The 57,671-nt window shown below is 35.4% G+C and carries 55 protein-coding genes (2 of these 55 running past the window's edge); 34 read left to right on the top strand and 21 right to left on the bottom strand.

From position 1 onward, the window contains the following. The 8 genes from H4O20_RS04705 to H4O20_RS04670 all read left to right on the top strand — a co-directional run. Positions 1-414, top strand: the 3' portion of a protein-coding gene (locus H4O20_RS04705) for a hypothetical protein (RefSeq protein ID WP_185098440.1). 276 nt of this gene lie to the left of the window's left edge; 414 of the gene's 690 nt are visible here — the last part of the coding sequence; its start codon lies off the left edge, out of view; its stop codon occupies positions 412-414. A gap of 129 nt (positions 415-543) precedes the next feature. Then, entirely contained in the window at positions 544-1,809 is a 1,266-nt protein-coding gene (gene kynU, locus H4O20_RS04700; protein WP_139855838.1) for a kynureninase, read from the top strand. Positions 1,810-1,903: 94 nt separating this feature from the next. Beyond that, on the top strand, positions 1,904-3,328 hold the full coding sequence (locus H4O20_RS04695; RefSeq protein WP_185098439.1) for an NAD(P)/FAD-dependent oxidoreductase: 1,425 nt from the start codon (positions 1,904-1,906) through the stop codon (positions 3,326-3,328). 49 nt (positions 3,329-3,377) lie between these two features. After that, positions 3,378-3,806 carry a RidA family protein gene (locus tag H4O20_RS04690; RefSeq protein WP_139855836.1) on the top strand — a complete coding sequence of 143 codons (429 nt, stop codon included), beginning with the start codon at positions 3,378-3,380 and terminating at the stop codon, positions 3,804-3,806. Between the two features lie 111 nt (positions 3,807-3,917). Beyond that, positions 3,918-5,360 (top strand): aldehyde dehydrogenase, encoded by a 1,443-nt coding sequence (locus tag H4O20_RS04685; protein WP_139855835.1) that lies wholly within the window; start codon positions 3,918-3,920, stop codon positions 5,358-5,360. Positions 5,361-5,489: 129 nt separating this feature from the next. Next, positions 5,490-6,275, top strand: coding sequence for an SDR family oxidoreductase (locus H4O20_RS04680; RefSeq protein ID WP_185098438.1), 786 nt, complete (start codon positions 5,490-5,492; stop codon positions 6,273-6,275). Positions 6,276-6,320: 45 nt separating this feature from the next. Next, positions 6,321-7,406, top strand: coding sequence for an amidohydrolase family protein (locus tag H4O20_RS04675; RefSeq protein ID WP_139855833.1), 1,086 nt, complete (start codon positions 6,321-6,323; stop codon positions 7,404-7,406). 35 nt (positions 7,407-7,441) lie between these two features. Beyond that, positions 7,442-8,086: an O-methyltransferase gene (locus H4O20_RS04670; RefSeq protein WP_139855832.1), complete on the top strand. Its 645-nt coding sequence runs from the start codon at positions 7,442-7,444 to the stop codon at positions 8,084-8,086. Here the strand turns inward: H4O20_RS04670 and H4O20_RS04665 are convergent. From H4O20_RS04665 to H4O20_RS04645, 5 genes are all read right to left on the bottom strand, one after another. Next, positions 8,069-8,641 (bottom strand): phosphatase PAP2 family protein, encoded by a 573-nt coding sequence (locus H4O20_RS04665; RefSeq protein WP_185098437.1) that lies wholly within the window; start codon positions 8,639-8,641, stop codon positions 8,069-8,071. The genes H4O20_RS04670 and H4O20_RS04665 overlap by 18 nt on opposite strands. Continuing rightward, complete coding sequence (locus tag H4O20_RS04660; RefSeq protein WP_185098436.1) at positions 8,642-8,929, bottom strand: twin-arginine translocase TatA/TatE family subunit; 288 nt, start codon at positions 8,927-8,929, stop codon at positions 8,642-8,644. A gap of 127 nt (positions 8,930-9,056) precedes the next feature. Next, entirely contained in the window at positions 9,057-11,360 is a 2,304-nt protein-coding gene (locus H4O20_RS04655) for a M1 family metallopeptidase (protein WP_185098435.1), read from the bottom strand. Between the two features lie 9 nt (positions 11,361-11,369). Beyond that, entirely contained in the window at positions 11,370-11,870 is a 501-nt protein-coding gene (locus H4O20_RS04650) for a DUF6702 family protein (RefSeq protein WP_185098434.1), read from the bottom strand. Positions 11,871-12,041: 171 nt separating this feature from the next. Next, positions 12,042-12,860 (bottom strand): carboxypeptidase-like regulatory domain-containing protein, encoded by an 819-nt coding sequence (locus H4O20_RS04645; RefSeq protein ID WP_185098433.1) that lies wholly within the window; start codon positions 12,858-12,860, stop codon positions 12,042-12,044. A gap of 125 nt (positions 12,861-12,985) precedes the next feature. Between H4O20_RS04645 and pepE the strand changes: the two genes are divergently transcribed. Further along, entirely contained in the window at positions 12,986-13,696 is a 711-nt protein-coding gene (gene pepE, locus H4O20_RS04640) for a dipeptidase PepE (RefSeq protein ID WP_185098432.1), read from the top strand. Here pepE and H4O20_RS04635 read toward each other — a convergent pair. Next, positions 13,688-14,125 carry a GNAT family N-acetyltransferase gene (locus tag H4O20_RS04635; protein ID WP_221442713.1) on the bottom strand — a complete coding sequence of 146 codons (438 nt, stop codon included), beginning with the start codon at positions 14,123-14,125 and terminating at the stop codon, positions 13,688-13,690. The two genes, pepE and H4O20_RS04635, sit on opposite strands and share 9 nt — an antisense overlap. Positions 14,126-14,161: 36 nt before the next feature. On the opposite strand from H4O20_RS04635, the gene H4O20_RS04630 reads away from it, so the two are divergent. From H4O20_RS04630 to H4O20_RS04605, 6 genes are all read left to right on the top strand, one after another. Then, positions 14,162-14,920 (top strand): M15 family metallopeptidase, encoded by a 759-nt coding sequence (locus tag H4O20_RS04630; RefSeq protein WP_185098431.1) that lies wholly within the window; start codon positions 14,162-14,164, stop codon positions 14,918-14,920. A gap of 54 nt (positions 14,921-14,974) precedes the next feature. Next, entirely contained in the window at positions 14,975-16,492 is a 1,518-nt protein-coding gene (gpmI, locus tag H4O20_RS04625) for a 2,3-bisphosphoglycerate-independent phosphoglycerate mutase (RefSeq protein ID WP_139855823.1), read from the top strand. A gap of 35 nt (positions 16,493-16,527) precedes the next feature. Next, positions 16,528-17,118 (top strand): thioredoxin family protein, encoded by a 591-nt coding sequence (locus H4O20_RS04620; RefSeq protein WP_185098430.1) that lies wholly within the window; start codon positions 16,528-16,530, stop codon positions 17,116-17,118. A 53-nt stretch (positions 17,119-17,171) separates the two neighbouring features. Then, positions 17,172-17,582 (top strand): BT0820 family HAD-type phosphatase, encoded by a 411-nt coding sequence (locus H4O20_RS04615; RefSeq protein WP_139855821.1) that lies wholly within the window; start codon positions 17,172-17,174, stop codon positions 17,580-17,582. 4 nt (positions 17,583-17,586) lie between these two features. Next, a complete protein-coding gene (map, locus tag H4O20_RS04610) occupies positions 17,587-18,393 on the top strand; it encodes a type I methionyl aminopeptidase (RefSeq protein WP_139855820.1) in 807 nt (268 codons plus the stop codon). 76 nt (positions 18,394-18,469) lie between these two features. Then, positions 18,470-19,234, top strand: coding sequence for a class I SAM-dependent methyltransferase (locus H4O20_RS04605; RefSeq protein WP_185098429.1), 765 nt, complete (start codon positions 18,470-18,472; stop codon positions 19,232-19,234). Here the strand turns inward: H4O20_RS04605 and H4O20_RS04600 are convergent. The 8 genes from H4O20_RS04600 to H4O20_RS04565 all read right to left on the bottom strand — a co-directional run bounded on the left by H4O20_RS04600 (position 19,223) and on the right by H4O20_RS04565 (position 26,803). Further along, on the bottom strand, positions 19,223-20,212 hold the full coding sequence (locus tag H4O20_RS04600; RefSeq protein WP_260402633.1) for an FAD:protein FMN transferase: 990 nt from the start codon (positions 20,210-20,212) through the stop codon (positions 19,223-19,225). The genes H4O20_RS04605 and H4O20_RS04600 overlap by 12 nt on opposite strands. A 54-nt stretch (positions 20,213-20,266) precedes the next feature. Continuing rightward, the gene (locus H4O20_RS04595; RefSeq protein ID WP_185098427.1) at positions 20,267-20,629 is read right to left on the bottom strand and encodes a Na(+)-translocating NADH-quinone reductase subunit F; all 363 of its coding nucleotides are present in this window, start codon (positions 20,627-20,629) and stop codon (positions 20,267-20,269) included. A gap of 89 nt (positions 20,630-20,718) precedes the next feature. Then, complete coding sequence (nqrF, locus tag H4O20_RS04590; RefSeq protein ID WP_185098426.1) at positions 20,719-22,029, bottom strand: NADH:ubiquinone reductase (Na(+)-transporting) subunit F; 1,311 nt, start codon at positions 22,027-22,029, stop codon at positions 20,719-20,721. 1 nt (position 22,030) lies between these two features. Next, a complete protein-coding gene (nqrE, locus tag H4O20_RS04585; protein ID WP_165146986.1) occupies positions 22,031-22,771 on the bottom strand; it encodes an NADH:ubiquinone reductase (Na(+)-transporting) subunit E in 741 nt (246 codons plus the stop codon). A 74-nt stretch (positions 22,772-22,845) separates the two neighbouring features. After that, on the bottom strand, positions 22,846-23,490 hold the full coding sequence (locus tag H4O20_RS04580; RefSeq protein ID WP_139855814.1) for an NADH:ubiquinone reductase (Na(+)-transporting) subunit D: 645 nt from the start codon (positions 23,488-23,490) through the stop codon (positions 22,846-22,848). A gap of 3 nt (positions 23,491-23,493) precedes the next feature. Beyond that, the gene (locus H4O20_RS04575; protein ID WP_139855813.1) at positions 23,494-24,243 is read right to left on the bottom strand and encodes a Na(+)-translocating NADH-quinone reductase subunit C; all 750 of its coding nucleotides are present in this window, start codon (positions 24,241-24,243) and stop codon (positions 23,494-23,496) included. Between the two features lie 2 nt (positions 24,244-24,245). Beyond that, entirely contained in the window at positions 24,246-25,445 is a 1,200-nt protein-coding gene (locus tag H4O20_RS04570; protein WP_185098425.1) for an NADH:ubiquinone reductase (Na(+)-transporting) subunit B, read from the bottom strand. 5 nt (positions 25,446-25,450) lie between these two features. Continuing rightward, positions 25,451-26,803, bottom strand: a complete 1,353-nt coding sequence (locus H4O20_RS04565) for a Na(+)-translocating NADH-quinone reductase subunit A (RefSeq protein ID WP_139855811.1) — start codon at positions 26,801-26,803, stop codon at positions 25,451-25,453. A gap of 356 nt (positions 26,804-27,159) precedes the next feature. Between H4O20_RS04565 and H4O20_RS04560 the strand changes: the two genes are divergently transcribed. The 7 genes from H4O20_RS04560 (at position 27,160) to apaG (ending at position 33,801) form a co-directional block, all read left to right on the top strand. Further along, positions 27,160-28,662 carry an NAD(P)/FAD-dependent oxidoreductase gene (locus tag H4O20_RS04560; RefSeq protein WP_185098424.1) on the top strand — a complete coding sequence of 501 codons (1,503 nt, stop codon included), beginning with the start codon at positions 27,160-27,162 and terminating at the stop codon, positions 28,660-28,662. Positions 28,663-28,778: 116 nt separating this feature from the next. After that, complete coding sequence (locus H4O20_RS04555) at positions 28,779-29,285, top strand: M23 family metallopeptidase (RefSeq protein WP_221442711.1); 507 nt, start codon at positions 28,779-28,781, stop codon at positions 29,283-29,285. Positions 29,286-29,479: 194 nt separating this feature from the next. Further along, a complete protein-coding gene (locus tag H4O20_RS04550) occupies positions 29,480-29,959 on the top strand; it encodes a DIP1984 family protein (protein WP_221442709.1) in 480 nt (159 codons plus the stop codon). Between the two features lie 217 nt (positions 29,960-30,176). Beyond that, positions 30,177-30,887, top strand: a complete 711-nt coding sequence (locus H4O20_RS04545; RefSeq protein WP_185098423.1) for a membrane or secreted protein — start codon at positions 30,177-30,179, stop codon at positions 30,885-30,887. Positions 30,888-31,033: 146 nt separating this feature from the next. Continuing rightward, positions 31,034-32,287 (top strand): DUF5103 domain-containing protein, encoded by a 1,254-nt coding sequence (locus H4O20_RS04540; RefSeq protein ID WP_185098422.1) that lies wholly within the window; start codon positions 31,034-31,036, stop codon positions 32,285-32,287. A 28-nt stretch (positions 32,288-32,315) separates the two neighbouring features. Next, positions 32,316-33,410 carry a DUF3667 domain-containing protein gene (locus H4O20_RS04535; RefSeq protein ID WP_139855805.1) on the top strand — a complete coding sequence of 365 codons (1,095 nt, stop codon included), beginning with the start codon at positions 32,316-32,318 and terminating at the stop codon, positions 33,408-33,410. A 4-nt stretch (positions 33,411-33,414) separates the two neighbouring features. Continuing rightward, entirely contained in the window at positions 33,415-33,801 is a 387-nt protein-coding gene (apaG, locus tag H4O20_RS04530; protein WP_139855804.1) for a Co2+/Mg2+ efflux protein ApaG, read from the top strand. On the opposite strand, the gene H4O20_RS04525 is transcribed toward apaG, so the two are convergent. Next, entirely contained in the window at positions 33,798-34,502 is a 705-nt protein-coding gene (locus tag H4O20_RS04525; RefSeq protein ID WP_185098421.1) for an NRDE family protein, read from the bottom strand. The genes apaG and H4O20_RS04525 overlap by 4 nt on opposite strands. A 179-nt stretch (positions 34,503-34,681) precedes the next feature. Here H4O20_RS04525 and pruA point away from each other — a divergent pair, with 179 nt between their 5' ends. Then, entirely contained in the window at positions 34,682-36,307 is a 1,626-nt protein-coding gene (gene pruA, locus H4O20_RS04520) for an L-glutamate gamma-semialdehyde dehydrogenase (RefSeq protein WP_185098420.1), read from the top strand. A 78-nt stretch (positions 36,308-36,385) separates the two neighbouring features. Here pruA and H4O20_RS04515 read toward each other — a convergent pair whose 3' ends face one another. Beyond that, positions 36,386-37,687: an Omp28-related outer membrane protein gene (locus H4O20_RS04515; protein ID WP_185098419.1), complete on the bottom strand. Its 1,302-nt coding sequence runs from the start codon at positions 37,685-37,687 to the stop codon at positions 36,386-36,388. Between the two features lie 160 nt (positions 37,688-37,847). Here H4O20_RS04515 and H4O20_RS04510 point away from each other — a divergent pair, with 160 nt between their 5' ends. Next, positions 37,848-38,330, top strand: a complete 483-nt coding sequence (locus H4O20_RS04510; protein WP_165146953.1) for a TlpA disulfide reductase family protein — start codon at positions 37,848-37,850, stop codon at positions 38,328-38,330. Between the two features lie 29 nt (positions 38,331-38,359). Then, a complete protein-coding gene (locus H4O20_RS04505) occupies positions 38,360-40,006 on the top strand; it encodes a DUF6029 family protein (RefSeq protein ID WP_185098418.1) in 1,647 nt (548 codons plus the stop codon). A 447-nt stretch (positions 40,007-40,453) separates the two neighbouring features. Here H4O20_RS04505 and H4O20_RS04500 read toward each other — a convergent pair whose 3' ends face one another. Beyond that, on the bottom strand, positions 40,454-41,191 hold the full coding sequence (locus H4O20_RS04500; RefSeq protein WP_185098417.1) for a T9SS type A sorting domain-containing protein: 738 nt from the start codon (positions 41,189-41,191) through the stop codon (positions 40,454-40,456). A gap of 283 nt (positions 41,192-41,474) precedes the next feature. Here H4O20_RS04500 and H4O20_RS04495 point away from each other — a divergent pair, with 283 nt between their 5' ends. Further along, positions 41,475-43,139, top strand: a complete 1,665-nt coding sequence (locus tag H4O20_RS04495) for an Omp28-related outer membrane protein (RefSeq protein WP_185098416.1) — start codon at positions 41,475-41,477, stop codon at positions 43,137-43,139. Positions 43,140-43,245: 106 nt separating this feature from the next. After that, positions 43,246-43,803 (top strand): NUDIX hydrolase, encoded by a 558-nt coding sequence (locus H4O20_RS04490; RefSeq protein ID WP_139855796.1) that lies wholly within the window; start codon positions 43,246-43,248, stop codon positions 43,801-43,803. Between the two features lie 65 nt (positions 43,804-43,868). Here H4O20_RS04490 and rsmG read toward each other — a convergent pair whose 3' ends face one another. Next, positions 43,869-44,498 (bottom strand): 16S rRNA (guanine(527)-N(7))-methyltransferase RsmG, encoded by a 630-nt coding sequence (rsmG, locus tag H4O20_RS04485; RefSeq protein ID WP_185098415.1) that lies wholly within the window; start codon positions 44,496-44,498, stop codon positions 43,869-43,871. 125 nt (positions 44,499-44,623) lie between these two features. Between rsmG and H4O20_RS04480 the strand changes: the two genes are divergently transcribed. The 4 genes from H4O20_RS04480 to purT all read left to right on the top strand — a co-directional run bounded on the left by H4O20_RS04480 (position 44,624) and on the right by purT (position 51,216). Beyond that, a complete protein-coding gene (locus H4O20_RS04480; RefSeq protein ID WP_139855794.1) occupies positions 44,624-45,727 on the top strand; it encodes an acyl-CoA desaturase in 1,104 nt (367 codons plus the stop codon). Between the two features lie 5 nt (positions 45,728-45,732). Then, positions 45,733-46,920 (top strand): pyridoxal phosphate-dependent aminotransferase, encoded by a 1,188-nt coding sequence (locus H4O20_RS04475; protein ID WP_185098414.1) that lies wholly within the window; start codon positions 45,733-45,735, stop codon positions 46,918-46,920. A 118-nt stretch (positions 46,921-47,038) separates the two neighbouring features. Beyond that, complete coding sequence (locus H4O20_RS04470) at positions 47,039-49,960, top strand: GEVED domain-containing protein (protein WP_185098413.1); 2,922 nt, start codon at positions 47,039-47,041, stop codon at positions 49,958-49,960. 95 nt (positions 49,961-50,055) lie between these two features. Further along, the gene (gene purT, locus H4O20_RS04465) at positions 50,056-51,216 is read left to right on the top strand and encodes a formate-dependent phosphoribosylglycinamide formyltransferase (protein ID WP_185098412.1); all 1,161 of its coding nucleotides are present in this window, start codon (positions 50,056-50,058) and stop codon (positions 51,214-51,216) included. Positions 51,217-51,407: 191 nt separating this feature from the next. Here the strand turns inward: purT and H4O20_RS04460 are convergent, their stop codons facing one another. Next, positions 51,408-52,913 carry a TrkH family potassium uptake protein gene (locus tag H4O20_RS04460; RefSeq protein ID WP_139855790.1) on the bottom strand — a complete coding sequence of 502 codons (1,506 nt, stop codon included), beginning with the start codon at positions 52,911-52,913 and terminating at the stop codon, positions 51,408-51,410. Beyond that, complete coding sequence (gene trkA / locus H4O20_RS04455) at positions 52,913-54,262, bottom strand: Trk system potassium transporter TrkA (RefSeq protein ID WP_139855789.1); 1,350 nt, start codon at positions 54,260-54,262, stop codon at positions 52,913-52,915. The genes H4O20_RS04460 and trkA overlap by 1 nt, the downstream gene beginning before the upstream one ends. Positions 54,263-54,425: 163 nt before the next feature. On the opposite strand from trkA, the gene ubiE reads away from it, so the two are divergent. Both ubiE and H4O20_RS04445 read left to right on the top strand, forming a co-directional pair. Then, a complete protein-coding gene (ubiE, locus tag H4O20_RS04450) occupies positions 54,426-55,157 on the top strand; it encodes a bifunctional demethylmenaquinone methyltransferase/2-methoxy-6-polyprenyl-1,4-benzoquinol methylase UbiE (RefSeq protein WP_139855788.1) in 732 nt (243 codons plus the stop codon). A gap of 2 nt (positions 55,158-55,159) precedes the next feature. After that, positions 55,160-55,870: a porin family protein gene (locus tag H4O20_RS04445; protein ID WP_139855787.1), complete on the top strand. Its 711-nt coding sequence runs from the start codon at positions 55,160-55,162 to the stop codon at positions 55,868-55,870. On the opposite strand, the gene H4O20_RS04440 is transcribed toward H4O20_RS04445, so the two are convergent. Next, positions 55,857-56,585, bottom strand: coding sequence for an RNA methyltransferase (locus tag H4O20_RS04440; RefSeq protein WP_185098411.1), 729 nt, complete (start codon positions 56,583-56,585; stop codon positions 55,857-55,859). The genes H4O20_RS04445 and H4O20_RS04440 overlap by 14 nt on opposite strands. A gap of 36 nt (positions 56,586-56,621) precedes the next feature. Here H4O20_RS04440 and H4O20_RS04435 point away from each other — a divergent pair, with 36 nt between their 5' ends. Next, positions 56,622-57,671, top strand: the 5' end (the start) of a protein-coding gene (locus H4O20_RS04435) for a BamA/TamA family outer membrane protein (RefSeq protein ID WP_185098410.1). Its footprint extends 1,548 nt past the window's final position; 1,050 of the gene's 2,598 nt are visible here — the first part of the coding sequence; its start codon is at positions 56,622-56,624; its stop codon lies off the right edge, out of view.

Genomic DNA, 57,671 nt, shown 5'->3' with positions numbered 1-57,671 from the left:
ACAATTAGCTATAATCGTTCGCAATTAGACAGTTTAAATTTTGAAACCGATGCTGCATTTATTAACGATAAATATTGGTTACTTACTCCTTTTCAACTTAAATGGGATGAAAATATCACCATTTCTGAAAAGAAAAACATTGTTGCGCCAATTTCAAAAGACACATTAAATCAAATTACAATTGTTTACGGAAGTGAAGGAGGATACACTCCTGGTGATGCTTATGATTTTTTTTATGACGAAGATTTTAAAATTAGAGAATGGAACTACAGAAAAGGAAATGCCGACACTCCTTCTCTTAGCACCACTTGGGAGGATTATGAAAATTTCAATGGTATAGAAATAGCTAAAACATACAAAGACTCAACAGGCGGTTTTAAGTTGTATTTTACGGATATATCGGTGAAAAAATAAAAATCACCACTACTAAATTACTAAGTTACAAAACCTTAAAAAAGCAGCTGTTAATGCTAATATATATGACAAAATAAACGGATATAAATTCCTATTTTTGTGAAAAGACGAAAATTTTAACTCATCCAAATGTTTCAAAACACTTTAGAATACGCAAAACAACAGGACTCCCAAGACCCTTTAGCATCTTTCAAAAAAAAATTTCACACTCCTAAAAATGCTTCAGGGGAAGATTTAATCTATTTATGTGGAAACTCCCTTGGGTTACAACCAGTACTTACTTCAGAATACATCAAAGAAGAATTACAGGATTGGGCCAATCTTGGTGTAGAAGGTCACGTACAAGGGAAACACCCTTGGTTACCTTATCATGAATTTCTAACTAAAAACATGGCTAAAATTGTAGGAGCAAAACCTTCAGAAGTAGTCGTGATGAATACCCTTACAACAAACCTTCACTTGATGATGGTTTCGTTTTACCAACCTACTAAAACAAAGTATAAAATTGTAATAGAAAGTGATGCTTTTCCTTCAGATAAATACGCTATGGAAAGTCAATTAAAGCATCACGGGATTGACCCTAAAGATGGATTAATTCTATGGAAGCCAAGAGAAGGTGAAGAACTTTGCCGTTTTGAAGATTTGGAAGAAATCATGGCACAAAGTGGCGATGAAATTGCTCTATTAATGATTGGCAGCACCAATTATTACACAGGTCAATCTTTTCCTTTGAAAAAAATTACCGAATTGGGACATAAGTACAACTGCAAGGTTGGTTTTGATTTGGCTCACGGGGCAGGAAACATCCAACCAAATTTACACGAATCGGGTGCTGATTTTGCTGTTTGGTGTACTTATAAATACTTAAACAGCGGTCCTGGAAGTTTAGGAGGATGTTTTGTACATGAACGACACGCAAACAATAAGGACTTAAATCGTTTTGCAGGTTGGTGGGGACACAATAAAGACACCCGTTTTAACATGCGAAAAGATTTTGATGCACTTCCTGGAGCCGAAGGATGGCAGTTAAGTAACCCGCCAATTTTATCGATGGCTGCAATTAGGGCTTCATTAGATACCTTTGCCGAAGCTGGCTTTGAAAACCTACGTGAAAAATCCATAAAGCTTACTGGCTATTTAGAGTTTTTACTAGATGAGATGAAAAACGATGCTATAAATGTAATTACGCCTCGAAATGCTGAGGAACGCGGTTGTCAGCTTTCTATTCAAGTGAAAAATGCAGACAGAAACTTACATGACAAGTTAACAGAAGCAGGAGTAATTAGTGATTGGCGTGAACCTGATGTAATAAGAATCGCCCCTACTCCTCTTTACAATAGCTTTGAAGATGTTTATAAGTTTTCAGAGAAATTAAAGCAAGTATTAAAAAAATAAAAAGAATTCCTCCCGAGCGCAGTCGAGGAGGTAAATCTTTAGCAGAATATTGAATAACTCTGTCCCGACTGCGCTCGACCAGACAATTTTTATAATGAGCAAAAACCATAATATCTTAGTAATAGGCGCTGGTCTCTGCGGAAGCCTTTTAGCTTTACGTTTAGCGCAACACGGTTTCAATATAACCTTAGTAGAAAAAAGACCCGATTTACGAAAAGTAACTCTTGATGCTGGTCGCTCTATAAATTTAGCCTTAAGTGATCGCGGATTACGCGGTTTGCGATTGGCAGGTGTTGAAGAAGCCGCCAAAGAACTATTAATCCCAATGACGGGAAGAATGATTCACGAGAAATCTGGCAAAACATTTTTAAGCCCTTATAGCGGTAGAGATGATGAATATATCAACTCAGTTTCTCGCCCAGGTTTGAATAAACTTTTACTAAATGAAGCTGAAAAAATGCCTAACCTGAAAATAATCTTCAATCAATCCTGCGTGGAGGTAGATCATAAGACTCCTTCTGCAACTTTTGAAGATTTTGAAACAGGTGAATTAACTACATATACCGCAGATGTAATTTTTGGAACTGACGGCGCTGGATCTGTTGTAAGATCTAGCATGGTAAACGACAAGGAATTCCTTTTAAACATCTCACAACAATGGCTGGGTCACGGGTATAAAGAACTCGAAATTCCTGCTGCTGAAAACAATGGTTATAGAACTTATAAAAACGCACTTCATATTTGGCCACGTGGTGAAGATATGCTTATTGCACTACCAAATTTAGATGGAAGTTTTACTGTAACCTTGTTTCTTCCGTATAAAAACAGCGATTATTGTTTTGAAAACCTTACTACTCCTGAAAAAGTAGAAGAATATTTCCAAAAGGAATTTCCTGATGTGTTAGAATTAATTCCTAACCTTACTGAAATCTTTTTTACCAATCCAACAGGTTCTATGGGAACTGTAAGATGTGATCCTTGGCAACGCGAAGGGAAGATTTTATTGATGGGAGATGCAGCACACGCAATGGTTCCATTTTACGGCCAAGGAATGAATGCTAGTTTTGAAGATGTAGCAGTTTTTGACGAAATTTTAAATCGATATAAAGATGGTTTATCTTCAGGAGAATCATCTTGGGAAACCATTTTCAATGAATATGAAAAAGTCCGTAAAAAAGATGCCGATGCTATTGGTGAGCTTGCAGTTGACAATTTCGATGAAATGAAAGCTCATACGGGAATGGAGATATTTCAAAAGAAAAGAAAACTTGAAACGGCATTCGAAAATGAATTTCCGGGAGAGTATTACAGCAAGTATTCTTTAGTTACCTTTAATGAAGATATTACCTATTCAGAAGCTAAAAAATTAGGAAGAGCACAAGACAATGCTATCTTAGGACTAATTCACGAAGGGAAACTTCCAGAAACGATGTCGTTAAAAGAAAAGCTTGAAATAGTAAGAAAACAAACACAAGTTATTCTCAACACAAAAGAGAAAGCTGATTATTTAAAATATTAGAAACATCATTATTTGATGTCAAAGAAACAATTCAATAAAAAAATTAACAATGGGAAACAGCAGCAAATTAGTTGAAGGAAAAGCAACCCCGAGAGGTGCATATCCACACGTTAAACGCGTAGGCGACTTTATTTTTATTAGTGGCACAAGCTCACGTTTGCCAGACAATACTTTTGCAGGCGTAAATAAAATTGACGAAATGGGAACAATGCATTTCGACATTAAAGAGCAAACTCGTGCAGTATTAGAAAATATAAAAGATTATTTAGCAACAGAAGGTGCAACAATGGCCGACGTGGTTGATATCACTACTTTTTTGGTAAACATGAATGACTTTGGCGGTTATAATCAAGTATATTCAGAATATTTCAACAAAGAAACCGGACCAACGCGTACAACTGTCGCAGTACATCAATTACCGCACCCACATTTAGTGATCGAGATTAAGGCTATGGCATATAAGCCAGTTAAAAGCTAAACAAAGAACTACTAGGTGTTATCGCCAACCTATATGTAGGTTAAAGGAAGATTGCTTTGTTCCTTTCAAAGTTAAATTGAGGAACAGGATAAAATTGAAAATAAATTGACATTGAAAATTCTAAACTATATAAACGGCGAATACGTTGAGCCACTCTCAAAAAAATGGTTGGATAATTATAATCCTTCCAATGGAGAAGTGTATTCTCAAATTGCAAATTCCAATCAGGACGATATAGAAAATGCATATCAAGCCGCTAAGGAAGCTTTTCCTAAATGGAGTAATACAACTATCGACGAACGCAGTCGTATTCTTCTAAGAATTGCAGATTTAATTGAAGAAAACTTAGTTGATTTAGCCGAAGCTGAAGCAAAAGACAATGGGAAGCCATTAAGTTTAGCTCTGTCTGTTGACATCCCAAGAGCATCATCAAATTTTAGGTTTTTTGGAAATGCCATCACTCAGTTTTCAAGTGAAGCTCATGAAAGTGTTGGTTTAAATACTATAAATTTTACACTTCGCCAACCCCTTGGAGTTGTAGGCTGCATTTCACCTTGGAATCTACCTTTATATTTGTTTACATGGAAAATTGCACCTGCAATTGCTGCAGGTAATACTGTAGTTGCTAAGCCAAGTGAAGTAACCCCAATGACCGCCTTTCTCTTAGGAAAAATTTGTACGGAAGCTGGTTTACCAAAAGGTGTTCTGAATATTGTTCATGGCTTAGGTCCTTCTGCGGGAGAAGCAATAGTAACCCATAAAAACATTAAAGCAATTTCATTTACTGGTGGCACAAAAACTGGCGAACATATTGCTCGTACTGCCGCTCCCATGTTCAAGAAATTGTCATTAGAATTAGGTGGCAAAAATCCAAACCTCATCTTTGCCGATTGCGATTATAAGAAAATGCTAGAAGTTACTGTACGCTCATCGTTTGCTAACCAAGGTCAAATTTGTTTATGTGGTAGTAGGATATTTGTTGAAAGACCAATTTTTGAAAAATTTAAAAGAGACTTTGTTGAAAAGGTAAAACAACTAAAAGTTGGAAATCCATTCCAAGCTGAAACAAACATAGGAGCACTGGTTTCCAAACCTCACTTAGAAAAAGTTGAATCTTATATTAAACTCGCCAAAGAAGAAGGTGGAAAAATACTTTTCGGTGGAAATCGAGTTAATGTGAAAGATTTTGAAAACGGATATTATTTAGAACCTACAGTTATTGAGGTTTTCGACAATAATTGTCGTGTGAACCAAGAAGAGATTTTTGGACCTGTGGTAACTATTATGCCATTTGATACTGAAGAAGAAGTGTTAAATATGTCAAACTCCGTTAAATATGGCTTATCTTCTACTTTATGGACTTCAGATTTAAATCGAACCATGCGAATTTCTAAACAGATTGAAGCGGGAATAGTTTGGGTTAACACATGGCTTAACCGCGATTTACGAACTCCATTTGGTGGTGTAAAAGACAGCGGTGTGGGACGTGAAGGCGGATTTGAAGCTTTGAGGTTTTTCACTGAAGCAAAGAACGTGTGTATTAGATACGAATGAAGTTGAACACGAAATAAATATTGAACCTAATAAATTAAAATAAATTTTCCTCGAGCGCAGTCGAGGTGCCTTGTAAAAGTTGAAAGACTATTGAAATGGTTACGACTGCACTCGCTTTGATAAATAGATATGAATATAGACTTAACAAATAAAAATGCATTAGTCTGCGGAAGTACTGCAGGCATAGGAAGGGCAACTGCTATACAATTGGCTAAACTTGGAGCTACAGTTACTTTGGTTGCAAGAGATCAAGTTAAACTAAAAGAAACTTTAATTGAGCTTCCACACGACAATGGTCAGAAGCACAATTATTTTGTAGCAGATTTTACAAATCCGCAGCAATTGAAAGACAAGGTAGAAGTTGCTGTTTCAAACAAGATTTTTCACATTTTAGTTAATAATACGGGTGGACCAAAAGGCGGCCCTATTTTTTCAGCAGAACCTGATGAATTTGAAAAGGCATTTTCAATGCACGTAATATGCAATCAGATTTTAGCTCAGGCTGTAGTGCCAGGAATGAAAGAAGCGGATTATGGAAGAATAATAAATATTATTTCAACTTCTGTAAAACAACCAATTGATAATTTGGGCGTAAGTAATACCATTCGCGGAGCTGTAGCAAGCTGGAGTAAAACCATGGCAAATGAGTTAGGGCAATTCGGGATAACTGTAAACAACGTTCTCCCAGGATTTACTGCTACAGATAGACTAGACGATATAGTTGCAAATGCAGCTAAAAGAATGAATAATACAGAAAAAGAAGCTGCCGAGGCTATGAAAAATCTTGTACCAGCAAGACGTTTTGCACAACCTGGTGAAATTGCAAATGCAGTAGCTTTTTTATCGAGTGAAGCCGCTAGCTACATAAATGGGATTAACCTTCCTGTAGATGGTGGAAGAACCAAAAGTTTGTAAATTTAATTTCAAAATAATTATTACTCTCCAACTTAGTGAAATGATATGAAACGAAAACTCCGCATTAATGGCCATTCTCACCTTCTACCCTATCCAGAAGAAATTCCTCAATTTATGCAGGACAAGGGAATCTTTTGGGTAGATAAAGACAGAAAGTTTATGCTTCAAAAAGATTGGAGTCGACCTGTTACAGACTCTAGTTTCTTTTTAAATGAAAAGCTAGAATGGATGGAGCGTTTCAAGATAGACCACGCTGTGGTATTAAATCTTTCACAACTTTATGGAAACGGTTTACGCGTTGAAGAAATGAAAAAAGCGCTTCGTTTTCAAAACGATTTCAACGCTAAAGTGCAACACAACAATCCTTCAAAATTCACTTGTGGGTTTGTAGTTCACCCTGGATTCGTAAGAGGTGCTTTGTGGGAGATAGAGCGTTGTGTTGAAGAGTTAGGGATGCAACTTTTGTGTTTACCTACCCACTATATGGATACTATCGGTACATGGCGCTGTATTTTTGACGAGGAAAATGAACCGATATTTGAGCTTGCTTCAAAATATAATTTAGCTGTAGAAATTCATCCTTATGATGGTGAAAAATTTATAAAATTAGAAAATACAGCTTGGCGTTTTCACCTTATTTGGATGTTGGCACAATGCGCCGATGCTTATCACTTTTTAACGCTAAATGGCTATGCCGATAAATACCCTGGAATGCGTACTTGTTTCGCACACGGAGGTCAATTAGCGCAAATAAACCTAGGTAGAAGAATACAAGGTTTTGATGGTCGCCCAGACTTATTTGAAGGAAAAACACACCCTAGAAAATCTGTAGGACACAAAAATATCTTCTTCGATACGCTTGTACACGATACAGGATCGTTAGAGTTGGTAGTTAAAAACCAAGGAGCAAAACAAGTTTTAGTAGGACTTGACGATCCATACCCATTAGGAGAAATGGAAAGTGCTCCACAATCATCATATCCTGGAAAAATATTAGATCTTGCCTTGGACCGCAAAATTATTACCCAAACAGAGGCCGATGCTATGTGGGAAGATAATGTAATTCAATGGTTATGTGGTGATGATGAAGCGGCTAAAGAAAAACTTGTTAAGCGTATTCTTGGCGAATAATTAAATTAATAACTACAATCTTACATCTATAAAAAATGGATTTCCTTCCTGAAAAAATAAACGATTACATTGAAAGTCATTCACAACCTGAACCTGAGTTACTACAAAAATTAAGTCGTGAAACTTGGCAAAAAGTACTTGCACCAAGGATGCTAAGTGGGCATTTACAAGGTCGTGTATTAAGTATGTTATCGAAGTTGATTCAGCCAAAGTACATTCTTGAAATTGGGACTTATACAGGATACTCTGCGCTGTGCCTAGCTGAAGGAATGCAAGAAGACGGAGAACTTCATACCATAGATATTAATGAAGAATTATTGGATTTTCAACGTAAGTATTTTGACGAATCTGCTTTTGGGAATCAAATAGTGCAGCATTTAGGAAATGCTTTGGAGATTATTCCAGAAATCGACAAAACCTTTGACCTAGTCTTCATTGATGCCGATAAAAGCAACTATCCAAACTATCTTGAAATTATTCTTCCAAAACTAAAAAAAGGTTCTGTAATTTTAAGCGACAATGTACTTTGGAGTGGAAAAGTAGTTGAAAAAGTAAAGAAGGACGATATCGATACACAAGCACTTCTAAAATACAATCAAGCTTTAAACACACACCCAAGACTAGAAACTGTTCTTCTTCCTATTCGAGATGGATTGACAATATCACGAGTGAAGAACTAAAGATTCTTTTTCTATTATTTTTTTACACAATTTGTAAAAAACAAAGGCGAATACGGTTCCTACTAAGGCTCCAACAAAGATATCGCTTGGGTAATGAACACCGACAAATATCCGACTTAACACAAAAATTATCGGCCATATATAAGCTAAGTAAATCCATTTTGTGTAGTTGCGTAACATCAATACAACAAAGGTTGTTATTGCAAAGCTTGAGGAGGCGTGACCCGAGAAAAAACTATAGCTGTTGGGTTTTTGAAGAATTCGAATGAGTTCGGCAAAGGCTTCTACATTATTAGGTCGTAAACGCCCTACATAGTCTTTTACAAGTAAGGTGAATAAGTAAGTAGCCGAAAATGTTAATACTAAAAAAGTTAAGACCACTAAAGCCTTTCGACCTTTGTAATAATAAAAGATTAAGAATCCAAAGAAAATAAAAAGTGGTATCCAGATTTCAATTCGTGTGGTAAAAAGCCAAAACGAATCAAAAGATTCACCTCCGAGACTGTTTAAAAAAACAAAAAGGTCCCTATCCCATTCCTTAAGGCTTTCAAACATTTAGAACTTTCGTTTAATTGGGCCCGTTATTTCATCGACCTCATCTTTTACTTTATCAATTTCTTGGCGAACGTCCTTAGTGATATCAATATCGATACCTTGCTTTTCGGCACTTTTGGTGATTTCAGATTTTATATCGTTTGTAGCATCCTTAACTTGACGCATAGCCTTTCCTAATCCCCTTGCAATCTCTGGTACTTTGTCTGCACCAAAAACCAAAAGAATGATGAATAGAATAAATCCTATTTCGGCACCGCTAATGAAAAGAAAATAAGCCTGTAAAATCATACTGCAAATATACTAATGAGTTATGAGTTAATTGTGATGAGTAGGGAGTTTTTATAAATTGATTGTACAAAAAATCCCTTCTACATTTAATAACGCAGAAGGGACACTTTTAAAAATCTTAAGATTACTAGTTTCTCGAATTATTTTTGAATTCTTCAAAAGCACCAAGCTCTTTTTGTCTTGGCCAAACATTGTTTGAAGTATCTATATCTGCAGTTTCTTCCTCTGGGTCTAATTCAACCCTTACAATTTCTTTTTCTGAAGCAATAACTTTACTTACGTAGCCATCATTCTTTCTCCAAATTTGAGCTGGATATGTAATTCGTTCTGAAGTTCCATCGCTATAAGTGTACTTAGCTAATATAGGCATTGGAATACCTCCTGGCTTTTCAAAAGTAATTTCATGAAAGTACTTCGGATTTTTTAAACTTGGTCTTTCTTCTACTGGAATATTTTCTTCAATATAATCCTTTAAAGGTTGAATATTTTTAAGATTAGCAGTTTTCATACTTTCTTCGTAATCCTCGCTATCTTCAGTAACCATATACACCATTGCGGGAATTTCAGTTTCAAGAATTCCTCGTTCAGCGATAATCTCTTTTACCTCTTTGGTCATTTTAGAGGTTACGTGATACTTCTTTACATCTATTACACCTATATCTACATAGTTGGTTGTGTAAAACCATTCTCTCCAATACCAATCTAAATCTACAGCCGAAGCGTCTTCCATTGTTCTAAAGAAATCTTCTGGAGTAGGGTGCTTAAACATCCATCGATTAGCATAGGTTTTAAATGCAAAATCAAAAAGCTCACGTCCCATTACAGTTTCTCGAAGAATATTTAATGCTGTAGCTGGCTTTCCATATGCATTGGCTCCAAAACTATAAACATTTAATCCTTTGGTCATTATTGGTGCTAACTGACTTTGATCACCTGCCATATAATCTACGATGTTTTTTGCTGGACCGCGACGCGACGGATACTTTTTATGTGGTGCTATAGCATCTGGGTATGTTTCTCCAAAATCTTGCTCGGCAACGTATTGCGTAAAAGTGTTTAAACCTTCGTCCATCCAAGTCCACTGACGTTCATCGCTATTTACAATCATCGGGAAATAGTTATGTCCAACCTCGTGAATAATTACACTTATCATTCCAAACTTAATACGCTCTCTTATTGTGCCGTCTTTTTCAGGTCTTCCATAATTCCAGCATATCATTGGGTATTCCATCCCTTGATTTTCAGCACTTACTGAAATTGCTTTTGGATACGGATAATCAAAAGTCATTCGTGAAAAAGTTTTTAGAGTACTAGCAACCGCACGAGTTGACCAATCGCCCCAAAGTGGATTAGATTCTGGTGGGTATAATGAAACTGCCATAACAGAACCTGCTCCCATTTTTACCGCCATCATATCCCACATATACCTTCTTGAAGTTGCAAAAGCATAATCACGTACATTTTCAGCTTTAAACTTCCAAGTTTTCTTTGCTTTAGAAAATCCTTTGGAAGCTGCCTCAGCTTCTTCTTGTGTTACAATCAAGACTGGTTTATCGAAAGATTTTTGAGCTTCTTCATAACGCTTCAACATATCTTTTGTAAATACTTCCTTTCTATTTTGAAGGTTTCCTGTTGCATCCAAAATATGATCTGCAGGAACAGTTATATTCACTTCAAAATTTCCAAATGGCAATGCAAACTCATCTCTTCCCCAAAACTGACTATTTTGCCATCCTTCTACATCATTATAAACTGCCATTCTTGGATAAAACTGAGCAATTACATATCCGCGATTTCCATCTTCAAATGTTTCGTAACCACTTCGACCATCAACAACCATATAGTCGTTAATATTATACCACCACTTAATAGAAAATTCAAACTTTTCACCTGGTTTTAAGGCATGAGGCATATCAATACGCATCATTGTACGATTAATAGTATATTTCAATGCATTTCCTTTTGCATCTTTTACTTCCAGAATATTAAAACCACCATCAAAAGCTTCAGTCATATAATTTTCAACAAATGTTGAAGGCATATTTGCAGGAGAAACTTCTGAAGGCTCAATTAAAGGTGACTTCGAGTCTTTTGCTCTCACGTTCTGATCGAGTTGTACCCACAGGTACTCCAAAACGTCAGGGGAATTATTACTGTAAGTTATCGTTTCAAACCCACTAATTTTTTTGTTTTCATCGTCAAGCTCTATATCCATAATATAGTCTGCTTGCTGTTGATAGTAATGCGGACCAGGGGCACCACTAGCAGTTCTAAACATATTTGGTGTGGCAAACTCTTCCTTGAGCTGCTTAAATCGATTGGTGTTGTAATGGCCTTGTTCCCTTTTAGCAGGTTCGGCTTCATTTTGTGCAAATGTATAACCAGAGATAAAGAATAATACGGCGAGGAATAGAATGTTGGTTGATTTCATTCGGAAGGTTTAAAAGTTTAATAAGCCACTTGGTTCATCCCTATCAAGAATTAAACTTCGCCGGCTTTTGGGTGTTTTTAAATGAATAATATTCTGCTGATCTGAAAAAATTTCAGTCAGAACTTTATTTTCAATTTCAATCGTCTTTAATTCTTTTATGTCTTTTACTTCAATATAGGCAACAACCATATCTACATCATATTCTTTACCAATATATTTAAGCATCACCGGTTTCCCGTTTACTTTAATATTTATTTTTTGAAACAGGTAGTTTTCCAGAAGCTCATCCACTTTAGGCGATTCATTTTTTCCAGTCAATAAGATTGAAGAATCATAACGCTGCTGTAGTGCATCTTCAAGATCATCTGTGAAGATTTTGGCTATTATCTGAAGAGAATTTTTCTGTTTTACATATTCAATTTTTGTAATACTTACATAAAACTTATGAGCCGGAGCACCCGACATCAAAGGAAAAGCAATTAATAAAATAATGATTTTGAAGTACTTCATATAAAAATCAAAAGACAAAACATCTGTAGATTACTTTCAATAAGAGTACAATACTAATTATTTTTTTTGTCTTTTTCGGTCTAAATTAGGCTTAGACAACAGAGAATTATGAAGATAATTAATTTCAAATTTTATATCTCACATAACATTTTAGGTGAAAATTTTGGGAAATTACTCACCGCGCTTTTTATATTCCTTGCTTTTATCAAGAAGGAAGTCCATTAATTGCATTTCGTTTTCAGGCTTTAATAAATCCTTGTCCAAGCCATTTTCTTGTGCATAAAACAAAAAGTCTACAGCTTTTTCTTGAGGAATATTGAAGTTATCTTCTATAAATTCCTTACTAAAACGTTGTTGTATGTTATTACTTATAAGATTTTCATTTTCTTGTTTTTCAATAACCGAAACCTTTTTTCCATTCGGAAATAATAATTGCCCAACTCCACCTAAAATAGCTAGAACATCTGCGCCATTTTTAAGTGCATAGCTATGAAGTGCTTCTTCGGCTGCATTTCCAGAAATAGCCGTTTTATCATCTGGCTTAAAATTGTATCCATACTCCAAGGCTTTATAGCTCAAATCCCAATCTTTTGCCACATTGTACGTAGGTATCTTAATTACGTCTACGTTGATATTCCCTGATAAATCATAAGGCCTTACTACAACCTCTTCTAATTGATTTACTGCAGGATTGAGAAAAATATTCATAATTTTCCTGTCCACAACTCCTTTATCTATTACAACTGTAAATGCTTGATATTGCAGCGCAGTAATCTGCACTCTATCGTTTTCTGCTATTGCAATTTCAAAGGTTCCATCAGCATTAGTGATAGTTCCATTTTGAGCGGAAATATTATACACTGAAATTCCCTCGGCATCTTCACCCTTGGGAACGTGTAGTTTACCAGAAACTTTAACACGGTCAATTTCTTGTGCTAATATTGCGGGACTTACTATTATGAAAAGTAAAAGAAGTAGTTTTTTTGTCATCTATTAAAGATACGGATTTGTTTTGACTATGAAAACTAAAAGTTTCCATTCACATTGGTTAAATTTACATGTTTTAAAAGTCAACATTTTTATTTTATTAAAACTGACAAGAAAAATCATTCAAAATGAAAAACCTTTTAGTAGTTAGTACAAGCACTGTTTACGGTGGTGAATATTTAGATTATATAACAGATGAAATGGCCGAATTATTTAAGGACACTGAAGAAGTTATTTTTATCCCCTACGCTCGACCTGGCGGGATTAGCCACGATAGTTATACTGAAAAGGCTGCTAAAGCATTCGATAAAATAGGTAAAAAAGTAATCGGACTACACACCTTTGAAGACCCTGTAGCAGCAATTAAAAATGCAAAAGGAGTTTTCACTGGTGGCGGAAATACATTTGTACTAGTTAACGCACTATATAAATTCGAAGTAATGCAACCGCTTCGAGAAGCTATTTTCAACGGTATGCCTTATATGGGAACTAGTGCTGGAAGCAACATTTGTGGGGTGTCTATGCAAACCACCAACGATATGCCAATTGTATATCCACCTTCCTTTAAAACATTAGGAGTTATCCCTTTTAATTTAAATCCTCATTATTTAGACCCAGATCCTACTAGCAAACACATGGGAGAAACACGAGAAACGAGAATTGCAGAGTTTCACACTCAAAACACCATTCCCGTGGTCGGACTTCGTGAAGGAAGTTGGTTACGTGTAAAAGGGGATGAAATTATTTTGAAAGGTGATTTAGATGCTCGCGTGTTTAAACAAGAAAAGAAGCCGTATGAAATTTCAAGCGGCACAGCTCTAAATTCTGAATTAGTTTAACTCTTTCACAAAATGATAGCCCTTGGCAACAAAGCCTTGGTTGTAAAAAAACTTATGCGAAGGAAAATTATGCACATAACTATTCAGCTCTATCCAATTGCATGATTTTTTCTTAGCATAATCTGTAACGAAATTGGTTAGCATCTCCCCTATGCCTTTTCCTCTATAGGCATCGTCGATTATAACGTGGTCCATTTCTACATTTTTGCCAGCATAATGCCGAGTTTGAAACCACAAGCCGCAGGTACCTATTAAAACTTCATCGTCAAATATACCCAGGCACTCATAATTTTGCGCTACCATTTCAAGCAATCGTTCTTTTATAAGATCTTCGGGAACAGTGTAGTTTCCGAGTTTCTGTAATAGCGGAACTATACTTAAAATATTTTTAGACTCAATAATGCGGATTGAAATAACGTTATCTTTCAAAATAATGGTAATTTTAAAACTTCATAATTTACTATAATGAAGCGTAACGAATTTATTAAAATTTCTGGTCTTGCAGGTCTAAGCTTAGCTATTTTTCCGCATTTTTCTTTTAGTACTTTTTCAGAAGAATTTACCCGAGACCAACTTATTGGTAAAGGTAATCCTGATATTGTAGGCGAAACCTATACTTCCAAGATGCACAAAACCACCAAGGAAGCTTTCAATAAAATGAAAGCAGCGGCTGCAAAGGATAATTTTAATATAGAAATTGTTTCTTCATACCGAAGTTTTCAGCGTCAAAAGGAGATTTTCGAAAGAAAGTATAGAAATTTTACTTCTAAGGGACTTTCTCCTATGGAGGCAATCGAAAAAATTATTGAGTATTCTACCATCCCTGGAACTTCTCGCCATCATTGGGGTACCGACTTAGATATTATTGATGCTAATGCCCCTCGCCCATCAAGTGTTTTACAACCTGAAAATTTTCATGGAAATGGGCCGTATTGCGACTTTAAAGTTTGGCTAAATGAAAACGCCGAAAAATATGATTTCTATGAGGTTTATACCGACAATGGAAATCGAAAAGGTTTTAAATACGAACCTTGGCATTTTAGTTATGCTCCAGTATCTGTTCCTATGTTAAAAGAATATAAAGAAAAGATTGATGTGAAGAAAATGCTTTCGGAAGAGAAGCTTTTAGGCAGTGAACACTTTTCTGATGATTTTATCAAAAGGTACTACACTGAAAACATCTTAGATATAAATCCGAAATTACTTCCTCAGGGAAGCTTATAAACAATTTTACGGTTACAGTATTTAAACTAATATTATCAAACAAAAAATCTTAAAATGAATAAAAAAGTCCTTTTAATGATTCTTGACGGTTGGGGCATTTCTCAGAATCCAGAGGTATCTGCTATAGCTCAAGCCAACACACCATTTATAGATTCTCTTTACCACAAATATCCAAACGCACAGCTACTTACTCATGGAATGAATGTTGGTCTTCCTGACGGGCAAATGGGGAACAGTGAAGTAGGACACATGAATCTTGGAGCTGGACGAATTGTATATCAAGACCTGGCCAAAATAAACATGGCGGTTGAACAACAAAAGTTAAATCAAGAGCCTGAGCTTCAAAAAGCATTTGAGTATGCAAAAAAGAATAATAGAAATTTACACTTTATAGGCTTAGTTTCTAATGGTGGGGTGCATTCACATATTGGGCACTTAAAAGGCTTACTTTCAGCAGCACAAAAAGAGGGAGTAAAAAACATGTATGTCCACGCATTTACCGATGGACGCGACGTTGACCCACATTCAGGAAAGGGATTTATTGAAGATTTAGAAAACCACTTAGAACAAACTGGAGGAAAATTAGCCTCAGTAATCGGCCGTTATTTTGCAATGGACCGTGACAAACGTTGGGAACGCGTAAAAAAAGCTTACGATTTGTTGTGCTTCGGTAAAGGTAAACCTTCAAAAAATGCAGTAGCGAGTATTGAAGAAAGTTATTCTGAAGGAATTACAGACGAATTCCTTGAGCCTATTACAATGACAACTTCTGAAAGTAAACCAGTTGCAACTATACAAGCAGACGACGTTGTGATTTTCTTCAATTTTAGAACAGATAGAGGAAGACAACTCACTGAAGTTTTAACTCAGAAAGACCACGAGAGCTTTGATATGAAAACGCTTCCACTGTATTTTGTAACGCTTACCAATTACGACGATTCCTTTGGAAACATAAAAGTTGTTTACAACAAAGAAAACTTGACCGATACTTTAGGTGAAGTATTGGAGAAAGCCGGTAAAAAGCAAATTCGAATTGCAGAGACTGAAAAGTATCCGCACGTAACATTTTTCTTTTCAGGAGGAAGAGAAGTTCCTTTTGAAGGTGAAAAACGTATTCTTTGTCCTTCTCCAATGGTCGCTACCTACGACTTAAAACCTGAGATGAGTGCTTATGAAATACGTGACAAGATTTTACCAGAAATAGAAAATGAAACCGCAGAGTTTATTTGTTTAAATTTCGCTAACCCAGATATGGTTGGCCATACAGGGGTTTTTGAAGCAGCTATTAAAGCTTGTGAAACTGTAGACAACTGTGTAAAAGCAATTGTGAACCAAGCTTTAAAAAGTCATTACACTACCATAATTATTGCCGACCACGGAAATAGTGAAACAATGCAAAACCTTGACGGCTCACCAAACACAGCACACACAATTAACCCAGTGCCAATCATCATTGTTGACCAGGATATAAAATCGGTTAAAAATGGAATTTTAGGTGATATAGCTCCAACAATTTTAGATATTATGGGTGTAGCTCAACCTGAAATAATGACACAGAAATCTTTAGTTTAAAATATTTAATGTAAAAATTAACATCAAACTTAACTATGAAAAAAGTAATTTTAATTCTCTCTGCTACCCTTTTGGTAGCCTGTAATTCTTCAAAAGACAAAAAAAATTCACTTGAAAACAGCGCAATTGAAATGGCAACAGAAAACAGTAATAAAAAAATTAACGACACTGTTCCCTATGAAGACACAGTTATGCTTTTAGGAGAATCTAACAGACAAGGATTACTAATGGAGCCTTTTAAAGAATGGTATAATTTAGGTTATAGTCATTACAGAACAGCTCCAGAGGTTGCAAATGAGTTAAAGCCACTTCTTGAAGATGTATCTATCTCTGTTTTTATGGGTACTTGGTGTGAAGATAGTCAGCGTGATGTTCCACATTTGTATAAAATATTAGACGACACTGGTTTTGACGAATCTAACCTTACTCTAGTAAATGTTAGCGACGAAAAAACTACACCTCAAGGATTAGAAGATGGAAAGGATATCATTAACGTTCCAACCATAATATTTTATAAAGATGGAGTTGAATTAGGTCGAATTGTAGAGTACCCAATTGAGACGGTTGAAAAAGATATGCTTAAAATATTGAGTGGTAAAAATTACAAGCACGCTTACGCCGAATAAAACTTTAGCATCGGTATAATTCTTTGTAATTTTGCAGCTTGAAAAAAATTGAAATGATTGGAGAAACAATAACTATTGCTGTAGATTTTGATGGAACCATCGTAGAGGACAAGTACCCTCGTATAGGCAAACCTATCATCTTTGCTTTTGAAACATTAAAGAAACTGCAGGACAAAGGTCATCGACTTATTTTATGGACGTACAGAAAAGGTCCGGAATTGGAAGAGGCAGTACAGTTTTGCAAGGATAATGGTATTGTTTTCTACGCAGTCAACAACAGCTTTCCTGAAGAAAAATTCAACCTCTCTCACAGTCGCAAAATAAACGCAGATATTTTTATTGACGACAGAAATGTTGGCGGACTTAAAAGTTGGGGAGAAATTTACCAAGAACTAGTTGGAGAAAAACCTATTTCTAATAAATACACTACTAAAAAGAAAGGGTGGTTTTCCTTTTTGAAATAAAGATATGATTATACCAAAAACAAGAGAAGAAATTGAATTAATGCGCGAAAGTGCATTAGTAGTATCCCGTACTTTAGGAATGCTTGCAAAGGAGGTAAAACCAGGGGTTACAACTAATCAGCTAAATAAAATGGCTGAAGAGTATATCCGTAGCCAAGATGCGATTCCAGGATTTTTAGGGCTTTACGACTGTCCTTCAACTTTACTTACCAGTGTAAACGAAGCAGTAGTTCATGGACTTCCTACCGATATACCTTTAAAAGAAGGAGATATTGTAGCGATTGATTGCGGGGCGATAAAAAATGGATTTTACGGAGACCACGCTTATACTTTTGAAGTAGGTGAAGTTTCACCAGAAATCAAAAAACTTTTAAAAATCACTAAGGAATCTCTTTATATAGGTATTCGTGAATTTAAAAAAGGAAACCGTGTAGGAGATGTAGGATACGCAATTCAAAATTACTGTGAAGCACATGGTTATGGAGTAGTTCGTGAACTTGTAGGTCACGGAATTGGTCGTAAAATGCATGAAGATCCGGAAATGCCAAACTACGGACGTCGTGGTCGTGGAAAGAAATTTGTAGAAGGAATGACAATTGCGCTAGAGCCTATGATTAATATGGGAACTCACAGAGTAAAGCAATTAAATGACGGCTGGACTATTGTAACTTTAGACGGACAACCAAGTGCTCACTTTGAACACGATATCGCTCTTGTAGATGGAAAACCTGAATTACTATCTACCTTTGATTATATTTATGATGCGCTAGGTATTACTAGCGACGAAGAAAAAGAATTCAGAAACTTATAAACTTTAAGGCCTTTGCACCTATGCGTTTAATATTTAATCGCAAGGTGCAAAAGTTTTAGAGTTCAAGCCCTACACTTTGTTCAAGAAAATCCTAAATACCATTCCTCGTCCTTTGCTTATCAGGCTGAGTATTATCGGACGCCCGATTCTTTCTTTTTTCTTGAGAGGCAATAAATTCACTGATCCAATAGACGGGAAATCTTATCGAAAGTTTCTTCCATATGGATATGAAGTTATTCGTGAAAATGCACTTTCTCCTGGAACCCTTTCCTTGGAAAGACATAGGCTGTTTTGGCTTTATTTAAAAAATGAAACAGGATTTTTCACGGATAATATAAAAGTTCTACATTTTGCTCCAGAACAAGCTTTCTATAAAAAATTCAGGAAAATGAAAAACCTGAATTACACAACAACAGATTTAAATTCTCCCATTGCTGATGTAAAGGCTGATATTTGCAATCTACCCTTTAAGGATAATGAATTTGATTTTATAATTTGCAATCACGTTTTAGAGCATATCCCCGACGATACTAAAGCGATGATGGAATTATACCGTATTCTAGCTCCGGGCGGCACGGCGATTCTTCAGGTGCCTTACAAAGCCGATTTAGATACTACTTTTGAAGACGACAGTATTACAGACCCTAAGGAACGCGCAAAAATATTTGGACAGTATGACCACGTTCGTGTTTATGGGATGGATTACTTTACAAAACTAGAAAGCATCGGGTTTAATGTAGAATCTGTAGATTACACAAGCACTTTAACTTCTGAGGAGGTTGAAAAGTACAAACTTCCGAAAGGCGAATTAATTCCAGTTTGCCGAAAACTAATTTCCTAATTGTCTTTTAAAACCTTTGGTTATAAAAACCTGATGGTTGTTTAATGAATCATTGAAGGTTAAATAAGCCTCTACACCTGCAAGGTTTTCAAGTAAGTTTTTAGATTTTTCAAGACCTAAAGCCATAAATGAGGTTGCATAAGCATCTGCCAAAGCACAAGTTTCAGCAAGTACAGTTGCGCTAGTTACATCACTCTTTTCTGCAGATCCTGTTAAAGGGTTTAAAGTGTGTACATAACTTTTACCAGATGCTGAATCTATTCTGAACTTACGGTAATTTCCTGAAGACGCCATTGCAATATTTTTAAGCTTAACAGTAGCTTCATAAGAGCGATCAGTTAATTCAGAATCTACGGTTTCAATCCCTACTATCCAATCTTGCTGACTGTTTAAATTCTGACCCTTAGCAAGAATCTCACCACCTAATTCAATAAGGTAATTACTAACTCCTTTGAACTCTAAGTAGCGGCCAATACAGTCAATTCCGAAGCCTTTAGCTACAGCATTAAAATCGAAGTAAATTTGAGGGTATTCTTTAGAAACTGTTCCGTTTGCATTTATTTTCACTTTGTGAAATCCAACATAGTTCATGAGAGAATCTAAGGTTGTACTATCTATAACTTTTAAATGTTTTACATCACCAAACCCATAAGCATTTCGCAATACTCCAATTGTTGGATCGAAATAACCACTTGTTTTCCTATTCACATCTTCCGAAATTTCAAACACTTCTTTAAAGATAGCATCCACAACTAAAGTAGAGTCTCCACGATTAATTTTTGAGATATCACTTTCAGGAATATATGTACTTACAGAATGATTTACGGCATCGATAACAGAGTCTATTGCCTTTTTAAAATTTAAATCTTTTTCTGAGTACAACTGAATATTATAAGTAGTACCAAAAGCTTCACCCTGAAGATAGATGGGAGTGTCTTTATCCTTATCACAAGAAGTTAATACTAGTAAAAAAGACAATGCAATGTATTTCACAAATTGAAACATACGATAAGTGTATAGTGTTAAACTAGATTAAATTACTTCTTGTAATCCTTTATAGACAAGCGTGTAATCTTCGTTTTTCAAAACAGGCTTACCGTAATCACTTCCATGTCCTAAACCTACACCAGCATAGTAAGTTTTTGCATCAAATTTAGATGCGTGCTCCTTTATTGTTTGCATAAAAACAGGGTCGTATGCTGTAGCATCTTGAGGATAAGATATAGCTCTTACAATAATAAAATGAAGCTCTTTGTTTTTTAAAGCGACAAACTGCGGGTCCTTTTTAAGTTTTGAGTTAACCCCTAAAAATTCAAATCCATCTTCTTTCAATTGTTTCCCTACAATATTCATTGCAAGGTTATGTAATTCTTGTTTTGTAAGTTCTTCTGCCATAATTAAATCAAAATTAAGGAAAATAGGATTACGTTATACAAAAAAACCGTTTCAAAATTGAAACGGTTTTTAAATATTTAAGATGACTATTATCCTCCGAAATCATCGAAACGGATGTTCTCATCTGGGATTCCGAAGTCTTCACCCATTTTTTGAACAGCTTGGTTCATCAATGGAGGACCACAGAAATACAATTCGATATCTTCTGGAGTATCATGGTGGTTTAGGTAGTTATCGATAACTACTTGGTGAATAAACCCTACGAAACCGTCTCCTTCTTCATCGTGAATGTCCTTTTTCACTTTCCAATTATCTTCTTCTAATGGTTCAGATAATGCTAAGTAGAACTTAAAGTTCGGAAATTCGTTTTCTAATTCTTTAAAGTGATCTAAGTAGAAAAGCTCTCTCTTAGAACGTCCACCGTACCAATATGTAACTTTACGTCCTGTTTTTAAAGTTTTGAATAAGTGGTATAAGTGAGATCTCATTGGTGCCATTCCTGCTCCACCACCAACATAAAGCATTTCTGCTTCTGAAGGGTTGATAAAGAATTCACCGAAAGGACCAGAAATAACAACTTTATCACCTTCTTTACAGTTAAAGATGTACGATGAAGCAATACCTGGATTAACATCCATCCATCCACCTTTTGCACGATCGAATGGGGGAGTTGCAATACGAACGTTAAGCATAATCTCACGTCCTTCTGCTGGATAAGAAGCCATTGAGTAGGCTCTTTCAGTAACTTCGGTATTCTTCATCACAAGTGGCCAAAGTTTAAATTTATCCCACTCCTCTTGAAATTTGTCTGGTCTATCGTGCTCCTCAGGGTGGGCCGTAATATCCATATCTGAGAATTTAATCTCACATGGTGGAATTTCAATTTGAATATACCCTCCAGCTTTATAGTTCATATCCTCAGGGATTTCAACTACAAATTCTTTAATAAAAGATGCAACGTTGTAGTTTCTAACCACAGTAGCATCCCATTTTTTAATTCCGAAGATTTCTTCTGGAATTGAAATATTCATATCCTGCTTAACTTTCACTTGGCAAGAAAGACGTGCACCTTCTTGTAACTCTTTACGAGTAAAGTGAGGAGTTTCTGTAGGTAATGCTTCACCACCCCCTGATAATACGTGGCATTCACATTGAATACATGTTCCACCTCCACCACAAGCAGATGGTAAGAATATTTTTTCGTTACTTAAAGTAGTTAGAAGTGAGCCACCACTTTCTACTTCAATCACCTTTTCGTCGTTGATAGTAATCTTTACAGGACCAGATGGTGATAATTTTTGTTTGGTAAAGAGTAATAGTGAAACCAATAACAAGATTAGCACTAAAAAGGCTACAACTGTTACTATAATTACTCCGAGTGTACTTACTGCTAAAAACATACTATTGCTTCGTTATAGTTGAAACTTCAACCGTTTTCACGGCCTCTGTATTTTCATTTTGAATTTGTTCAGTTTGAATCCCTAAGTTTTCAGGATTTCCTTCTAATGAAGATGTGTCCTCATCACCACCGGTTAACATACCACCGAAACTCATAAATCCAATCGCCATTAAACCAGTAATGATAAATGTAATTCCCAATCCTCTTAATGGTGCTGGAACATTTGAGTAACGGATTTTTTCACGAATTGCTGCTATAGCAAGAATAGCTAAAAACCAACCAATTCCTGAGCTTATTCCGTAGTTTAATGCCAACCCTAAAGTTTCGATTTCTCTAGATTGCATAAATAATGATCCTCCTAATATCGCACAGTTTACAGCAATAAGCGGTAAGAAAATACCTAAAGAGTTATATAGTGAAGGTGAAAACTTCTCTACTACAATCTCTACTAGCTGAACCATAGTAGCAATGGTTGCAATAAAAAGAATGAATGATAGGAAGCTTAAGTCGTAAGAAGCATATTCTTCTCCTAACCAAATTAAAGCTCCTTCCTTTAATATATATTGATCTAAAAGCCAGTTTATAGGTACAGTAACTGCTAGTACGAAAATAACTGCAGCACCAAGACCAACAGCAGTTGATACTTTTTTAGACACCGCTAAGTAAGAACACATTCCAAGGAACGTGGCGAATACCATGTTGTCTATAAATATCGATTTAAAAAATAACTCTACGTGTTCCATTTGTTCAGTAATTGAGTTTGCAGCTTCAGTTAAAAAATAGGAAAACCTACTACAACCGTCATCTGCCTAGTTTGTTATTCCTCTATTAAGTCTTTGTTTCTTGCGCGTTGTACCCAAATGATTAATCCTACGATAATCAAAGCCATTGGAGACAATAGCATGAATCCATTGTTTTCATATCCTATAGCATAAAGCCCAGTTTTCGTAATTGGATCTCCAAGCACTTGATATCCTAAAAGTGTTCCAGAACCAAGTAACTCTCTAAAGAAACCAACGATTACAAGTATAAGACCATAACCTGCAGCGTTTCCAATACCATCTAAGAATGATCTCCAAGGACCGTTAGCTAATGCAAAGGCCTCAAAACGACCCATGATAATACAGTTAGTAATAATCAAACCAATAAATACAGAAAGTTCTTTACTTAACGAGTAAGCAAAAGCCTTCAATACTTGATCTACAACAATTACCAAAGAGGCAACTACTACCAACTGAACGATAATTCTAATTTTTGAAGGTATTATATTACGCATTAACGATATAACCACGTTACCAATCCCCATTACTGCAAGTACCGAAATGGCCATTACAATTGAAGCTTTAAGTTGGGCTGTAATAGCTAATGCAGAGCAAATTCCTAAAACCTGAATTGTAATAGGGTTATTATCCGCTAGAGGATCTAGAATAAGCTTACTGTCTTTTTTTGATAGCAATCCCATAATTTATTGATTTAAAGATTTTAAATAAGGAAGGTACATTCTCATATCCTTTTTAATCATTGCTGTTACTCCATCACCAGTGATAGTTGCTCCAGCAATAGCATCAACCTTATTGTCGGTTTTATTTTCGTTAACAGGGTCGTTATTACCTTTTGCTACGGTAATTCCTTTAAAAGTATCGCCATCTAAGATGTGTTCACCTGTAAAGTCGTCCATAAAGTAGCGTTGCTTAATCTCAGCTCCAAGACCTGGAGTTTCCCCAGCGTGATCGAAGAACACACCTTGTACTACTAACGATTTATCAACAGCTACAAAGCCCCAAATTGCATCCCAAAGACCTTTACCCCTCATAGGAATTACATAAAGAGTTTTACCATCTTTCTCTCCTACGAATAAAGGAAGTCTACGCTTGTAGTTTGGGTCTTTAGCTTTAGCTTCTTCTTGTTTAATATCTATTAAATACGCTTCCGGATCTTCTGTTACTTCTTCACCTTGGATTACTAATTGCTTAGTAATGTATTTTGAAAAAGCTTCTTCAACTTTATCGGTAGAAATAAATGTGATATCACCATCACCTTCATTACCATTAACATCCATAGCGTAAAGAATGTTTTGCATCTTTTCAAAACGCTCATTTAGTGTTATTTTACTTTTTAACCCTTGTGCAACACCGGCTAAAAGTGATCCCACTACAATAACCATAATCACTGCAAAGATTATAGTATATGAGTTTTTATCTGTTTTCTTTGACATGATTACGCTGTTTTAGCTTTTAAACGTTTCATTCTCTTCTTAATATTTCCTTGTACCACGTAATGGTCAATTGTTGGTGCAAATACGTTCATCAACAATATTGCAAGCATTACACCTTCGGGGTAAGCCGGGTTAAACACTCGAATTAGCACCGAAATAAACCCTATAAAGAAACCGTAATACCATTTACCCATATTGGTTTGCGAACCTGTAACTGGATCTGTTGCCATATAAACGATACCGAAAGCTAAACCACCAATCACTAGGTGATGCCAGAATGTTTCGCTCATTAATCCGTAGAAAGTATTTCCTTCTTGAATCCAACCAGCATTTACAACACCGTTAAAGATAAGCCCCATTGCTAAGGTACCAATAACCGCTGAAAGCATAATTCTCCAGCTTCCAATTTTTGTGTAAATTAAAAACGCTGCGCCTAATAGTATTAAGAAAGTAGAAGTTTCTCCTACCGATCCAGGTATAAAGCCCCAGAAACTATCCCATATACTATAAATAGGTTCTTGGTTTTGAGCTAAGCTACCTAATATTGTTTCTCCTGAAATTGCATCAGGTTGTCCAGTCATTTCTTTAGCACCGTGTACCCAAACTTTATCTCCACTCATCCAAGTTGGGTAAGCAAAGAATAAGAAAGCACGAATTGTAAGCGCTGGGTTAAGGATATTCATCCCTGTTCCACCAAAAACTTCTTTACCAATTACAACACCAAAAATTACCGCCACAGTAAGCATCCAAAGTGGAATATCAATAGGAACAATAAGTGGCACAAGCATACCCGTTACCAAGTACCCTTCTTCTACCTCATGTTTGTTGATAATTGCAAAAATAAATTCTATTAAAAGACCAACTCCGTATGAAATTATAACCAAAGGCAACACCTTCAATGCACCTAGAGCAAAGTTGTCCCAAGTAAAGAAGTTAGCAAAAGGATCTAATCGCAAAGTTCCATCTATAGCAGCATAATGCTGATATCCGGCGTTAAAAATTCCGAAAATTAAACAAGGAACAAGCGCCATAATAACCGTGTTCATAGTTCGCTTTAAATCGTCCACTACTCGAACGTGCGAACCAGAATGTGTGGTTTCATTCGGCATATACAAGAAGGTATGCAACGCATTAAATGCAGGAGCCATTTTTGTACCTCTGTACTTTTCCTTTAGCTTATGTAAATTCTGTTTCAATCCCATAGCAATTATCCTATTTCTTTATACATTATGTCAAGACCGTTTCTAATGATCTGTTGGTGTGGTTGCTTACTTACGCAAACAAATTCTGTAAGCGCAAAATCTTCTGGTGCTACCTCATACATCCCCATAGCTTCCATTTGATCTAAATCTTTAACCATACAAGCTTTAAGCATTTGTAATGGATACATATCTAATGGAAAAACTTCTTCATAGATACCAGTCATCACGAAAGCTCTATGCTCTCCGTTAGTATTTGTATCTAGATCGTATACTTTATTTGGCATTAACCAAGAGAATGTTAACGCTCTTGAAGTAGATATTTTATCAAAAACAGGCTTATTCCAACCAAATAATTCGTAGTCATCACCTTCTGGAATTACAGTTACAGTATTGCTGTAATATCCTAAATGACCTTTTGGTGAAATTTTAGCTCCAGTAAGAACATCACCACTAATAACGCGTACGTTCTCACTGTTAAGACCAGAGTCATACAAGAATGTAGAAACCTCTGAACCTATTTTAGTTTTATAATATTTTGGAGCTTTTACTTCTGAACCTGAAAGAGCAACAGTTCTTTCAGCATTAAACTTACCAGTTAGCAATAACTCACCAATAATCACAAGATCTTGTGGCGCAACAGTCCAAACAACCTCACCCTTATTAACTGGTTGAATCTTGTTTATTAGCGTACCAACATTACCTGCTGGGTGCGGTCCTGAAACAGTATGCAGTGTAATATCTTTTAAACCTTTAAAAGGAGAACTTCCACTTTTACCAACACCAACATGCAGCTGTCCTTTAGTAAGTTTACTAAGAGCAGTTACAGCAGCTTGAAGCTCTTTTTCTTTACCATTTAAAGAAAAATCAACATCGTTGGCTAAAGGCGCAGTAGTATTTGCTGAAACATAGATAGCTTCTGGCTCTTGCTCAGTATTGGCAATAACCGCATATGGTCGCTGCATAATAAATGGCCAGCAACCAGATTCTAGCAACCTAGCTTTAATAGCATCAGCACTTGAAGATTCTGGGTTTAAAACACCAAAATCCTTATAAGTATCCTGCGTATCCGCTTCGATTAAAAGGTTAGTAATTACACGTTTTGCACCGCGCTCTATTTTAGTAAGAGTACCACTTACAGGTGAAACAAATTTTATCGATTCGTTACTCTTTGAGTAGAAAATGGTGTCACCAGCTTGAAACTTATCGCCTTCTCTAAGCACCATTTTCGGGATGATAAGATGAAAATCCGACGGTTTTATAGAAAAAGTTCTAGATCTTGGTGCGCTAGAAATTGTCTTTTCCGCTTCACCCTTCAGCTTAATAGTGAGACCTTTTTTAATTTTAATGTCTTTGGACATAATATAGATATTAATAATGCCTTTATATCACCTTAATAAACCCAAAATAATATATCCTCTGAGTTTAAGGGCGTGCAAATTTATAAATTAAAACCACCATTGCACAACAAATGAGTATAATTTTATTTCAGAAAAATAAGATTAGGCAAATTAAAAAGGGTTTAAAAGATTGTGTAACTTAAAAATTGCTTATTTTACATCAAAAAATAAATTTATCACAAGTTTCTTTATTCTGTCCTTTGATTAAAAAAATATTATCTTCCATCCAATACCTTCAGCTACAACCACAAAAAATAATTACTATTGCGCTATAAAAAAATGCAACACAGTTTATTTTGATTGTTTTATTATTATCAATGGAACAATATCAAAATAAGCAAACAGAAGTTAGAAGGGTGGAAAATGAAAAAAATTATTGGGCTGCTTGCAATAATTGTAAAGGGCGTGGCAAAACACGTCAAAAACTCAGCATAAAAGCTAGAAAACGCTATCAAAATGAATTAGATGAATTTAAAAATTCAACTACTAAAACCAAAGCCCCCACTCGGGCTAAAGCTCCTTCTAAACCTTGTACAACTTGTGAAGGAACAGGAATAATTCCTTCAAAAAGCCATCCAATCCCGGATAGTGAAACAATGCCACATATAGCAATTATTGGTGGCGGAATAGGTGGCGCAGCTCTTGCCATAGCTTGTTTACATCGCGGCATCCCCTATACTCTTTATGAACGAGACGATGATTTCGACACTCGATCTCAAGGCTACGGACTCACACTTCAACAAGCCAGTAAAGCCATTGCTGCATTAGGAATTCTCTCCTTAAAAGATGGCGTGATATCAAACAGACATCTAGTTCATACTGTAGAAGGAAAAATTATTGGAGAATGGGGAATGAGAAAATGGATTAAACCTGATTCAAAAAAGACTTCAAAAAAAACTAATATTCATATCGCAAGGCAATCCCTACGCTTGGCCTTACTTGAGCAGCTAGATTCAAAAAACTCAATTCAGTGGGGCCACAAATTAATTGACCTTAAGGAAAGAAAAGATAGTAGCGTTGACTTAAAATTTTTAGAAAACGGGAAAACTAAAACAGCAAGAGCTGATCTCGTTGTAGGTGCAGACGGCATTCGTAGCTCAGTGAGGAAGCTTATAATTGGTGAAATTATTTCTCCATTACGACATCTTGATTGTATTGTAATTCTTGGAGTTTGCTCTTTAGAATCCCTAAAAAACATTGATAACTCACTTTTAGATTCTAAAACAGTATTTCAAACCGCAAATGGCAACGAACGTATATACGTTATGCCTTTCACTTCAGATACTGTTATGTGGCAACTTAGCTTTCCAATGTCGGAAAAACATGCAAAATCATTAAGTGAAAAAGGAGCTAAAACGTTAAAGGAAGAAGCAATCAAAAGAACTCAGTGGCATTCTCCTATCCCTCAAATTATTAGTGCTACGGAAGAAGCTCAAATTTCTGGATATCCAGTTTACGACCGAGAATTACTCGATCCAAAATTATTAAAGAAATGTGGGGCAATCACCTTAATTGGAGATGCTGCCCACCCTATGAGTCCTTTTAAAGGTCAAGGTGCCAATCAAGCACTATTGGACGCACTTTCCCTGGCAAGAAAAACATCCATAGGTTGCAATGCCTCACCCCATTGGAGAAAAGCAGGAATAAGAGAAAGCGTTTTAAATGATTTCGAAGCTGATATGATAAAGCGAAGTGCTTCAAAAGTAAAAGACTCTGCAGCGGCCGCAAAATTCCTTCATTCTGAAATTGCACTCCATAAAGGAAACGAACCTAGAGGACGAGTTTTAAAAAGAAAAAATAATTCCAATAACGCCGAATAAACCTAATATATTGAATACACAATTTGAGGGAAGTATAAAGTATAAATCTTTTATTATTTCACATTAGGAATTTATTTATTTTAGCTATCAATTAAAACTTAGCTTAATCTTTACTGTTGAAAAAGAAACTTCTATTTACATTATTATCGATACTAATTATAGGTTTTTTAATTCCACAAAATTTAAAAATGCCTGTAAAAGATGCCACTAAGCATGATTATAATAATGATTCGTTTTGGTATTACCCGTGGGGGAAATCTGTTACACATAAAGGTGTAGATGTATTCGCTAAAAAACGAACTTCAATATATTCGGCTACAAATGGACTTGTATTATTTTCAGGAGAAGTGCCTATAGGAGGAAAAATAGTTTTAGTACTTGGACCAAAATGGCGGTTACATTATTACGCTCACCTAAATGATTTAAACACTTCTTTGTTGCCTTTTGTAAGTAAAAAATCTAAGATAGGTACAGTTGGAACCACTGGAAATGCTGCAGGAAAAACACCACATCTCCACTACTCTATTGTTACGATTATTCCGTATTTTTGGAGAATAGATTCCGACAAACAAGGTTGGAAAAAAATGTTTTATTTAAACCCTATTGAGTATTTCGAAAACTGATAAGTGGATATTTACAATTACTTTTTATAGCATTCTAGTATCACTCTAAACTTAGGTTAGCATTTCTTTACTATTTTGATACTGTAATCTGATTGTATATTTGCAAAGTCAATCAAAACGTAGAACCTCACTACAGGAGTTAAAGAAGGCTTCAAAAGTTCAGGAGCCTATTATGTAATTTTAATGGTGTTTTAATGTCCAATAATAACGATCAAATAAATAAGAAAATGAAGCTTGCTGAAGGACTTTTGCTAAGAGCAGACTTATTGAAGAAAATTGAACATCTTCAAAATAGAATTAGACCTGTTTTAGTAGTTTCAGACGACAAACTACCTCAAGAAGATCCTGATAAATTGATAGCTCAGTTACGAAAAGCAATTCAAGATTTAGAAACCTTAATTATACGAATTAATAAAACCAACAACGAAACTTTAGTTGAAGGTGAAGGAGTTCTTATGGAAGCACTAGCGAAAAGAGATTCTTTAAAAATGATTTCTGAAAGACTAAGAAGAATAAGACTTGACGCACAGTTTGACAACAGTGGCGACAGTAATTTAAAAAATACAATTAGCATCAAAAAGCTTCAAAATGAAATGGATGAGACAGGAAGAGCTTTTAGAAAAATTGACAGCAAGATTCAAGAAATAAATTGGCTCACCGAGCTCAAAGATTAAACCGAAAGGCTAGGATGGTCGGGGCGAGTACCAGCCCCTTTTTGTGGTAGTTTTCGGGGCAAACTGAAAACACTACCAATACAGAAGCTGCTTGGGTTGCGGCAAAACGTACTGTTTAAGACCCATTACCGCTTACAACTTACAAGTGTATAATTTACAACTTACTACCAGGTACTAACCGATCATTCTTTTTATCAATCATTTAATTATTTAAATTATGAGAAGCTTTATAACTTTACTTTTGTTTGTCTTAATCTCCTTTAGCATAAATGCACAAAGTTTAATTGGCGCTTGGGAAAATTATTTAACATCTGAAGATAATGAAGAATTAAAGAATATAGTGATTTTTACAGATGGCTATTATTCATCCACTACTTTTAATGCCAAAACTGGAGAATTTATTAAAACGCATGGTGGTGCTTGGGAGTTAAATGGAAACATCCTAACACAACATTTAGAGTTTAACTCTACCAATTCATTTTCTGTAGGAAATCAAGAAAACCACAAAATACTGATCACCGAAACTGAAGTTAAATTTCCTTTAAACAACCAACGGTTAAAAAGAATAGATAAGGGTGAGCCTGGAAAATTACAAGGTGCTTGGTTGATGTCTGGACGAGTAAAAGACGGGAAAACTGAATTACGAGATTCCGACGGACCGAGAAAAACGATGAAAATTTTATCTGGAACTCGATTTCAGTGGATTGCTTATAATACCGAAACTAAACAATTTATGGGAACCGGCGGAGGTACTTACACTACCTTAGATGGTAACTACACCGAAAACATTGAATTCTTTTCTAAAGACAATACTAAAGTTGGACTAAACTTGAAATTTAACTATAAGCTGAAAAATGGAGATTGGAACCACTCAGGATTTTCAAGCAAAGGTGACCCCATAAATGAAATATGGAGCCTTCGAGAATAGTAGATTATAAAACGCACCAAAAATTTATACAATAAACCTAAATTAATTTTCTTTTCAGCTTCAAAAGCAACATTCACAAGACAACGGTTGCTTAACATAATAAACAGGCATAAAATTTGTTTATCTTAGCTCCATAAATCAACATTATGCTAAAATCGATCCTACGTATTCTCATAATTATTATTACCGTGCCTCAGGCTTCGGCTCAAATTACTGAAAAAGTAGAACCACCCTACATTCAAACTGTACAATTTAAAGGTGCTACAGAATTAAGTGAATTACCAATAATCAGATTAGGACAATCTCTAGAATTAACGTTCGATGCGTTAAATGGAGATGAAGCAGATTACTTTTATAGAATCACTCACCACAATTTTGATTGGACCCCTTCAGACCTTTCAAAAAGTGAATATTTAGATGGATTTGACGATGTTCGAATTACCGAATATCAAAACTCATTAAACACACTTCAAATATATTCACATTACAAACTAATCATCCCTAACCGAGACACTCGAACAATTAAAAAAAGCGGGAATTATTTACTAAGCATATTTAGTAGTAATGGAGATTTAATTTTTACTAGAAAATTCTTAGTCGTAGAGGATATCGCATCGGTTGGAGTTGAAATTAAGCGTGCACGAGATCTAAATGTTATCGATGAAAAACAAGTAGTTCAATTTACTGTAAACTCACAAAGCCTATTATTGAGAAACCCTAAGCAAAGCGTAAAAACCCTAGTACTTCAAAACAGCAACCTTAAAACCGCTATAACAGACCTTGTTCCACAATACACTATGGGGAATGAGCTTATTTATAAGTATGACAAAGAAGCTGCATTTGGAGGCGGAAATGAATTTTTAGCTTTCGACAACAAGGATGAGCGTTCAGCCTCAAACGGTATAAGGTCGATCGCCGTTACCGATTTATACGAAAATTATTTATTTACAAATATTCCAAGGTACAATAGACCTTACACCTACAACCCCGATATTAACGGTAATTTTGTGGTAAGGAATATTGATGCTAGAAATCAAGATATTGAAGCTGAATATGTTCGTATGTATTTCAACTTACAGTATTATGAAGATTTAGGCGACAAAGAGATTCACGTTTACGGCAACTTCAACAACTGGACCATAGACGGAAGCACGTACTTACGTTATGACAGTGAAAGTGATTCTTACAGAAATACTAGACTTTTCAAACAAGGGTTTTACAACTACAAATATGTGGTAGTAAATAGAGATGGAAGTATAGATGAAGGCGCTATCAGTGGAGATTTCTGGCAAACAGAAAACGATTATACCGTAGTAGTTTACTTCCGAGACCTTGGAGCTAGATACGATAGAATTATAGGAATTGGTCGTGCAAACTCAACCTCAATTACCAATAATTAATTTATAAATTTCACTTAATGACCGAGTGATGAGTAAAAGTAAGCCAAAAGTTCACGGTGGAAGAAAATCAATGCGATACCGCGGAACTAAATGCTTGAACTGTAATCAACCACTCGATAAAAGCGATGTTTACTGTCCATATTGCTCTCAACTTAATAGTGACAAACAACTTTCTGCCAAAGATTTTTTGGCAGAATTCCTTAGTAGTATTCTAGTTTATGACTCTCGAATACGCACAACATTCAAGGATTTACTATTTAGACCTGGTGTAATTACAAAGAACTATGTAAAAGGACAACGTCTTAAATACGCCAATCCCTTTCGCTTTTTTCTAAGTGTTTCTATTATTTATTTTCTTTTAGAAAGTTTTATAGGGTTTGTACAAACCTCAGAAAAGTCTAGGTCATTCAGTCTAAACAATGATGTTGAAAATGGCGTTTCGATGGATTCGCTAATTAATGAACAACCAGAGAATTTCATTTTAAATAGTTCTACTAATGAAGTTTCAAAAGCTAAAGAACTGGGCATATCACAATATTACTCAGATAAAACTTTAGATAGTTTATCATTTTTTGAAAGCTACAGTAAGCGCGGAAATATCTATTATTCTTATTATTTAAAAACTAAGATTGAAAACCCAATTGCAGCTCTTGATAGTTTAGGTCACATCAACACCTTTAAACACCGATGGCTTTATTCGCGATCTGTTTCGGTTTACAAAATAATTCACAATACAGACGAATTCTTCAACTATTTAAAAGCTAAATTGCCTTTTTTCTTATTCTTTTTTGCTCCAATTTATGCTTTGTTTTTTTGGCTATCCTACTCTCGAAATAAATACAATTTTATTGAACACGTAATTTTTGTATTTCATATTTTCAGTTTTATATTTCTTTATTTGATTATTTTCAGTATTCCTGATATAATCTTTAACTCCACTTTTTTTCAAACCCTTTTATTTGCCATCATTGGCCCATTATATTTTTACTTCGCACTGAAGAAATTTTATGGTCAGGGAAAGTGGACAACATTGTTTAAATTTGTATTTTTAAGCATTATATTCTCGCTGAGTTTTATGGTAGCAATAGGATTTTTTGTAGCGATAAGTGCAGCTTTATATTAACAAAATGGTACAACAGGTAACACAGGGAATTAAAATTTCAGTACTTACTGAATTTGACGGGACATTTTACAAAAACCGTAAAATGCAATATGCCTTTGCTTATAATATCACCATTGAAAACCAAGGAAAAGACACTGTTCAACTCACTTCGCGAAGATGGGTAATCAAAGACTCATTAAACAACACTGTGATAGTAGAAGGTGAAGGAGTTATTGGGCAAAAACCTATTCTAAAGCCTGGTGAAAGACATTCGTACACTAGTGGCTGCTTATTATTCTCACCTTTTGGCTCGATGAAAGGTCATTTTAACATGATAAATTTTGAATCTAATCGTAAATTTAGTGTTGCAATTCCGCTTTTTAACTTGAGCGCTCCCTTCTCATTGAATTAAAATGCTGTATTACTTACTTTATCAGTTTGCAAATCTTCATACCGCATTGAAATAGCATCGTTATTCTTAACAATCTGTGTAATACTTTTAGTTTTTACATATTCCCGATCCATTACTAAACTACTGTTGAAATCTCCATCTCCTGATGTTTTATGAAAATTTAGCAATTCATCTGCTGTAGGTCTAATAGTTTTGAATAAGAACTCTGAAAACCATTTCTCTCTTTTTTTCTTTAAAACTTCAGGGTACAATGGTGAGGAAGACCATATTTGAGGAGCTAAGGGTTCTTCAGAAAAATGATATTTTTCCCCGTCCCAAACTAATTTAAATAATCTAACACCATCATTCCAATCTACAAGTATAACGGTAAATGGTTCAATATCTTGGAAATTGTATTGTTCTATTTCCGATTTTAAATCGTTTGATCTCAAAATATCTTTTAGCACTACTCCTCTACTTTTACGATAAGATTGTTTGGGTTCGTGAGCCACAAAGCCTCCGTTCATTAATGAAGCAACTCGTTTTCTATCACTTACTCCTATCCAAGTTCCTCCCGCAACCGCATCTTTAGGATAAAGTAGTTTTACGCCATCTTCATTATAAATTTCAGGCGGTAAGGTTTCTCGACCTGGAGCTTCGTCACGATTAGAAGTTAATATAAATCCGTGATTTGATATAGGAGTGAAAGTTATAGTGCACATTATGATTTATTTATTAATCGAATCTACAAAAGGAAACTTAAAAACACCAATTTACTAGCTTTAAATGTAAAATTAGACTGATTACCAAATTTATCCATTTTGGAATTAAGAAATATGAAGATTAGGTGCTTCAAAAATTGTATCTTTGCAACCTTTAAGAACACAAAAATAATAATGTAATGGGAAAAGGATTTTTTGAAGTACCGATCGCTGTAAACGAACCTGTTAAGGACTACGCTCCTGGTTCACCAGAACGAGAAGAAGTACTTAAAACGTATAGAGAAATGTATAAGGCAGAAATTGAAGTGCCTTTATTTATCAACGGAAAAGAGGTTAAAACTAAAGAAACCGCTACAATGTCGCCTCCACACGATCACAAGCACGTGTTAGGTACTTACTATAAAGCTACTAAGAAAAATGTTGAAGAAGCAATTGAAACTGCTTTGGAAGCAAGAAAAAAATGGGCTGCAATGCAATGGGAACAACGTGCTGGAATCTTCCTTCGCGCTGCCGAACTAATTGCTGGACCATATAGAGCAAAAATAAACGCTGCTACCATGCTTGGGCAGTCTAAAAATATTTATCAAGCTGAAATTGATTCTGCTTGCGAGCTAATAGATTTCTTGCGTTTCAACGTTCAGTATATGACTGAAATCTATGCTGAGCAACCAGAATCTACATCTTCAGCTTGGAACAGAGTTGAATACCGTCCGCTAGAAGGATTTATTTATGCTATTACTCCATTCAACTTTACTGCCATTGCTGGGAACCTTCCTGCAAGCGCTGCATTAATGGGGAACGTAGTAGTTTGGAAACCAAGTAACACTCAGGTTTATTCAGCAAAAGTTATTATGGATGTATTCCGTGAAGCTGGTGTTCCTGCAGGAGTAATCAACATGGTAATGGGAGACGCTGTAATGATTTCAGATACGCTTATGGCAAGCCCAGATTTCAGTGGAGTTCACTTTACCGGTTCAACAGGAGTTTTCCAAGGTATTTGGCAGAAAATTGGAAACAATATTTCAAACTATAAAACTTACCCACGAATAGTAGGTGAAACTGGAGGTAAAGACTTTATTGTTGCTCATAAAACGTCCAACCCAAAACAAGTTGCTACTGCAATGGCCCGTGGAGCATTTGAATTCCAAGGTCAAAAATGTAGTGCAGCAAGCCGTTGCTACATTTCCAGTACAATTTGGGAAGATGTTAAAAAGCAATTGATTGAAGATGTTCGTTCATTCAAAATGGGTACTCCAGAAGATATGGGGAACTTTATTACTGCAGTAATTAATGAAAGTTCTTTCGATAAACTTGCAAGCTACATAGATCAAGCTAAGAAAGATAAAAACGCTGAAATTATTGTTGGAGGTGGATACGATAAGAGCAAAGGTTACTTTATCGAGCCTACTGTTATTGTAACTAAAGACCCTAAATACACTACTATGTGTACTGAGCTTTTCGGACCTGTTCTTACAGTTTATGTATATGAAGATAAAGACTGGACAGAAATGCTTGAATTAGTTGATGGAACTAGCGAATACGCATTGACAGGTGCTGTTTTCAGTGAAGATAGATATGCTTTAGAAGAAGCTGTAAAAGCTCTTGAAAACGCTGCAGGTAACTTCTATATCAACGACAAACCAACTGGAGCTGTTGTAGGCCAACAACCCTTTGGTGGAGCTCGTGCAAGTGGTACAAATGATAAAGCAGGTAGTAAACAAAACCTTTACCGTTGGATTTCTCCTAGATTGATAAAAGAAACTTTTGTTTCTCCTACAGATTATAGATATCCATTCTTAGGGTAACCTAAAATCATTTAAATAGAAAAAGCCCCGATTTGAAGTTTCAAATCGGGGCTTTTTTATGATCTATTTTAAAGATTTTTATTCAAAATTCTTAGTCTCATTAATACTTGCAAACTGAGAGTTTTTAGCATTGTTGTCCTGATCAACTACCATAACTACAAAACTTAAGTTTTCACCTACATAGTTAGAAGGAACTGTAAAGGTGTAGTTCTTTTTAAATTCTTGGAAAGCAGGTGTTGAAGGAATTGCATCTCCAAACAAGTCAGAAAGTGAATTTCTCAACGCATCATTGTGTACATAATCTTCAATCGGATTTCCTAGACCTTCATAAGGATGCCCAGGAGTTTCATTAAAGTAGTTAGCCTGTGGCGCAACAACGCCGTTTTCTAATAAGTAAACCACAACCTTATCACCAGGAGTTGAACCATTTTCGTAAACAACTTTTACTTCTACAGTTAAGTTAGCACCTGTAAGCTTTGAGTTAATTGCAATTGCAACATCAGTATCTGCACCTGCCATTGATAAAATTTGACCACTTGGATAAGGATCTGGCCAAGCTACTGTACGGTTAATTTGTCCTTTAGGGAAACCATTACTTACACCAAACATATCTTGTAATTCCTGAATTCTAGGGAAATCTAATGGATCTGGTAAACTTGCCGCAGTTTTATGAATTGCTACAATACTTACATGCTCTGTAGCAGCTCTTAACTCGTCTATAGCCAAAGCAACCGCTGGACAGAATCCACACCAAGTTCCTGTATAATCTTCAACTACTACTTTACGTTTTGGTATATATACTGCAAAATTCTTTGTTGCTGAAGTATAAGTTTCATTGTTTACTACATACTCTGCATAAACCTCAAAGTCTCCTATATTATTAGATGAATATGTATTACCTTCAATAGCTGTATTGTTAACATAAAAAGTAGCTTCGTCTGAAGTATCAGTACCTTCATTATCTAGTAGGCCAAATGTAACTGTTTGATTTCTCATTGCTTTAGTAACACTCACTGTTAACGCTCTTTCAGTTTCAGCAAGTACTTCAAACGTTAATACATTACTTACTACATCATCATATATAGCTTTTACTTGATAGTTACCTAGTTCAGCAAACGTGTAGCTACTACCTTCAATTTCAACATCATTTACTAGAATATTCGCCAGAGATGTATAGTCTTGATCGTCGTTACCTATAACAGTAAAATTAACCACTTGATCAATGCTCACAACTTCTAACTCTCCATTCCCAGCGTCACTTTTGAGTTCTAATACTAAAGCTGGTCCTTGCTCAACAAATGGATCTTCTTTTTTGCTACAAGAAACAGCTGCCAAAACCGCAAAAAGGAATAAAAATTTAAAATAGGGATGTGTTTTCATAATAAAATTAGTTTTTTAAAGTGTGCTAATATAGCGCAATTATAAAAAAATGTTAAAGAATAAATTGTTAAATCAATATTTTTTCAAAAAACCAATCTTTAATTCATTAAAAAAAACTTAATATTGCCAATATAAAGTTAAATTAAAACCTTATCACAAAATGAAAAAATTAATCCCTCTTTTACTTCTACTTGTATCTTTAGCTGCTACATCACAAAATGAAATGCCAAAAGTAAATCTTACGACAGTAGACGGTAATGTTTTTAACTCTTCAAGCATTTCAACCGATGACAAAGTGACTATTGTATCCTTATGGGCTACTTGGTGTGTGCCTTGTTTAAAAGAATTAGATGCAATTAGCGAAATTTACGACGAATGGCAAGAAGAAACTGGTGTTGAGCTTTACGCAATTTCTGTAGACGATAGTCGAACTGTAAAAAGAGTTAAGCCTTTAATTAATGGAAAAAGCTGGGATTACACTGTGCTTTTAGACACTAATAATGATTTTAAACGTGCTTTAGGTGCTGCAACCGTACCATTAACACTTCTTGTAAAAAACAACGAAATAGTTTATCGTCATTCTGGATATAGCCCTGGTGCAGAGTATGAACTTTATGAAAAAATAAAGGAATTCTCTAACTAATCTTTACATTACAAACCCAACAAATAATTATGAAAAAACTTATTTTAGGCGCCTTTCTTTTAGTGGGAGCAATTGGCTTTTCACAAGAAAATGGCTACTTTTTTGGTGGACTTGAATCGAATTCTCAATGGCTTTTAGACGATGAAGATTTTGGTTATTTTGCCCCAAAAGAACAGTTTCGTTCTAACAATTACCTTCAATTAAACTATTCATTAGGAAAATTTACTGCTGGAGTACAATACGAATCGTATTTACCAAAGGCTCTAGAAGGCTATTCTCCTACTTGGGATAATCAAAACGGAATTGGAACTTATTACTTAAATTTTAGAAATGAAACCCTAGATATTACTGCTGGTTATTTCTACGAACAATTTGGTAGTGGATTACTGTTACGTACTTGGGAAGACAGACAACTAGGAATAAACAATGCCTTGAAAGGTGTTCGTGTTAAGTTTAGTCCAACTGCAACTTTCAATATGACGGGAGTTTACGGTCAGACTCGTAATGGTTTTGATGTTTCTGAAGGAGTAATCCAAGGACTTGATGCAAATCTAGATTTAAGTGCATTAATGAATATTGATGCAGTAGATTTAAAATTTGGCGCTAGTTACGTTGGTAGATATCAAGACAATGGTGCAAACGATACAATTCCAGCAAGTGTTAATGCTTATGGAGGAAGACTTGACTTTGTAGCTGGTAAATTTTACGGTGGAGTTGAAGCAAATACAAAGGATCCAGACGTACTTATAAATGAAACTATAGTAACATCACCTCAATTGTTTGACGGAACTGCTTTATTAGTAAACTTAGGGTACGCACAAAAAGGACTTGGTATAAATACTACTTTTAGAAGGCTAGAAAACTTTGCATTCTATTCAGACAGATACGCTGAAGGAAACCAATACAACGAGCAAATTATAAACTACGTTCCAGCAATTACAAAGCAGCACGATTATTTGCTTTCCAACATATATGTTTACAACTCTCAACCAAGACTGTTGTTTACTACAAACGAGCAAAGAGCTGGAGAAGTAGGTACTCAAGTTGACGTTTACTACTCTTTCGACAAAGAAAGCACCTTAGGTAAAGTAGGAACTAAACTAGCTGGTAACTTTTCATACTGGGCAGGACTTGATACCGAATTCAATAAAACAGATCAAAACTACGATGTTAAGTTTATTGGTAAAGGTGATAGATACTTCAGAGATTTGAATATTGAAATAAAAAACCGTTGGAGCTCAAAATGGAGCACTGTTGCATCTTTCCAAGATGTTATAATAGACAAGAGTGTTTCTAAAGGAGGAATTCTAGGTCAGCAAGGAGACATCCGCGCTCAGATTGCCGTTATTGAAGGAACTAGACGCTTTACAGGTGCTAAAGCTTTACGTATGGAGTTACAACATCTTTGGACTGCAGACGATGATAAAAACTGGGCAGCTGGAGTTCTTGAATACAACTTCAACTCATCTTTAGGTGTGTATGTAGCAGATTCTTGGAATTATGGAGGCCCAAATAACGACCACTTTTACAATATTGGAGGTAGTTATTCAAAAGGACGTGCTCGTTTCGGACTTAACTATGGTCGCCAAAGAGGTGGTTTAATTTGTGTAGGAGGTGTTTGTCGCGAAGTTCCTGAAAGTTCAGGAGTAACAGCAAACCTTGTAGTTACATTCTAAACTACTTATTTATATGTTTATAAAGGTCGTTCAAAACAATTTGAACGACCTTTATTTTTGGAATAAACTGAGGTTAGGACTTTCTATTTAACCTATAAGTATTTAGTAACAATGAATTATTTTCCAGATCTCATATATTGAGAAGTATTACTTGACTTTTTTAAAAAGCAAGGAAATGATGTTTAAGCATTTACCTTAATTGAAACACTTATTAGGTAATTAAATTAAGTTGAATTTCGAGATACATACGAAGCCTTAACAAAATTCAACGACGAGATGTTGCTAAATGAAGCCATGCTGAAACCAGTAAATCATTCAGACTTACACGTTTAACTTCATGAAATAGAAATCATTATTTGAAGAGAAACTTATTTAAGAGGTATGTAAAAACAAAAAAGACTATTCCGATTAAGAATAGTCTTTTAAGAAAGCTATAAAGAATAAACCTTACTGCTTTAGTATTTTAGTAGTTTGTACAGAACCAGCCTTGTTGGTTATTTGTAAAACATAAGCCTGTGAAGCTAAGTTTGAAACATTCATTGTATGACGTCCAGCATCAAAAGATGCTTGTTTCACAACTTTCCCCAAAACATTATACATAGTTAATTGAACAGGCTCAGCAATTTCCATAACAATTTCATTAGAAACTATTGTAGACTGAACAGCAAATTTAACTTTTCTTAATTCGTTAACTCCTAATGTCGGGTTGTAACGGTATGAAAAAATTAAAGGTTCATTAATTTCGTTTGTTCCTGCAGCATCAGAATATTGACGGAATGCAAATTTAAATTCAACATTGTCAGTTCCATTACCCGCATCGTTATTCCATAGGTGATTTCCAAGACCAGTAGTTTCTCCAACTCCAATTAGATATGCTGGGTCTGTAGCAGGAGGAACAGTCTCTCCTATTACTAAATCGTTATAACATAATCCGTAACACAATTGCTCAAATGTACCAGTTACAGAGTTTTGTTTTTCAATAACCTCAATTCGAGTATATATTTCTTCTGATGGATTATCATTGGTTACAAAAAACTCAAACTCGGCATCTACGTAGTCAATAGAACCATACTCGATAACATCTCCATTATTCAATTCATTTCCAGCTCTGTCTTTTACAGTAAACTGTGCATTAGCAACAGTAAAACATCCTATGGTCGCTAATAAAAGTAATTTGATTTTCATTAATTTAAAATTTTAAGGTTAAAAGGAATTATAATCTAACAAAAGTAACGATTTTAATTATATATAAAGTCCTGAATATTAAAAACATTTGAATTTTTAACACTTGTTAAAATCACTTTAAACACTAAAAATCAAATACTTATGTAAGAACAAACGTTTTATTTGTTTATTTATTAAAATTGTTTAATTGTGTAAAAATTTTAATCTTTTATTAACATTGTTTCAATGAAAATGGTAAATTTGTAGGTATTAAATCTTTTAAAACTCCTAAAAAACTAAAATCATGTTTAAAAAACTATCTCTTTCCTTAGTTTTTACAGTATTTGCATTTGGCTCGTACGCGCAAACTATTGTATCAACTTCCCCTCAAGACAAAAATGTTGTCTTAGAAGAATTCACAGGAATTTATTGTCAATTTTGTCCAGACGGACATTCACGTGCTCAAGCTATTAAAGATGCTAATCCCGACAGAGTCTCGTTAATAAACATCCACACTGGTGGTTTTGCGAATCCTTCAGGTAATGCCCCTGATTTCCGAACAAATTACGGTGCTGCCATTGCTGCACAAACTGGTTTAACTGGATATCCATCTGGAACGGTTAACCGTCACGTATTTTCTGGAAATAACACTATACTTGATAGAACACAATGGGCAGGTAGAGCTAACCAAATTTTAGGAACTGCTTCAAATGTAAACGTAGCTGCCGAAGCAAATATAAATGTGCAAACCAATGAGCTAACAGTTCACGTAGAAGCTTATTATACCAGTAGCAGTGTTGAATCTACAAACAAATTGAATGTGGCTGTATTACAAGATAACACCAAAGGACCTCAAAGTGGTGGAGGTCAAGGCAGCAATTACAACCATATGCATCGTTTGGTTGATCTAATTACCGGACAGTGGGGTGAAGACATTACGAATACTACAGCCGGAAGCTTTATCGATCGTACTTTCACTTATACTATACCGGCAGACTATAGAGATGTTCCTACAGATCTTGCTGATATGAAAGTAGTTGTATTTATTACAGAAACTACTCAAGAAATACCTACTGGTGTTACAAGTTTACCTACATATACAGGTCTAACAAATAATAATGATGCTGCGATAGCAGAAATTCCTGAAATAGAACCTACTTGTGATACTGAATTATCAGCCAATGTAGTAATCAAAAATTTAGGCGCAGACCCAATTACTTCGCTACCTATTACATACACAATTAATGGTGAAGCGCACACATTTACATGGACTGGCAACTTATTATCGCTTAGATCGGAGACGGTTTCTTTACCAGCAGTAACCTATACGTTAAATAGCACAAACACACTGGAGGTTACTATCCCTAACGACGACGATAACTCTAACAACTCACAATCTACCACTTTTGACCAAGCAGCTGAAGGTACTGGAACAGTAAACTTAGAAATTCGTACCGATGCATATGGATCTGAGTGCCGTTGGAACCTTAGAGATAGCAATGGAAACATTATCGAAAATGGAGGACCTTACCCTAACAACACTACAGTAAACCTTACATTTAATTTGGACGAAGACTGCTATCTATTTACTGGGATAGACACTTGGGGAGACGGTGGAACAAGATTCACTTTAACTGATAGTGAAGGAACCCAACTGTTTTACGCAGTAGGTAATTGGGGGGCTGAAACCACAGGACAGTTTGGTAGTAACGGTGTATTAGGTACTAACGAATTTAGCACTGAAAACATTGCTCTTTATCCTAACCCAGCAAGTACAGTTCTTAACCTTAAGAATGCTGAAAATGCAAATATCGAAGTTTATGATATTTTAGGAAAATTAATTCTAACTCAAAATAACATTGATGTAGACGCTCAAATAAATGTTGCTAATCTACAAGCTGGAACCTATTTTATTAAAATCTCTAAAGATAACTCGGTTACAACTAAGAAGTTTTTAGTTACTAAATAGTTTTGGAAGTACATATTTTGAAAACCCCGATTCGTTCGGGGTTTTTTTATACCTTAACCCTACCTCAGGTATACTGTATGAATATGCAATTTAAATCATTAAAAAAATGAAATATACTATCAAAGGAGAAAAAACAATATTTGATGACCACTATAAAATAACCGAGGGAAACATAACCCACGACACTTTCAAAGGAAGTGAAATAACAGTTAGACGTTTAGCATTTGAAAGAGGTGACTCTGTGGCAATACTTTTATATGAAAAGGAATCGCAAAGCTTACTCCTAACCAATCAATTTAGATATCCTACTTGCAAACACCACAACGGATGGCTGCTCGAAATTCCGGCTGGATCTCTAGAAAAAGATGAAAATCCTAAAGATTGTATTATCAGAGAAGTACTAGAAGAAATTGGATATAAAATTGAAAACCCAAAACTAATAAATACATTCTACACGTCACCCGGGGCTAGCACCGAACGTATATTTTTATATTTTGCAGAGGTTTCAGTTCAAGACAAAATTTCACAAGGAGGTGGAGTTGAAACAGAAAATGAGGATATTCAACTTGTCAAGTTACCCATAGCTGATATTCATTCGAAAATCACAGAATTTAAGGATGCAAAAACCATCCTTGCACTGCAATGGTTTCTTACAAATATTTAAACGTAATGTGGCTTTGTAGGGCTACCAACTAATTTGAATTAATATTCTACCCAAAGCAACTTTGCTTATCCTTTATATTTAAGCGGTAAATACACCACACTTTTCGTTTCAAAGAACTCTTCTTCAAAGTAATTTTCTAAAGGATAAATTTCAGCATTTTTATACACTTTTAATTCCTCTGTTAAATCACCTCCTTTTAGATAAAGAATCCCATTTTTGCGATCGTGTAAACTCTTTTTGGCGATTTTTCCGTTTACCCAATGTACAAATGTTTCCATTTGAGCTACGGCACGACTTACAATAAAATCGTAATTTTCTGAAATAGTTTCAACTCTTGCATTTGTAGTCTTTACATTTTCTAATTGCAAACCTTCTACTACTTCATCTACTACTTTTATTTTTTTTCCGATGCTATCTACCAGGTGAAATTGAACATCTGGATATAAAATAGCTAGAGGAATACCTGGAAAACCTCCTCCTGTACCAACATCTAAAACTTTAGATCCTGGCAAAAAAGTTTGAATTTTTGCAATTCCAAGTGAATGCAAAACATGTCTTAAGTATAGTTCGTCTATATCCTTTCGAGATACTACATTTATCTTTAAATTCCAGTCTTGGTAGAGTTTTTGTAACTGACTAAACTGTTCCTTCTGAATATCAGTAAGTTGCGGGAAATATTTTAAAATTAGCTCCATATTTGTAAATAAGTCGCAAAAGTAGGTTATCTTAACTAAAATTGTGAATTTCGACAACTAGATTTCCATAAAAGATGTCTATTTTTGTTGAATCTACAAATTAAATTACCCTTGTTAACTATTACATGAATCAAAAAAACTTAAACTTTTCAAGAAAGGATAGCGCCAAATTCTTTAGAACACTAAATAAACGAGTAAACGATTATTTCAAAGAAAACGAAATTGATAAATCAGGAAACTGGAAACTTCACCTGAAAACAATTATTATGTTTTCACTTTATCTTACCCCTTATTTTTTATTACTTACACTAAACTTCCCTGGATGGGCTCAATTATTACTCACCATTATTATGGGAGTAGGAATGGCTGGCGTGGGAATGAACGTTATGCACGATGCTAATCACGGGTCGTATTCATCCAAAAAATGGATAAATAAGGTTATGGGCAGCAGTATGTATATTCTTGCAGGAAACGTCTATAACTGGCAAGTACAACACAACGTGCTTCACCATACTTACACAAACATTCACGGTCACGATGAAGATTTAGAAGCAGGACGTATTCTTAGATTTTCAGAACACTCTAAATGGAAACGTTTCCATAAATATCAACACTGGTATAGCGTATTACTTTATGGTTTACTAACCTTTAACTGGGTACTAACTACAGATTTTTTTCAAACTAAAAGGTATTTAGCTAGAAAACTATCCTACGGCAAATTCCCTAGTCCGGTAAAACAATGGAGTATTTTAGTAATCACTAAAATTATTTACGTATCCTTATGGATAATAATTCCAATTTTATTCTTCAACATTGTATGGTGGAAAATACTAATAGGCTTCTTTATAATGCACTACGTTGCTGGATTGATCTTAAGTATTGTTTTTCAACTTGCTCACGTGGTTGAGGACACCGAAGTCTTCCTTCCAGACGAAAGCGGTACTATGAAAAATACATGGGCTATTCACCAGTTATTTACTACAGTGAATTTCTCTACAAACAATCCTATTGTAAATTGGTATACTGGCGGATTAAACCACCAAGTAGAACATCATATTTTTCCAAACATCAGTCATATTCACTACAAGAAAATTTCTGAAATTGTAAAAAGCACCACAAAAGAATTCAATTTACCTTATAAAGAATATAAAACTACCAGAGAGGCAATAGCTGCCCATTTTAGACATTTAAGAGAAATGGGGCAAAAACCTGCTACTCTAACTGCTTAATTATTATGGACAAAAGACTTTCAAATCGCGTAAATGCGATGGCAACCTCAGCTACGTTAGCAATGGCAGCCAAAACTAGAGAACTTAAAGACCAAGGAGAAGACATTATTGGGTTAAGTCTTGGTGAGCCTGACTTTACAGTTCCAGATTACATCAAGGATGCTGCAATTCAAGCCATTAAAGACGATTATTATTCATATACTCCTGTAGATGGTTATGGTGAGCTTAAAAACGCTATAATTCACAAATTTAAACGAGATAATAATATTGAATATAAACCTTCTCAAATAGTAGTATCTACAGGTGCCAAGCAATCTTTAGCAAACTTAACTATGGTCCTTTTAAATGAAGGGGATGAAGTTTTACTTCCAGCACCCTATTGGGTGAGTTATGCAGACCAATGCAAAGTTGCTGGAGGAGTTCCAATAGAAATTCCAACTACAATAGAAACCGATTTTAAAGTTACAGCAGAAGCACTAGAAGCTGCTATTACTCCAAAGACTAAAATGATTATTTACAGTTCACCTTGCAACCCAAGTGGTTCGGTTTACAGTAAAGATGAACTCAGAAAATTAGCTGATGTGTTGGTGAAATACCCTCATGTAATAGTAATTAGCGATGAAATTTACGAGCACATTAATTTTAGTGGAGGTCATGCTTCTATGGCTGAATTTGAAGACATGTACGATCGTACCGTAGTTGTTAACGGGGTTTCAAAAGCCTTTTCCATGACGGGTTGGCGTATTGGTTATATAGGCGGGCCAGAGTGGATTGCAAGAGCTTGCAACAAAATGCAAGGTCAAGTTACTAGTGGAGCAAATGCTATTGCTCAGAGAGCCGCAATTACAGCCTTAGAGAATCCACCTAGTAAAATTAAATTTATGGTGGATGCTTTTAAGAAAAGAAGAGAACTTATACTAGAATTACTCTCCGAAATTGATGGTTTTAAGATTAATAAACCAGAGGGTGCCTTTTATGTTTTCCCAGATATTTCTTATTTCTTTGGAAAAACACTTCGTGGAAAAAATATTAATTCCGCTTCAGATTTATCACTTTATTTATTAGAAGAAGCCAAGGTAGCCACTGTTACCGGCGAGGCTTTTGGAGACCCTAATTGTATTAGACTTTCTTATGCTGCTTCAGAAAGCGACATTAAAGAAGCCATTTTAAGAATCAAAGAGGCCCTTTCTTAATAATATTTTTCAAAGAGTAATATTTTAATAACAGGATTAGTTAAAAACAACTAATCCTGTTTTGTTTTTATAAATTCTCTGTAATTTAGGCACTTTAAAATCCAAAAAACTAACTTTAATGAAATCAAAATTTACATTATTTCTAATTCTTTTTGCTTTAGTGTTTGGCGCTCAAGCACAGGATAGAACCAAAGCCACCTATGTAGGTACAGTAGGAAATGTAGTGCACGTTCCTTCAATTGCCTCCCAAGCCGCACAGAACGAATTACCTCCTGCACGAGTTAAAAAATCTGTAATGCAAGATGGAAGAGCATCGCGAAACTTAATTGTACCTGGAAAAGACCCTCAAATTGAAGATGATTTCTTTGTAAGAAACCCTCATAAATTAACACAAGCCCTAAAGGGACGTACCCCTTCGCTAGTATTTGATGCTGCTTCATCAAACTCACAACCTACCGATCCTGCCGTTGGTGTTGGCCCTAACCACGTGTTTGTTGTTTTTAATACTGGCTTCAGAATATTCGATAAAAGTGGAAACCCTTTAACTGGACAATTAAGCCCTAATCCAACTATTTTTCCTAATGGTGGATGTTGCGACTTAACTGTTTCTTATGACAATGCAGCTGATAGATTTGTAATTACATTTCTTGGGAATGGTGCTCAAATAGCAGTATCGGATGGGCCAGACCCAGTAAATGACGGATGGTATGTTTATAATATTGCTCAAATTAACGACTATCAAAAACTTTCAATCTGGAGTGACGGATATTATATGACGGATAACACTAGTGCAACCAATAAGGTATATGCTATGGAGCGTTCAAAAATGCTTAATGGAGATGCTTCAGCTAAAATTATTGGATTTCCACTTCCTGGAATTGTAAGAAATGGCTTTTACAGTCCGCAAGCCTTAAACGTAACCAGCAATAACCTTCCTGCTCCTGGGGCGGCTCCTATTGTTTATCTTCAAGACGATGCTTGGTCTGGTGTTTCACAAGATCATGTAAAATTATGGACTATTGATGTTGATTGGGCAACTCCTGCCAATTCCACAATTACATCGCCAATTGAACTAATCACGACTCCATTTATATCAGTTTTTGACGGCGGAAGTTTTTCTAATCTATCTCAACCTGGTGGTGGCGCTGCAATTGATGCACTTCAGGCAACTATTATGAATCAGGCCCAATTCAGGAAATTTAACACTCACAACTCTGCGGTATTTAATTTTGTTGTTGATACGGATGCAACTGGTGGTGAACTTGCGGGAATCCGTTGGTTCGAACTGCGTCAAGATGGCGATGGACAACCATGGAGTATTTACCAAGAGGGCACACATACTTCCCCTGATGGAAAACACGCTTGGCATGGAAGTATGATGATGGATTTACAAGGTAATATTGCTATGGGATATACTGCAATGGCTGGTCCGAATACGCCAGACCCTACTTCGAAAAGAGTAAGTTCATATTATACAGGGCGTTTTGCAAATGATCCGCTAAACACCATGACTATCAGTGAAGAATTAATTGCAGCTGGAAATCAAAATATTCCTGGATTGCGATATGGAGACTACAGTAAAATTGATATCGACCCTGTAAACGATAAGGAGTTTTGGTATATAAACGAATATATGAACAACGGTAGAAAAGACGTTGTAGGTGTTTTTCAAATTGCTCCTAACTTCAATAAAGATGTTGGGGTAGTAAGCATAGACAGTCCTGAATCTGGAACACTTTCAAATAGTGAAACTGTTAAGATTACTATTTTCAACTATGGAGAAGACAGCGCTTCCAACTTCCCAGTAACTTTTCAGGTTGACGATGGCACGGTAGTTACTGAAACATTTTCAGGAACAATTCCTTCTGCAACAACAGCTGAATACACGTTTACAGCGACTGCAAATTTAGGAACAGTTGGCACAACCTACTCTATTACAGCTGCAACAAATATGGCTGGTGATGAAAATACAGACAACGATTCGCTTACAAAATCTGTCACCTTCTTAGAGCCGAATGACATTGGGGTGAGTGACATCTCCTCGCCTACCTCTGGTACACAACTAAGTGACTCAGAAGAAATAACTGTTACAATTACAAATTTTGGAGGTGAAACACAATCAAATTTTGATGTTTCATTTAATCTAGAAGGATCAATTGTTACTGAAACTGTTGCAGGACCGTTAGAAGGGAATTCAGAGATCACATATACCTTTACCCAAACAGGCGATTTTTCATCTTTTGGAAGTTACGATTTAAGCGCATACACATCGCTACCTAATGATAGTGATACTTCTAATGATGCGATAGCCGTAGTAATTACTAATCAGAATTGTACTCCAACAATGAACTGTAATTCAGGAGATGGTTTACGATTGTTTAATTTAACTACCATTGACAACCCATCAGAATGTGAAGGATATGCTGACTTTACCGATCAAATTGGGGTTATGGATCCGGATACTACTTACGACCTTACCTTAAAAACCAACTATGGTAATCAGTATGTTCGTGTATGGGTTGATTTTAACGACGATTTTGTGTTTTCACAAGATGAAATTGTTGTAAATAATGTAATTATTGGCCAAGGCCAAACAACGGGTACTTTTACATTAACAACTCCATTTGTAGTTCCTGCAGATGCTGCTATAGGACAACATTTAATGCGTGCTAAAACGAACTGGAATGCTCCTGTTCCTAATGATGCCTGTGAAGAAACAACCTTTGGAGAAACAGAAGATTACAGCGTTCAAATAGGAGAATTAGGAGTTGGAGATTCAATATTTAATGAGAGCGGACTTACTGTTTTATCTTTAGATAACAATGTGTTCGATATTAAAGTGGAAACTCAAGATTACTCAAAAGATCTTCAATTGTCTGTTTATAATATTTTAGGGCAAAGACTACTATTTAGAAAACTTGAAAATGAAGGAGGGACCTATAGTTATACACTAGATATGGGTTATGTAGCAAAAGGAGTTTACCTAATCCGTGTTGGTAATCGAGATACCGGAAGAGTACAACGTATAATTGTGAAATAATTATTTTTTACAATTAACATTAAAGCCCAAAGCATAAAATTTGCTTTGGGTTTTTTTATGAAATCTATTGCTGTATTTTTACCAAAAATCGATAAATGGCCAAAATTTTATTATTAGGAAGCGGAGAATTAGGCAAAGAATTCACCATTGCCGCCAAGAGAATCGGACAAACAGTTATAGCTGTTGATAGTTATAAAAATGCACCTGCAGCCCAACTCGCAGATTTTGCCGAAGTTATAAATATGCTAGACGGTAAGGCCCTTGATGCTTTAGTTGAAAAATACAAACCAGACTATATAGTTCCTGAAATTGAAGCCATCCGTACGGAGCGTTTTTATGAATATGAAAAGCAAGGTTATACAGTTATTCCTTCAGCGAAGGCAGCTAATTTCACTATGAACCGCAAAGCCATTCGTGATTTAGCTGCAAAAGAATTAGGATTAAAAACCGCAGCTTATCGATACGCAACCTCAGCCGAAAGTCTTAAAAAAGCAGTTTCGGAAATTGGGATGCCATGCGTGGTAAAACCATTAATGTCTTCTAGCGGAAAAGGTCAAAGCACCATTAAAACCGAAGCAGATATTGAAAACGCTTGGACCTTTTCACAAGAGGGTTCCCGTGGTGATGTGGCTGAAGTTATAGTTGAAGCTTTTATAGATTTTAATTATGAAATTACATTACTTACCGTAACACAACGCAACGGAGAAACACTTTTCTGCCCACCCATAGGCCACCGTCAAGAACGTGGCGATTATATGGAAAGTTGGCAACCCGCCCCAATGAAAAGTGATGTTTTAAAGGAAGCACAACAAATGGCTGAAAAAGTTACTACTGCCCTAACCGGTTGTGGCATTTGGGGAGTAGAATTCTTTGTGGCTGATGACGGCGTTTATTTTTCTGAACTTTCTCCAAGACCACACGATACCGGCATGGTAACCCTTGCAAAAACACAAAATTTCAACGAATTTGAATTACACTTAAGAGCCGTACTTGGACTTCCAATTCCAGAAATAACTCAAGAACGCATTGGCTGTAGTGCAGTAGTTTTAGCTTCAGAAAATTCAGATAATCCAATTTACAGCGGACTTGAAAAAGTAGCTGCATCACCTAATACAGATTTTAGAATTTTTGGAAAACCAACTTCCCGCCCGTATCGAAGAATGGGCGTTGTTTTAACCTATGATAATGTAGGTGGAAACATATCAGAAGTAACTGAAAAAGCTAAAAATTTGGCAAAACAAGTAAAAGTGAAATAAAAATAAATCTTGAGCTTCCTTAGTAAATTCCAAAATCAACTATCGATTAAAGCTTCATTTTTTATAAAAACTGAAGAGGAGAGTTAGACCTACAAGGTTATAAAAACCCTCAGAATAATGAAGTGGGTATAATTAATTATTATCCTCAAATCCTGAATCCTGGATTTGGAATTTGGAATTTCAAATTCCAATTATCGATTTCTCCAGAAAAATGGAGTTAATAAGATAAGTACTGTAAACAGCTCCAATCTTCCTATTAACATCAAGAAGCTAGACCACCATTTTGCAGCATCGGGCAAATGCCCATAGTTGTCAACTGGACCTAGACTACCAAGTGCGGGTCCTATATTTCCAAGTGTTGAAGCAGCTGCACCTATGGCTGTTTTAAAATCTAAGCCCACCCATGAGAAGACTAATGTTCCAACTATAAATGAAAGCATATAGAGTATAAAAAAGCCCAATATATTAAATACAATAGGTTGCTGTACAGCTTTTTGGTTGTATCTCACAGGCAAAATTGCATGTGGATGAAGTGTTCTTTTAAATTCTAACACACCGTTTTTTATCATTATTAGATGACGCATAATTTTTATTCCTCCTGAAGTAGAACCTGCACATCCTCCTAAAAACATCATTCCAAAGAAAAATATAGTTAAAAATGGTGTCCATGCGGTGTAGTCTGCACTTATAAAGCCTGTAGTTGTTATTACCGTAAGCACCTGGAACAATGCGTGGCGAACTGCGCTTTCAAATGGTCCCCAAACCATTGGATGAACAACACTAGAAAGTGACATATCTGCTTCAAAATAAATCAATAAAGCTGCTAGTAACGTAAACCCTAATACAATCGCGGCGTACATTTTAAACTCTTCATCTTGAAATATTTTCTGAAACTTTCTCTTGAAAGCAAAATAGCTTAGAACGAAGTTACTACCGGCCAAGAACATAAAAAATATAATAATGTATTGCACCAAAGGGTTGTCGTTCCAGTAAGCAACACTATTGTTTTTGGTAGAAAACCCACCCGTACTCAATGTCGATAACGAATGGTTTATAGCATCGAAAAAACTCATCCCAGCCAACTTAAGAAGAATTGTTTCTGCTATGGTATATCCCACATAAATAAGCCAAAGTCGTTTTGCAGTATCGGTAATTCGAGGGTGAAGTTTATCACCTCCAGGTCCCGGAGCTTCAGCCGCAAAAAGCTGCATCCCCCCTATTCCTAATAAAGGGAGAATAGCTATTGCCAAAACGATTATTCCCATACCTCCTATCCAATGTGTAATACTTCGCCAAAAAAGCACACCCTTAGGTACCGCTTCAATATCAGATAAAATAGATGCTCCCGTAGTTGTAAAACCACTCATAGTTTCAAAAAAAGCATCGGTAAAATTTGGGATTGCTGCCGTAAAAAGATAAGGTAGTGTTCCTATAAGCGCCATAAAAACCCAACCAAAGGTTACAATAATATACCCTTCTCGCTTTTGAATTTCTTTTCTATGATTTTTAGTTAAAACCATAACCACCCCTCCAAGCCCAAGCGCTACAGACCCAGAATAAATCATTTGGGCTAAAACACCATCACTATAATACCAACTAACTATTGCAGATAGAAGCATAAATCCGCCATTCACGACGAACAACAGACCCATTAAATGCGCTATAATCTTAAAGTTTAGCTTGGTGAGGGAGTTCATTACACAAATAGTTTTTCAACCTTACTTATAGATTGTGGAAGACAACATACTACCACTCTGTCTCCTTGTTTAATTTGGAAATCTCCTAAGGCAATAATCCCTACTCCGTCTCTAACTACACCCCCAATAATTGCAGAATCAGGAAAATGAAGATCTTTTATTTTTTTGTTACATACTTTAGAATGCGACGACACCATAAACTCTAACAACTCTGCATTCATATTATTCAACTTAGTCATAGCCACAACTTCTCCTTTTCTTACATAACGGAAAATATTATTGGCAGCCAATAGCTTCTTGTTAATAAGGGTATCTATTCCTATGGAATGCGATAATTGAAAATAGTCCATGTTTTCTACAAGCGCTATCGTTTTCTTAACTCCTTTCGATTTCGCTACTAAACAAGACATAATATTGGTTTCACTGTTCCCTGTTACAGCAATGAAAGCATCCATGTCTTCAAGAGATTCTTCTAAAAGCAAATCTACATTTCTACCATCTCCATTTATAACCAAACAACTAGGTATTTCATCTGCAATTTCGAAAGCTTTCTCTCTACTGCTTTCAATTAATTTCACTTTAAACTTTGCCTTGCATAAATCTTTGGCTGTTTTGTAACCAATTTTACTACCACCAAGAATCATCACATTTTTAATGTCTTGTTTACTCTTACCAGAAAGTTTAAAGATTTGTTCATTTCCTTTTTTTACAGTGGTGAAATAAACTTGATCACCTTGTTTAAACTGAGTATCACCCCTAGGTATAATTGTATATTGTGTCCCAAATCGTTGAAGCGCAATAGGCACATATTTTAAATCTGGATAAATTTTAGCGACTTCTTTAACTGTTTTCCCAACGAATGCAGAAGCTCCTGATAGGCTTAAACCAATCATGGTTAGTTCGCCTTCTTCAAATTCGTAACTTTCATTAAATGCACTTTGATTTAAAAGAAGTTCAATTTCATCGGAAGCTAGCGATTCTGGAGAAATAAGCTCATCAATTCCAAACTTAGAAAAACCTACGTCGTCCTTTTTCTCAATAAATTCGGTGTTAGAAATACGGGCAATAGTTCGTTTGGCACCTAATTCTTTAGCTAAAACACAAAGTGTAATATTGGTAGTTTCACTTGAAGTAACCCCAATAACTAAATCTGTTTCGGCTACTCTACTATCTTGTAATACTGATATTGAGGTTGCGTCTCCTCTTACTACACGTATATCCAAATGTGTATCAGCATTTGCTAATGATTCGCGATCGGTATCTATTAAGGTTATATCTTGCGATTCAAACGAAAGAAGTTTAGCAAGATGAAACCCTACCTCTCCCGCACCAGCGATAATAATTTTCATGAAAATTTTGTTTTAGCGAATGAAATAAGTGGATGCAAAGATATGTATTTATGATATTGATATTGAATATTAGCGCATTAAAGTATATATTTTTACTTCCTGAAACTTTAACAAAGGTAGTATCATCTGTCCAAAAAATATGTAGTTTTGTAGGCGTACAATTATGAAGAAAAAAATAACTCCCTACAAAGATTCGCAAGACGGTAAAAAGAAACAAGTTGAACAGATGTTCGACAACATTTCTGAGAATTATGACGGTTTAAACCGTGTAATTTCACTTGGCTCTGATATTAAGTGGCGAAAAAAGGTTATTAAAATGGTTGGTGACACAAAGCCAAACTCCATTTTAGATATTGCTACTGGAACAGGAGATCTTGCAATTCAGTTTGCTGAAAGCACAAATGCTGAAAAAATTGTCGGTTTAGACCTTTCAGAAGGAATGCTTTCAATTGCAAAGAAAAAAGTTTCTGGAAAACCAATTTCTCAAAAAATTGAATTTATTCAAGGTGATTCTGAAGCGCTACCTTTTGAAGACAACACCTTTGACGCAATTACAGTTTCTTTTGGTATTAGAAATTTTGAAAATCTTGAAGTAGGGCTTTCAGAAATACTTCGTGTGCTAAAAAGCAATGGTATTTTTGTAGTTTTAGAAACTTCTGTACCCTCAAAATTCCCTTTTAAACAAGGTTACAACTTATATTCTAAAAACATTTTACCGCTTATCGGAAAGGTGTTTTCTAAAGATAAAGTTGCCTATAAATATTTAAGTGAAAGCGCTTCCACATTTCCACATGGTGAAAAGCTCAACAATATTTTAGGAGAAATCGGGTTTAAGAATGTGGAAAACCATCCCCAAACTTTTGGTGTAGCTACCATTTATAAAGCAACAAAATAAGTATGAAAAAAATATTTTTTGTAATTGCCATTTTATTTTGTGTAACCAGCAGCTCTGCACAAGGAGGCCTTTTTAGTAAGGAACGCTTAGAAAATTTACAAAATTTTGATAAAAGATTTCTTACTTACGGTTATTTTTTAGGCTTTAATAGCTACGACTTTAAATTTGATTATAAACAACATCTTGGCAACGACACAGATGTATTGGTACAACGCTCCGCAGGTTTTAATGTTGGTCTTGTAGGGGATATGAAAATTATTGAAAATATTCACCTGCGTTTAGAACCTGGATTATATTTTACACAACGCGATTTAGAGTTTCGAAGTATAACAGGGGCTCAAGACTCTCTGCGTGAAGTTAAATCTACTTATATACACGTGCCGCTTTTAGTAAAGTTTTCTACCAATAAATTAAATAATTTTAGACCTTTTGTGGTTGGTGGAGTTTCGGCTTCCTTAAACCTTTCTAGCAATCAGGATAATCCCGAAGATAATGAACAAGGGAAATTCAGAATGATGAAAGGAACTTATTATTATGAGTTAGGCTTTGGTATAGACTTCTATTTGTATTACTTTAAATTCACGCCTTCAATTCGAGGAGTATTTGCGTTAAATGATGAATTAGTAAGAGATGACGACCCAAATAGCCCATGGACTGGAAATATTGATAAATTATCCTCAAGGGCAATATTTATTAACTTTACTTTTCAGTAGCGCTTCTAAATTCACTTAAAAAAATAGCCGTCGCTGTGGCAACATTTAAGCTTTCCGCTCTTTGGGTTTCTCCAAAACGTGGAATAGTTAACTTTTGATTCAGCATATTCTTTATCTCTTCTGATATTCCATTTGCTTCATTACCCATTACAATCACAGCATCTTTGGGCAACTTTTCAGAATAAATATTGTTTCCATCCATACAAGCACCGTAAGTTTTCTGTGTTGTATTATTCAAGAATTCTGGAAGTGATGTATAATGCACAGCTACCCTAGCCAAGGACCCCATTGTAGCTTGTACTACTTTAGGATTATAACAATCTACAGTATCTTTAGAACACACCAATTGTTGAACCCCAAACCAATCGCACAAACGTATAATTGTCCCAAGATTCCCAGGGTCACGAACAGCGTCTAAGACTACCGTTAATCCTGTATTTTTGATAGATTCATTTTTTGGAATTTTAAAAACTGCAACAGAAGTATTCGCTGTTTTTAAAAAACTTAATTTCTTCAGCGCTTTTTCATCTACAAGCAAGTGATTTTTGTCAACAATTTCTGATTGGTCTACGGTAAATAACCATTGAAGCTCTACGCCTTCATTAATTAATTCTGCAATAACTTTAGGCCCTTCTGCCACAAAAAAATTAGTTTGATCTCTATACTTTTTCTGTTGAAGACTTGTTATTAATTTTGTTTGACTTTTGCTAACCAAAATATAGTATTTTTGAAGTTGACTAAACGAGCACTTTTGACGCACTATCTTGCAAAAATATCATTATTTATAGTATTTATAAGCTTATTATATTCTTGTAATGCTGTAAAACAAGTACCAGATGGAGAATTTCTACTAACAGAGAACACTATATTGGTAGATAGCACTAAAATTAAAGACGCTGGGGTTTATAGCCAATTAGCGCAAAAGCCCAATCCTACCATTCCCTTAATAGGTGTTCCTTTAGGTTTACACATCTACAACTTAGCAGATCCACAGCCAGATTCTACATATTTAAAGTGGCTTCATAAAAATCCAAAAAGAGAAGAAAGGCTTATCCGATTTTTATCAAAAAAACAAGTTGACCAGATAGACAGTAGCTATGTTAGCTTCAACAAATGGCTTCAGAAATTAGGCGATGCTCCAGTAATTATTAGAGAAAATAAAACTGAAAAATCTTTAGAGCGATTAGAACGATGGTATGCAAGTCTTGGCTACTTTAACAATGAGGTAAATTTTAAAATCGAGCCTGACAAAAAAAGAGCAAAAAGAGCTTCATTAGTTTTCAATATTAATAGACAGAAACCCTATATTATTGGAGACACAATTATTGAAAAAATAAGTTCTCCAGTAGTAGATTCCCTTTTTCAAAGGACAAAAAATAATTCATTTATTAAGGCAGGAAGACAATACTCTGCTGCCGATTTTGTGAATGAAAGAGATAGACTTACAGTGCTTCTAAGGAACTCTGGTCTTTATCATTTTGAACAAGATTACGTAAGGTTTGAAGCCGACACTGTAAATACAGATCACAAAGCTAACATCACTTATTTAATTGCCGATAGAAAAATAACCGATGCCGATAGTTCCAGAACGGTTCCATTTAAAGTTCATAAAATTAATGAAGTTCACATTGTTACAGACTACAGTTATGCCAATCGGAACAAAATCTATAGTGATTCTATAAGTTATAATGGATATAAGCTATACAGTTATGGTAAAATGCGTTACAGACCGAAAGCAATCACAGATGCTGTTTCTATTACACCAGGTAAGATATTTAAAGATATAGACAGGTCGCTTACC

The organism is Aequorivita sp. 609 (genome assembly GCF_014212065.1).
Classification (GTDB): Bacteria; Bacteroidota; Bacteroidia; order Flavobacteriales; family Flavobacteriaceae; genus Aequorivita; species Aequorivita sinensis.
The sequence above is the reverse complement of the archived record's forward strand: the minus strand, read 5'-3'. Positions and strand labels throughout refer to the sequence as shown.

Coding starts and splice junctions, on each gene's coding strand:
- H4O20_RS04620 (WP_185098430.1), top strand. CDS start 16,528: ATGAAAAAAGTAATTTTAATTCTCTCTGCTACCCTTTTGGTAGCCTGT.
- map (WP_139855820.1), top strand. CDS start 17,587: ATGATTATACCAAAAACAAGAGAAGAAATTGAATTAATGCGCGAAAGT.
- H4O20_RS04655 (WP_185098435.1), bottom strand. CDS start 11,360: ATGAAATCAACCAACATTCTATTCCTCGCCGTATTATTCTTTATCTCT.
- rsmG (WP_185098415.1), bottom strand. CDS start 44,498: ATGGAGCTAATTTTAAAATATTTCCCGCAACTTACTGATATTCAGAAG.
- H4O20_RS04645 (WP_185098433.1), bottom strand. CDS start 12,860: ATGACAAAAAAACTACTTCTTTTACTTTTCATAATAGTAAGTCCCGCA.
- kynU (WP_139855838.1), top strand. CDS start 544: ATGTTTCAAAACACTTTAGAATACGCAAAACAACAGGACTCCCAAGAC.
- H4O20_RS04545 (WP_185098423.1), top strand. CDS start 30,177: ATGAGAAGCTTTATAACTTTACTTTTGTTTGTCTTAATCTCCTTTAGC.
- H4O20_RS04550 (WP_221442709.1), top strand. CDS start 29,480: ATGTCCAATAATAACGATCAAATAAATAAGAAAATGAAGCTTGCTGAA.
- trkA (WP_139855789.1), bottom strand. CDS start 54,262: ATGAAAATTATTATCGCTGGTGCGGGAGAGGTAGGGTTTCATCTTGCT.
- H4O20_RS04510 (WP_165146953.1), top strand. CDS start 37,848: ATGAAAAAATTAATCCCTCTTTTACTTCTACTTGTATCTTTAGCTGCT.
- H4O20_RS04495 (WP_185098416.1), top strand. CDS start 41,475: ATGTTTAAAAAACTATCTCTTTCCTTAGTTTTTACAGTATTTGCATTT.
- H4O20_RS04565 (WP_139855811.1), bottom strand. CDS start 26,803: ATGTCCAAAGACATTAAAATTAAAAAAGGTCTCACTATTAAGCTGAAG.
- H4O20_RS04665 (WP_185098437.1), bottom strand. CDS start 8,641: ATGTTTGAAAGCCTTAAGGAATGGGATAGGGACCTTTTTGTTTTTTTA.
- nqrF (WP_185098426.1), bottom strand. CDS start 22,029: ATGTTTTTAGCAGTAAGTACACTCGGAGTAATTATAGTAACAGTTGTA.
- H4O20_RS04680 (WP_185098438.1), top strand. CDS start 5,490: ATGAATATAGACTTAACAAATAAAAATGCATTAGTCTGCGGAAGTACT.
- H4O20_RS04660 (WP_185098436.1), bottom strand. CDS start 8,929: ATGATTTTACAGGCTTATTTTCTTTTCATTAGCGGTGCCGAAATAGGA.
- H4O20_RS04650 (WP_185098434.1), bottom strand. CDS start 11,870: ATGAAGTACTTCAAAATCATTATTTTATTAATTGCTTTTCCTTTGATG.
- H4O20_RS04475 (WP_185098414.1), top strand. CDS start 45,733: ATGGACAAAAGACTTTCAAATCGCGTAAATGCGATGGCAACCTCAGCT.
- H4O20_RS04630 (WP_185098431.1), top strand. CDS start 14,162: ATGAAGCGTAACGAATTTATTAAAATTTCTGGTCTTGCAGGTCTAAGC.
- H4O20_RS04675 (WP_139855833.1), top strand. CDS start 6,321: ATGAAACGAAAACTCCGCATTAATGGCCATTCTCACCTTCTACCCTAT.
- H4O20_RS04695 (WP_185098439.1), top strand. CDS start 1,904: ATGAGCAAAAACCATAATATCTTAGTAATAGGCGCTGGTCTCTGCGGA.
- pepE (WP_185098432.1), top strand. CDS start 12,986: ATGAAAAACCTTTTAGTAGTTAGTACAAGCACTGTTTACGGTGGTGAA.
- H4O20_RS04570 (WP_185098425.1), bottom strand. CDS start 25,445: ATGGGATTGAAACAGAATTTACATAAGCTAAAGGAAAAGTACAGAGGT.
- H4O20_RS04540 (WP_185098422.1), top strand. CDS start 31,034: ATGCTAAAATCGATCCTACGTATTCTCATAATTATTATTACCGTGCCT.
- H4O20_RS04615 (WP_139855821.1), top strand. CDS start 17,172: ATGATTGGAGAAACAATAACTATTGCTGTAGATTTTGATGGAACCATC.
- H4O20_RS04525 (WP_185098421.1), bottom strand. CDS start 34,502: ATGTGCACTATAACTTTCACTCCTATATCAAATCACGGATTTATATTA.
- apaG (WP_139855804.1), top strand. CDS start 33,415: ATGGTACAACAGGTAACACAGGGAATTAAAATTTCAGTACTTACTGAA.
- nqrE (WP_165146986.1), bottom strand. CDS start 22,771: ATGGAACACGTAGAGTTATTTTTTAAATCGATATTTATAGACAACATG.
- H4O20_RS04595 (WP_185098427.1), bottom strand. CDS start 20,629: ATGGCAGAAGAACTTACAAAACAAGAATTACATAACCTTGCAATGAAT.
- H4O20_RS04505 (WP_185098418.1), top strand. CDS start 38,360: ATGAAAAAACTTATTTTAGGCGCCTTTCTTTTAGTGGGAGCAATTGGC.
- gpmI (WP_139855823.1), top strand. CDS start 14,975: ATGAATAAAAAAGTCCTTTTAATGATTCTTGACGGTTGGGGCATTTCT.
- H4O20_RS04670 (WP_139855832.1), top strand. CDS start 7,442: ATGGATTTCCTTCCTGAAAAAATAAACGATTACATTGAAAGTCATTCA.
- H4O20_RS04470 (WP_185098413.1), top strand. CDS start 47,039: ATGAAATCAAAATTTACATTATTTCTAATTCTTTTTGCTTTAGTGTTT.
- H4O20_RS04460 (WP_139855790.1), bottom strand. CDS start 52,913: ATGAACTCCCTCACCAAGCTAAACTTTAAGATTATAGCGCATTTAATG.
- pruA (WP_185098420.1), top strand. CDS start 34,682: ATGGGAAAAGGATTTTTTGAAGTACCGATCGCTGTAAACGAACCTGTT.
- H4O20_RS04580 (WP_139855814.1), bottom strand. CDS start 23,490: ATGGGATTGCTATCAAAAAAAGACAGTAAGCTTATTCTAGATCCTCTA.
- H4O20_RS04690 (WP_139855836.1), top strand. CDS start 3,378: ATGGGAAACAGCAGCAAATTAGTTGAAGGAAAAGCAACCCCGAGAGGT.
- H4O20_RS04500 (WP_185098417.1), bottom strand. CDS start 41,191: ATGAAAATCAAATTACTTTTATTAGCGACCATAGGATGTTTTACTGTT.
- H4O20_RS04480 (WP_139855794.1), top strand. CDS start 44,624: ATGAATCAAAAAAACTTAAACTTTTCAAGAAAGGATAGCGCCAAATTC.
- H4O20_RS04490 (WP_139855796.1), top strand. CDS start 43,246: ATGAAATATACTATCAAAGGAGAAAAAACAATATTTGATGACCACTAT.
- H4O20_RS04560 (WP_185098424.1), top strand. CDS start 27,160: ATGGAACAATATCAAAATAAGCAAACAGAAGTTAGAAGGGTGGAAAAT.
- ubiE (WP_139855788.1), top strand. CDS start 54,426: ATGAAGAAAAAAATAACTCCCTACAAAGATTCGCAAGACGGTAAAAAG.
- purT (WP_185098412.1), top strand. CDS start 50,056: ATGGCCAAAATTTTATTATTAGGAAGCGGAGAATTAGGCAAAGAATTC.
- H4O20_RS04535 (WP_139855805.1), top strand. CDS start 32,316: ATGAGTAAAAGTAAGCCAAAAGTTCACGGTGGAAGAAAATCAATGCGA.
- H4O20_RS04575 (WP_139855813.1), bottom strand. CDS start 24,243: ATGTCAAAGAAAACAGATAAAAACTCATATACTATAATCTTTGCAGTG.
- H4O20_RS04515 (WP_185098419.1), bottom strand. CDS start 37,687: ATGAAAACACATCCCTATTTTAAATTTTTATTCCTTTTTGCGGTTTTG.
- H4O20_RS04445 (WP_139855787.1), top strand. CDS start 55,160: ATGAAAAAAATATTTTTTGTAATTGCCATTTTATTTTGTGTAACCAGC.